Genomic DNA, 57,671 nt, shown 5'->3' on the forward strand with positions numbered 1-57,671 from the left:
ACGCGCAGGAAGCTGCTGTCGTGCACGTCCCGGGTGGCATGGATGATCGGTGGCTTTGGCATCGGGCGATTGTAGCGCGGGGGTCAGGGGGGCGGCGGCGCGTGATGGCGACCGGAGAAGGCGGCCCAGATCATCAGGCCGAGAGCGATGGCATGCAGCAGGCTGCTGACCAAGGCCCAGGACGTAGCAAGCACCTGGATGGCGGAAGAAGTGCCCTCATGCATCAAGTGAGGGATATACCAGCCACTCATCACCGAATGCGCGACGAGAAGCAACACCTGCAGCACGCAGGCCACCAGCATCAACAAAGCCGATTTGCGCGCCCTGGACCAGTACACGCCGGCCATCACGATGCCGACGACGCAGGCAACGAATACGGGCGCGGTGCCAATGAGGATGGAGTAGATCGGAATCAGGTCTTCCATGACGGTTTCTCAGTGAGAGGTGGAAAATCGGTCAAGTGCCAGCGCGTGGATGGCAGGCGTTCCCGCCAGCACGCTGGTGGTGTCTAGCGTAAGCGCCTTGCCGGCGAGGTCCGTGAATACGCCGCCCGCCTCCCGCACGATAACGGCCAACGCGGCCACGTCCAGGATGCTGACATCCGACTCGATCACCAGGTCTAGCCCGCCGCGCGCCAGCAAGTGGTAGTGGCAGAAATCACCGTAGCCACGGATGCGGTTGCTGTCGCGAATCATCGCGCCCAACGCGGCCCAGCGCGCGTCCTTGGTCAGGGTCTTGATGTTGCCGGTGGAAAGGGAGGCCTTGGCCATATCTCGGGTGTCGGCCACGTGGACGCGCTCACCGTTGAACCACGCGCCACCGTCTTTGCTCGCCCACATGGTCTCGCCGTAGACCGGTGCGCTCGACACGCCGAGCACCAGTTCGCCACGATGCAGCAGCGCGATCTGTGTAGAGAAAATGGCGTGCGGCGCACGAAGCTCTTGGTGCCGTCCAAGGGGTCGACCATCCACAGCAAGTCATTGCCCTGGTCGTCACGGCCGAACTCTTCGCCAAAGATCGATGCCTCGGGCAGCGCTTTTTGCAGGATCTCGCGAATGGCCAACTCTGCTTCGCGATCCGCCGCCGTCACCGGCGTGTCGTCGCTCTTGAGTTCCACCGCCACACCCTTGCGCCAGTAGTGCCGCAGCACCACGCCAGCGGCTTCCGCGGCTTCGCGCGCGGCGTCCAGCGCCTTGGACAAGTTCAGTTCGCTCATCGTTTCTCCCCGCGGAGGGCGGCTGCGAGACCACCACTGTAGTTGATGTGCGTGACGCCATCGGTATCGGTGGTGCCAAAAGCGGCTAGCCAGCGCTGAAGTTCCGGATGTTGCCCTCTGGGCGCGGTGACGGCAGTGAAACGCCGCGCGAGAGGACTGAGCTGCAGGCGACCGTCGACGCGCAACGGGCCGTTGCCATCGTCCTGCACGTGCCCTTCGATCACGCCATTCACCGCCTGCAGTTCCGCACGCAGATCGCCCAGCGGGAGCTCGCCCAGCGCGACCGTGCGGAGCGCTGCTGCCTGCCATTGCACGTGGGCATCGAGGCTCCCAGGCCAACCACCGCGCAACTGGAGATGAGCGGCCGTCGCGCGAAGCGTGCCGCGCGGCCATCCGCCCAGCACCATGGGGCCGGCGCCGAGAACGTCCAGGTCAACGCGCATTTGGACGTCCGTCCAGGTAGCCTCGGCGGCCTGCTTTCCCGTCATGTTGCCCGCGAAATCCACGCGGGAGCCATGCAGTTCCACATGCAACCGGTTGTCACCCAATAGGGCGGCACGTGAAAGCTGCCATTGCAGCTCGCCCAGGTTCTCGCCCTTGGCAGACAACAATTTTCCCGCCTTGCCATCCCATAGCAGGCCACTGACGTCCTGCAATTGCGCACCGTTCAGCCGACTCTCCAGCCACGGCATGGCCCAACGGGCCGGCAGGAACCAAAGCAGCACGAAAACCGCCAGCAACAAGGCCACCAGGCCCATAAGTGCAATACGCCAGACCTTCAACTCGGCTCCCAGACAGGACGCGGGACTTGAGCGTGCATGCTCGAAACCCCGATCATAGCCCGATGAATACCTTCCCTGCTGGCGACGCGCTGGTGCGTCGCGACCTGAGCCTGCTCTGGCACCCCTGCACGCAGATGTACGACCACCGCACGGTGCCGATGGTGCCTATCGCCCGCGGCGAAGGCGCCTGGTTGATCGACACGAACGGCCGCCGCTATCTCGACGGCATCAGTTCGTGGTGGACCAATCTGTTCGGCCACGCCAACCCGCGTCTGGCGGCGGCACTCGCCGAACAGGCCCACACGCTGGAGCACGTGATTTTCGCGGGCTTCACGCACGAGCCCGGCGTAGCGCTGGCGGAAGAACTGGTGCGCGTGACCCCGCCGGGACTCAATCGCGTGTTCTATGCGGACAATGGCTCGGCCGCTATCGAAGTGGCGCTGAAGATGAGCTTCCACTATTGGCTCAATCAGGGTCACGGCGAGAAAACGCGCTTCATCGCATTGACCGGCAGCTACCACGGCGAAACGCTGGGCGCACTCTCGGTCAGCGACGTCGCGCTCTACCGGAAGACATACGCGCCACTGTTACTCACGCCCATCCTCGCGCCCTCCGCGGACACTTATGAAGCGCTTCCCGGCGAGAGCGCGAGCGAAGTCGCACAGCGACGCCTGGACGAGCTCCGCCACTTGCTGGAGGCGCACGCGCACGAGGTGTGCGCCGTCATCGTGGAGCCCCTGGTGCAATGTGCCGGAGGCATGCGCATGTATCACCCGGACTATCTCGCGGGGTTGCGCCGTCTGTGCGACGAATACCACGTGCATTTCATCGCCGACGAAATCGCCGTGGGCTTCGGCCGCACCGGCACGCTGTTCGCGTGCGAACAGGCCAGCGTCTCGCCGGACTTCATGTGTCTCTCCAAGGGGCTCACCGGCGGTTTTCTACCGCTGTCAGCGGTGCTGACCACGGCGAACGTGTACGAAGCGTTCTATGCCGAATACAGCGCAGGCAAGGCATTCCTGCACTCGCACAGCTACACCGGCAACCCACTGGCCTGCCGCGTGGCGCTGGAAACCATGCGGATATTCCGCGACGAACCCGTGCTTGAGCGCAATCGCGTATTGGCGGCACACCTGGCCAAACGACTGGCACCGCTACGCGATCATCCGCATGTAGCTGACGTACGGCAGACCGGCATGATTGGCGCGGTGGAACTGGTGGCGGACAAAGCAACCCGCACGCCGTTCCCTTCATCGGAACGGCGTGGACTACGCGTCTACTTGCACGGCCTGGAACACGAGGCACTGCTTCGCCCACTGGGCGACATCATTTACTTCATGCCGCCCTACGTCGTCAGCACCGACGAGATCGACCACTTGGTCGATACCGCGATCGCAGGCATCGAGCGCGCCGTGGCTTAGTGGCCGCCACGCACCGTGATGCTCGGATCCAACTGCTCCAGCGCCCGGCCCGTATCCACCTGGCCCGTGTTGAGGATGTCCTGACGGCTGTAGCTGCGACCGGCCACCGGCAGGCAAGTACCCTGCTTGGCCGGAATCAGGCTACCGGTCGATTGCAGGCAGTTGCGATTGCCGGGTTTCAACGGGCTCTGCGACGCGTTCGGGTTGCCGGCGCCCTGCAGGGTTGACTGAGCCGCGGGCGCGGGGTTTTCCTGCGCCATGGCGATCGGGGCGACGCCCAGTGTCATGACAAGGATGAGAAGGGATTTGCTGACCATGATCCACCTCCGGGGAACAGGGGATGTGTGACATGCTGCGCCGGTAGCCGCTAACAGGCAAATGCCGCTGCGTGGGCATCTCCCGCGCATTCAGCTAACCGCTCGCAGACCGCATGGGACGGTATTTCTCCGGTCCGCTATGCTTTTCGTTTCCGTTCCTCTGATAACGCTCCATGCGCACGATTCGTATACATGTCGAACTACCGCTCGCCATCGGCCAGGCGTTGGACCTGCCAGCGCAGGCGGGCGAACACGTGGCGCGCGTGCTGCGATTGACGGCAGGCGCCCCGATTACCTTGTTCAATGGCGACGGCGTGGACTATCCCGCCGTGATCCAGTCCGTCGGCAAGCGCGATGTCCAGGTACGGGTGGAAGCCGCCCTGCCGGTGGCCAATGAATCGCCCTTGCCACTGACGCTGGCCCAGGGTGTGGCGCGCGGCGAGAAGATGGACTTGATCGTGCAGAAGGCCACCGAACTGGGTGTGGCGCGCATCATTCCGCTGCTGACCGAACGCTCCGAAGTGAAACTTGACGCCAGTCGCGCCGAAAAACGGCTGGCCCACTGGCAGGCCGTCGTTGCCAGCGCCTGTGAGCAGAGCGGCCGCGCCCGTCTGCCCGAGGTCTTACCAGCCATCCCGCTGGAACATTGGCTCCGCGACCTTCCCCACGACGGTGCACTGCGCCTGGCCCTGCTGCCCGAAGGCACCCATCGTCCAGGCGAACTGAAGTTCTCCGCGGCAGGTGGCGTGCTGGTGGTGGGTCCCGAGGGCGGCTTGGGTCAACGCGATACCGCAGCACTCACTGACGCCGGCTTTACCGGCCTACGCCTTGGGCCGCGCATCCTCCGCACGGAAACGGCGGGCCTGGCAGCACTGGCAGCGCTGCAGGCGTTGCATGGGGATGTGTGAATCGCACGCCGTTGGGTGTGCGCCGGGATGACGAGCTAGTTGGAAGGTCGAGGCTAGGTTGACCCCTCACCCCAACCCTCTCTCCCAAAAGGGGACTACCTTCGGGTCGCCCGTAGGGGAGAGGGAGTTAAAGGCTCACGTCCTGCCGGGCTCAGCTCGCAAGCTCAAGCAACTCGATCAATTCCGCCTCAATCCCTTCCAGATCCGGGATCACCGCGATGTCATCGCGCACCAGTACCTGCGCGCGTACACCTGGGGGGCAACGGCGCACCGTCATGCGTGGGAATGATCAGCTCGGCATTGAGCGTGGTCAGACGCGGAAAACCCTGGGTGACCACCGCGATGAACGGCAGATCCGCATGCCCGCCCAGCGCCTTCAGCACGGCCACGCGCACCGCCTGCTCGCTATCGCCCTCGCCGGCACCTGCCAGCGTATTGAACGACACCAGCGGCACACGCCAGCCACGCCACGCGATGCGACCCAGCAACCACGGCGGCGAACCTTCCATGGGTTCCGGCGCGGGCATGGTGATCACTTCGGCCACGGTGGCGTTGGGCAACAGCAGGCGCAGGTTGCCAACCGGCACCAATACGCAACGGATTTCACGTGGTAGTGGTAGATCACTCATCGCCGGCCCTCCATCAACGTCTCTTCCACCAGGCGCGCCGCCAACTCGGCTGGCGTACCCGAATAACTGTGCAGCCGCTCGGCCTCGATGCCGTGCACCATGTCCGCGAAGTGACCGTCGGAAGACTCAATCCAGACCTGGCCACCGCGATCATGGATCGCCTGGCAGCCACCGAGCGCATCGTTGGCTTGTCCCGCGAAGACGATAGCCTGTGCGCTGCGACCGAATACGTTGGCCGCCATGGTGAAGCTCGCGTCGATCGGCGAGCTGCGCATGTCATTGTTCTCCAGTGACTGCAACTCCACGCGCCCATCGCGATGGATGCGCGCCTGCTGTCCACCGGGGACAACCAGCACCTCACCCACGCGGGCCCGCACACCAGGGCCAGCGATACGCACGGGGAGGTCGCTATGGCGCGTCAACGTATCGGACAAGGCCTCAACCGACTTGCCGCCGAGATGCTGGACATGCAGCACCGCGATGCGCAGGTCCGTCGGCAACATCGACAGGAACGAGCACACCGCTTCCAGGCTATCTGCCGCGGCGCCCAGCACGAGCAGGCGACCGATCGCGCTATCCAGGTCGTCGAGCAACATCTCGGTGCCGGCGTCGTACTCCTTCGGCGCCAGGGCTTCTTCCATCGACACCAGTTCCAGCGCCGCTCCTGGCTCGATGATGGAGGCGTGTTCCTCGCCACCTTCCGGCGCCAGGAAATCTGCCGCGCTCAACTTCTCGACCCCGAACTCCTTCGGGTTCGCCGATGCGGGCGCAGGGGCCGCGACAGGCGCGTGCGCATCATCTTCGTCGACCAGGGACCAGCTCGACGCCAGATCCAGCACCGACGAGGACGATGGCTTCGCAGCATCTGCCGTCGCTGGCATGAACGAGTCGTCCAGTGGCGCCAGCGCGAGATGATCCAATTGGAACGAAGGCACCTGATGAGACACCGCTTCGTGGGTCAGCTCTTCAATGGGCGCAGGTCCCTGCGTAGCGAGCGTTTCCACGCCGAACCTACCGTCGTGCAACGGCGGTAGTTCGTCGGTGGCGTTGAATTTCAGGCCCGAGCCAAAGTCGTGATCGGGCGCGGTGGCCTCATGCGCGGTCGCGCCGAAGTTGCCATCGTGCAACGGCGGCAATTCGTCGTCAGCGCTGAACTTCAGGCCAGAGCCAAACTCGTCTTCCGTATCGAGCGGCAGATCGTCCAGCGCCGCAAAATCATCGGCATGCAAGGGCTCGCCGTGCTCCTGCTGCGGCGAATGCGATGCATGGGCTTCATCCGCTACCACGGGTTCGTCGGCGGCAAGCAAGGCTTCGAGCTCCGCTGCCAGCGATTCGGATTCCACCTCGGTCGCAGCGCTGACCTGCGGTGCCGCCGGCGCCACTTCCGTCGTATCTACAAGCGAGGTGAGATCCCACGCGGGCGCTTCGACGCCCATGGCGGCCACGCTTTCCACAGCCACAGGTGCGGCCACCTCGGGAACGGCCGGCGCGTCGAGCGGACGCGGCGGATCCAGATCCCCTTGGGCCATGACCTTCACGGCGAGATGGCGCGCCCAGCGCGCACGATCCCAACCGTCGAGGGAACGGCTAGCGGCGGCGTCGTTGAACACCACGCGCGGCCTGTCGCCATCGAGCACGTCGTAAAGGCGATCGAGGTCGTTCTCGGCGTCATCGTCCAGGTTCACCACCAGCACTTCCGCGCGGGTGGTGTCGAGCATCTGTTTGCTCAGGGTGGACAGGGCACCTTCGTGCACGATCCTCGCCCCACGCTCTCGCAGTGCCTCGCGCAGTTGGCCGCCGAGCTCCACGTCATCGAACAACAGGGCTACCGCAGTCGCCGTTTCAGCCATTGAGCGACTCCGTGGTGCGCTGCTCGAGCACCTCGCCGATCTGCATCAGCAGCTCGGCCTCCTGGTAAGGCTTGCCGAGGTAACGGTCCACGCCGATGTCGAACGCGCGCTGGCGATGCTTATCGCCGGTACGCGACGTGATCATGATGATCGGCACGTCGCGGAATCGCGAATCGGCCTTCATATGCGTGGCCAGCTCGTAACCGTCCATGCGCGGCATCTCGATGTCGAGCAGCATCAGGTCAGGCACGCGCTCGTGCAACTTCTCGAGTGCGTCCACGCCGTCCTTCGCCGTGGCGACTTCGTACTCGTGACGCTCCAGCACGCGGCCAGTCACCTTGCGCATGGTGATGGAGTCATCGACCACCATCACCAGCGGACGCACACGCGACTCTTCCACCACCGGCGTGGCCACCGCACTGAGGCCTTCGTCGAGTCGCGCCCGGCGACGGATCACACCGTGGCGTACCAGCGGGGCGAGATCGAGAATGATCAGCACGGAGCCGTCACCCATGATGGTCGCGCCGAGAATGCCGGGCACCGAGCTGATCTGTGGACCGACCGACTTCACCACGATTTCGCGCGAGCCGATGACGGCATCGATACGGATCGCACCGCGCAGGTCACCGGCGCGCGTCAGCAACAGGGGAATCTGTTCTTCATCACCGGCGTGGCTGGCCGTAATGCCCAGCAACCCCGACAGCTCGTGGATGTCGTAGCTCTCGCCGCCGTACAGGAAGGTCGGCTCCGGATCAGCCATGCGCTCGGCGAGTTCCGCCGGGCTAATACGCGCCACACCCTGCACCGAGGTCATCGGGATGGCGAAGGCAGACTCGCCGACGCGAACCAGGATGGCCTGCGTCACTGCCAGGGTGAACGGCAGACGCAGCACGAACGTGGTGCCCTGGCCTTCCTTCGATTCGATCGACAGCGCACCGCCGAGCTGCTTGATTTCGTTCGCCACCACGTCCATGCCCACGCCACGGCCAGCGAGCTGGGTCACGGTGCTGGCAGTGGAGAAGCCCGGCTGCGTGATGAGGGCGAGCACTTGGTCGTCGCTCAGGCGCGCATCGGCACGAACCAGACCGCGTTCCACGCCGCGTTTGCGGATGGCGTCGCGATCCAGACCGCGGCCATCGTCCGTCACGCGCACAACCACTTCGGTCGCTTCGCGCGCCACGCGGATGCGTACAGCGCCCTCTTCTGGCTTGCCTGCCTTGCGGCGATCAGCCGGCGATTCGATACCGTGCGCCACCGCGTTACGCAGCATGTGCTCAAACGGAGCCTTGATGCGGTCAAGCAGGTTGCGGTCCATTTCGCCGTGGGCGCCCTCCACGTAGAGCTGGGCACCCTTGCCTTCTTCCTGTGCGGCCTGACGCAGCGTGCGGCGCAGGTTCGGCACCATGGTGTCGAACGGCAGCATGCGCGTGCGCAACAGACCATCCTGCAGTTCGGAGCTCACGCGCGACTGCTGGATGAGCAAGGTTTCGGCCTGACGCGTCAGTTCGTCCAGCATGCCCTGGATGGACACAAGGTCGGATACCGACTCGGCCAGCGCACGCGAGTACTGCTGCAACTGCGAGAAGCGGTCGAGCTCGAGCGGATCGAACACCGCCATGCCCGCTTCGCGATGCTCGCGCTGGAAGCGCGCGATGATCTGCGCTTCCGTTTCGATTTCCAGCATACGCAGCTGGCCGCGCAGACGCTGCACGGTCTGGTCAAGCTCGACCAGGTTGAAGCGGTAGCCAGCCACCTGCTGTTCGAGGCGCGAACGGTAAATCGCAACCTCGCCTGCGTGATTCACCAGCGAGTCGAGCAGTTCGGCGCGAACGCGGATCTGTTCCTGCGGCGTGGACTGCGCTTCCTCGCGCTCCTCCGGCAGCAGTTCAGGCAGCGGCGCAGTACGTGGCACGAACGGCACCACGTTGGCGGCATCGGCCGGCGTGGGCGCGACATCGACACCGCCGCCAGCCATGGCCAGGAAGCGGTCGATGGTCGCCTGCGGATACGGCATCGCCCGGCCCTGCGAAACCAACTGCACGAGGCCGTGCAACTGATCGAAGCCCGTTTCCAGCGCGGCGATCAATTCGCCGGTGTGCGCCGAGTCTGCGTTTAGCGGCTTTTCCAGGGCGGTTTCGATGGCGTGCGTGAGGTCGCCCACGGCCATCAGGCCAGCGATGCGCGCACCACCCTTAAGGGTATGCAGGTCACGCTGGATCTCGGCCAGATGCTCAATGGCCGTCGGCTCGGCACGCCACTGGGCGAGCACGCCGTCAGAGTGATCGAGAATCTCGCGCGCTTCCTCGATAAAGATCTCCAGCAGATCCGGATCGATCTGGCCGTGCAGCAGAGAGGATTCGTCGAGCGAATCCACTTGCGCGGCGGCCTCCACGACTTCCGGCACATCGACCACCGGTTCAATGACTGGCGATGCCTCCACCGGAAGAGCCGGCTCGGCTGCTACCAGCGTTTCCAGCTCGATCTCTTCGTCCGACACATCGACGATCGGCGCTTCCAGCACGATCTCTTCATCCGGCACGTCGATGGCCGGCGCCTCCAGCTCGATCTCTTCGATCGGCAGCAGGTCGATGGGCGGCAGCGCGTCGATGGACACCGCGTGCTCGTCGTCCGTCGACGCAGCAACGTCGGGTACTTCGGTCTCTTCGATGAAGTGATGCGTCGTCGCTTCTGCTTCGACGACAGGTTGCGCTTCCTCGAGATTCACTTCATGCACAACGGCGTGTTCGGCCGGCGCGTCAGCTTCGTGCTCGACCGGGTCGATCTCCAGCGTCTCGGCTTCACCGATCAGCTCGGCATACAACTTGGCGAGTTCGTCGCTTTCGGCATCACCCTTCACCGGCGCGTGCGGCGGCGTATGCAACGACTGATTGGCGGCAGGCAGGTGCGCGTCGAGATCGTACTCACCCAAGGCGGCGAGCAGCTCGTCGGCATAGTCGTCCGTAGTGGCAACGACAGGCGGCACGGCGGGCTCGACAGGTTTGGACGCATCCGACAGTGCTTCGTCCAGCGACGCGCCAAACGATTCCTCGTGGGAAGCATCCGCCAGGTGCGCCGGAACCTCGTCCTGAAGATCGATCGGTGTTTCGAACAACACATGCGCGACTTTGGGTTCGGGCTGGCTGTCGCGCAGTTCGGTCAGGCGATGGATCAGGTCATCCAGGTCCGGCAACTGCGGCGACGGCACGTCGAACTGGTTCATCACATGGTCGACGGCGTCGGCGCTCTGGCTGAGCAGCAGCACGCCTTCCGGTGACAACGGCTGACCCGCGGCACGCAGGCGCTTGAGCAGGCTTTCCAGCGGTGACAAAAGCTGCGTCAACACCGGAATGTCGACCATGGCGATGGCGCCATGCAGCGTGTGCACTGCACGCAACAGGCTGTCTTCCACGCGCAGCTCACCATCGACCCGGTTGATCGCGGTGCGGATTGTGGCCAGATACTGCGCTACTTCACTACGCAGGATTTCCAGCAGCACCGGATCGATCGGCGGCATCACCGGCGCTTCGAAGAAGACGTGCTCAGGCGTAGGTGCGAGCACCTCGGCATGGGTTGTTTCGATGTCGGCCAGCGTCGCAGCGGGAATCGCTTCGGCGGCCACGTTCGCGCGCGGCACGCGACGACGGACGATGCGGCGCACGGTTTCGGTAGCACCCGTGGTGGGCACATCGGCCAGACGCGCATCAGCCTGATTGGCCGCCAGGCGCTCGGCGATCTCCATGATCGCGGCAACCGGCGCCGTGACCGCACCCTCGCCCATCAACGCGGCGCGGAACTGCGGCAGGACGTCGATGGCGGCGGAAACGACCTCTTGCACGCCCTCGTTCGGCGGGACCGACTGGTCCAGCACCCGGTTGAGCATGTTCTCCACCTTCCAGGCGAACTCGCCCAGCAGGGTGGCGCCGACCAAGCGACCAGAACCCTTGAGCGTATGGAAGGAGCGACGAATCGACGTCAGCGCGTCGAGCTGCTGCGCGTCGGCCAGCCAGTTTTTGCGCGCGGCGTGCAGGCTGTCTATCTCTTCCTGCATTTCCTCCAGGAAAATGTCGCGGATGTCGTCGTCGATGCCGGCGGTGCTGGCTTGGAAGCCTGCCTCAACCGCGGAGGCGCCGGCGGCCGGCACTTCTTCGACGACTTCTTCCTCGATCTCGATCCAATCGTCTTCGCCGCTGCCCTCCACGGGCTCTTGCGGCGTGATATGCACGGTGTCAGCAAGGCGCAGGCCGGTGATCTCCTGCGGTTCGGGCTGCGGGGTTTCGCTATACCCCACGACCAGCCCGGTCAGGTCATCACCGTGTGCCACGCTGACGCTCTCGGACAGTTCCGGCTGGTTCGCGAGCGCAGCAGCGAGTGCAGCGTCGGCGGCGCGCGCCGCATGCTCCGGCGGCGTCTCATCCAGTTCGTCTTCGGACGGCGCGCGGACGGCCGGCGGCGGCCAGTAACCCAAGCTGCTGAGGCTGTGCTCGGCAACGTCCAGAATGTGTTCGAGCCCACCGCGATGTTCGCGCGCAGCCTCGAGGTAGTACTCCAACGCGGCCAGTGCATCGGCCAGGTGATCCATCTGCACCGAGCTGGGCACACGACGGTCGACCAGCAATTCGTTGCCGACGAAACGGCCGATGCCTTCGGCCAGTTCGGCCGGGCGCGGTGCGGACAACATGCGCAGGGCACCGGCGACTTCATCCATCAATTGGCCTACGTCGGCCAATTGATGCGACTGCCAACCGGATTCAACGTAGGCGACGATGGCGTCCTTCACCTTGCCGGTGTTGGCAGTCGCCTCGTGCATCAGCGTTGCGAGGATATGGCGTGCCTCGCTGCGGGGCAGCATGCCGGTCGGCGCTTCGCTGAGCGGCTCGCCGTCGGCGCCGAGGCTTTCGATGTGATCGTCCAGCGATGCTTCCACGTACAGCAGCGCACCGGCGACGTCGAGCAACAGCTCTTCATCGGGCGCGCGCACGCGGCTGACGATTTCGTCCAGCACCCGCCGCTGCTCGTTCACCACGCGACGCGGCACACCCAGCGCGAGCATGCCCAGCGTGTCACCGACGCGCTCGAGGATCTCAGTCTGGCTGGCCAGCTGTGCGGGATCAGGATGTGTCTGGCGCAAGAACAGATCGAGCGATTCCTTGACGCGTAGCAGGTCGTCCTTCAGCGCCTTTGCCACGGAGTCGAGCAAGGCTCGATTGTGGCCGGCCATGGAACCCCGTGCGTGCTCGACCTCGCTCTGCTCGGGCAGCAGCGCGTCGAGTGCGTAGGTCTGGCGCAACAGCTCCATGCGCGGGCTGCCCTGACGGACCTGACCCACGACGTAGAGCAGCTTGCGCGCAAGTTCGTCGGCATCGCCACCGCGAAGGTTGGCTTCACCGTGCTCAACCAACTGGCGCATGCTGCGATCGACTTTGCCGATCAACTGGCGCACTTCGCCGGTCTGGCCCTTCAACGCGCCCTGCTGCACACCTTCCAGCACACCGGCTGCGATCCACCACAGGCGACGGCCCGGGACGGTGTGGCAGCGCGCCGTGATGGCGTCCAGCGTCTGGACCATGCCCGCCAATTGCTGGTCACTGCTCTGGCCGCGGAACCACGACAGCAACTGCTGCTGGAAACGCAGGCGCAGCGTGGTGACTTCGCTACGCTGGCGTTCGCCGCTGACTTCCTGCAGCGTCGCCGGCGCCTGGGCCGGCAATGCGACCTCGAGGTTTGGCGTGAACAGCGCCGATTCGTGCAGCGCCTGCTGGCCGCGGCTCGAACGCAAGTCGTTGAGCAAGGGCAACAGCACCACCGGCACGTCGCGATGACCGCCGGAAAGGCGTTCCAGGTAGTCCGGCAGCTGCATCAGGCCGCGCATCAGCGCGGCATAAGCCTCCTCACGGTTGGCCACATGGTCTTCGAGTAGCGAGATGGCAAGTGTTTCCATCTCCTCCGTGACCATGGCAGCGCCGTAAAGCTCGACCATGCGCAGCGTGCCGTGCACCTGATGCAGGCTGTCCGCGCACGAGCGCATCGCATCCCGATCACCTGGGTTGTCGACATAGGACTCCAACGCCTGCCGGGCGAGGGCGAGCGTTTCATCCAGCTCGGGCTTGACCCACTGCAGGGTGGTGAAATCGATATGGTCTTGAAGTCTCATGCGCCCCTCTCAGCGGCCACGTAACGCTTTGTCACGCAACCATCGAGGTTGCTTCTGCAAAAAACGTTGTTAGCCAGCTTGTTCAACCCGGCAGCTTAAAGTGAGCCACCGAACGCCGCAGGTCACTCGCCAGCTGGGCCAGGTAACCGATCGAGTCGGCGGTCTGGCTCGCGCCTTGCGAGGTCTGCGAAGTAATTTCCTGGATCGCATTCATCGACACCGAAATATCGGTTGCCGCGGTCGACTGCTGACGCGCCTGGGTGGAGATGTTTTGAATCAGCGCCGACAAGTCATGCGACACGCGCTCGATGTCACCCAGCGCGCTGCCTGCGTCTTCCGCGAGGCGTGCACCGGCCACCACTTCCGCGGTGGTCTGTTCCATCGAGTTCACCGCTTCGTTGGTGTCGGACTGAATGGTCTGCACCAGCGTTTCGATTCGCTTTGTCGCGCTCGCGGAGCGTTCCGCGAGGCGCTGCACTTCGTCCGCCACGACCGCGAAGCCGCGACCCGCTTCACCCGCCGACGCCGCCTGGATGGCTGCGTTCAAGGCGAGGATGTTGGTCTGCTCGGCGATGTCGTTGATCAGTTCCACGATGGAGCCGATTTCCTGCGACGACTCGCCCAGGCGCTTGATGCGCTTGGACGTTTCCTGGATCTGGTCGCGGATGGAGTCCATGCCCGAGATCGTCTCGCGCACCACTTCCGCACCGCGCGATGCGATCTGCACCGAGCGTTCCGCCACGTCGGCCGATTCGGCGGAGTCCTTGGACACCGTGTCCATCAGGCTGGCGATCTGGTTGATCGCGGTGGTCGCCGTGCTGATGCGCTGCGCCTGATTCTGTGCCGACTCGGCCAGATGGCGTGCGGTGGTCTGCGTTTCCTGCGCCGAGGACGACACCTGCTCCGAGGTCTCGTTGATCGTCGTCACCAGGGTGCGCAACTCGTCGATGGCGTAGTTCACCGAGTCGGCGATGGCACCCGTAATGTCTTCGGTCACCGTCGTCTTGACGGTCAAGTCACCTTCGGCGAGCGAGCCCATTTCGTCCAGCAGGCGCATGATGGCCTCCTGGTTACGCTGGTTGAGTTCGGTCGATTCCTGGAAGCGGCGGCGTTGGTCGGCGATCAGCTGCACGATAAGGACGGCCAGGAAGGCGGCCGCGCCGATCGCACCGAGCACACCCCACCACAGGTTCGGGAACAAGCGGCGGGTCGGCAGCTTGCTGATCTGGTCAGCAAGCTCGTTCGCACGCAGCAGCACGTTCTGCGAATCCAGCGACGCCTGGTTGCCGGCGCGCTTCACGTCACTGAGGTTGCCGGCGGCGCCGACCAGCTTGCCGACAGGATCCTGCAGGCCATCCCACTGCGTCTGCATGTCGGCGAGGATCTTGCGCGCATTGGTATCACCCATGGCGCGCACGCCGACTTCGGTGTTGCCTTCGAGCAAGCCCTTGAGCACCGAACCGTAGAGCTGGCCGTCGCGGGCCAGGCCGTCGGCAGCCGGCTGCGAGGCGTCGCCACCTTGCAGCACTTCCTGCACTCGGCGAATCATTCGGTCAGCCAGCACCATCTGACGAGCGGAGGTGTAGGTCTGCTCAGCGCTGCCGCCGCGCTGCTGCAGGATGTTCACCACCTGCTCCATGCTGGAGTTCAGCAGGGGCAGTTCGCGACCCAGAGTGGAGGCGCGCTGCGCCGAATCCACCACCAGCGCCTTGTTCGAGAGGATCTTGCCGATATCCCCGTCGAGCTGACCCCAGGCATTGCTGAGCGCGCTGACGGCGCGGCCGGCGGGCGTGGCGTTGCTGTCGGCATAGGGCTTCATGCCGCCCTTCTCGTCGCCCTTGTTGAGGCGCTGAATAGCCGCGTCGATGGTGTTGCGGTTGGTTTCGAGCTCCTTGAAGGAGTCGACGTTACCGTCCGCCGCTTCCAGCGCGAGCTTTGCCGTCTGCTGTGACAACACCTGGATCTGAGTGGTCAGGCCCGTCGCCTGCGCGTCCTCGCGACCACGCAAGGTGAGCATGGCGAAGTCGACACCCGTGAAACCGAACGCAATGACCAGCGCAATGATGAGGCCTGTATAGCCCCGCTCTTTGCCCACGCCCCCTGTAGTGCTCATTTCGTTCACCTCGCCCTTCTACGCCTCGCCGCCCATGCCGGCGAAGGCGTCGGATCATCGCCCTGATTCCGGCCTTGAGCAGCGCCGGTCCTACTCGTGGTTCAACTGTTGCGCGTCAAGCCGCAGCCTGACGGAAATCCGGCGCACGAACCAGCTTGCCCATACTGAAGACAGCCAATCGCGAATCGCCTACGCGATCATCCACAAAACGTGCCAGGCGTGGATCGTCTTCCTGCTCGGCGTGACGACGCTGTTCCGCGTCGACCGTACGCTGGCCGAAAACTTCATCCACCATCAGTGCCACGCTGCCGGCACCCTGGCGCACGACGAGGAGTCGCGTGCGTTCGGTGGACTGCGTGCGTTCGCCAAACAGGAAACGTGCCAGGTCGATGACCGGCACCAAGTTGCCGCGCACGTTCGCCACGCCCAGCAGCCACGGTTGTGTACCCGGTACCTGCGTCAGCGAAGGGACCGCCAGCAGTTCGCTGATCTCGTCGATGCCGCTGACGAACAGGCGACTGCCCGCGCGATAGCCGATACCGCGCCACAGGCCGGGAGCTTCCAGCTTTTCCGGCGTGTCGGAGGCGTGCACAAGCGAAAGACGCTCGTAACGGGCCAGGATTTCAAACGGCGAGAGCGACGCGGTCTGGCTCATCGTCACCTCACGCTGCGTTGGGCAGCAAGTCGTTGATGCAGGCCAGCAAGTCTTTCTCGTTGACAGGCTTAGTGATGAAGGCACGCGCACCTTGGCGCAGCCCCCACACACGGTCCGTCTCCATCGACTTGGTGGTGATCATGACAATCGGGATACCCGACGTCATCGGGTCACGCGTAAGCGTGCGGGTGGCCTGGAAGCCGTTCATGCCCGGCATGATGACATCCATGATGACCAAATCAGGCTTGAGCTCGCGCACGCGCTCAATGCCGTCTTCGGCGTTGCCGATGGAATCGACCTGATAGCCCGCGCGTTCGAGCAGCGTGGTGAACACGCGCACGTCCGTCGGCGAATCGTCGATGATGAGAATATTGGCCACAGGCCCCCCTCAGATCCTGTAGTCGTCGGGCTTAAACCGTAACGACATGTCGATGGATTGCACCAAGCAGTTCGTCCCGGGTGAACGGCTTGGTCAAATATTGTTCCGCGCCCACGATGCGGCCGCGCGCCTTGTCGAACAGCCCGTCTTTCGAACTGAGCATGATGACGGGCGTGCCCCGGAACTGCGGGTTGTTCTTGATCAGCGCGCACGTCTGATAGCCGTCGAGACGCGGCATCATGATGTCGACAAAGATGATCGCGGGCTTCTGGTCGGAGATTTTCGCGAGCGCCTCGAAACCGTCCACAGCCGTAAGCACGTCGCAACCTTCTTTCTTGAGCAAGGTTTCGGCGGTACGGCGGATGGTTTTCGAGTCGTCGATAACCATGACCTTGAGGCCGGCCAGGCCATTTCCATTCATATTCAAGTTCACAACACCCCCCCTGCGACCCGCCCCTGGCTCAGGTAAACCATGCGACCGCCAACCATTGGGCTAGCGGTCCCATATTAGATACAAAACCGCACGTCGAGGACGACGTACGGCGATCGTTCAGCTGGCAGGCACTCGTGCGTTGCTGTTTACCGCCTGCCCGACGTGCCGTCAAGCTGAAATCTCACGTATAGCGTTCTACGTCATTGAATCGAACGCTTTGCCTCCTTCGGCGGCCGACATCGGGGCTTATCGGCGACGTTTCCCTATGGAGACAATCCCGTCCTTCCGGCACCTTCAAGAGGGAGCTTGATCACCGGAACGATCAACGCCATTTCCCACCATCGGACGACATACACTGCCACACCGCCGCCCAAGCAACACCGGGCGCGGATAGTGAAGACGCTCTACTACCGGAGAATGACGATGACCCTCAAGGTCGCCGTACTAATGGACCCGATCGGCTCAATCAAGATCGCCAAGGACACCACGTTCGCCATGCTGCTGGAGGCCCAGCGGCGCGGCCATCACCTGTTCTACATGGAACAGGGCGATCTGGCCGCTCGCAGCGGCGAACCCTGGGCGCGCCTGGCGCCGCTGTCCGTGCGGGACGATCCCTCCGGTTGGTTCGTTCTCGGGGAGCCCGAATGGCGAGACTTACGCCAGATGGACGTGGTGTTGCTGCGCAAGGATCCGCCGGTCGACTCGCAATTTATCTACGACACCATGGTGGCCGAGCTGGCTGAACGCGCCGGCGTGACCGTGGTGAACCGCCCCGAGGCCCTGCGCGACTGCAACGAGAAGCTGTTCGCCATGCACTTCCCGCAGTGCATGGCCCCTACCCTGGTGACCCGCGATGCCGCCGAGCTGCGCGCCTTCGTCGCCACCCACGGTGAGGTAGTGCTCAAGCCGCTGGACGGCATGGGCGGGCGCGGCATCTTCCGCGTAAAGGCAGGGGACAACAACCTGAACTCCATGCTGGAAACGCTGATTGCCGCTGGCCCCAAGGGTGAGCACAAGCAGTTCACCATGGTGCAGAAGTTCATCCCGGAGATCACAGCCGGCGACAAGCGCATCCTGGTGGTGGACGGTGAGCCCGTGCCGTACGCGCTCGCCCGCATCCCGCAAGGCAGCGATTTCCGCGGCAACCTGGCGGCGGGCGGACGGGGCGTGGGCGTGCCGCTCAGCGAGCGCGACCGCTGGATCGTCTCCCAGGTAGCGCCGGAACTGCGCCGCCGCGGCCTGCTGTTCGTCGGCCTGGACGTGATCGGTGACTACCTCACCGAGATCAACGTCACATCACCGACATGCGTGCGCGAACTGGATGCCCAATTCGGGCTTAATATTGCGGGTCAGCTCTTCGACGTCGTTGAGCAGAAACGAACCGAGACCCGCGCTGCGTGAGCCAACCTGCTGTCCGCACCAGCGCCGACATGTTCGGCGCCACGATGCTTTTCTCGCTATTGCTGCACGGCGTGGTGATCCTTGGCATCACCTTCACCTACGTGAAGGCCAAGCCGAGCCTGCCCACGCTCGACGTGACGTTGGTCGACGTGGCCAATCGCGAGTCGCCAGACAAGGCGGACTTCCTCGCCCAGGCCAACAACAGTGGCGGCGGTGAAAGCGATAAGGCCGCCCGCCCGTCCCAGCCGGTGTCCGGCGTGCTGCCCCGTCCGTCCAACGGTGTGGCGCCGCAGCCCGTTCAAGCCAGCGCACCGCGCCCGCAAGAAGCCACCGACGACAAGCTACTCACCACGACCGGCAACAGCCATTACAGCGTCAGCACCGACAGCGCGAAGCTAGAGCGGACACCGCAGGATCTTCCCGACTCTTCCGAGGAGGTGAAGCGGCAGCAGGAGATGGCCCAGCTGGCCGCCGAAGTGCGCGACCGGAGCGAGCAATACGCCAAGCGCCCTAAGAAGAAGTTCATCTCATCCAACACCAAGGAGTACGTCTACGCGGCGTACATGCGCGGCTGGGTGGACCGGGTGGAGCGCGTCGGCAACCTCAACTATCCCAACGAAGCACGCCGCCGCGGCCTTCACGGCGACGTGCTGATGACGGTGACGCTCAACCGCGACGGTTCCGTGAAGAGCATCGAGGTGGTGCAAAGCTCAGGCCAACCGCTGCTGGACGCCGCCGCGCAACGCATCGTGCGCCTTGCCGCACCGTTCCCGGCGCTGCCGTCGGATAAGGAGCGGTTCGATGAGTTGAACATCACGCGGACCTGGCAGTTCATGCCCAACGACACACTGCACAGCCGTTGAGCCATCGGTGAACCAAGCGCACACGGAAAGACTGCAGCAAAGTCACGGCCCCTCGACGATCCCCAGCGGGTCTTAACCCGGCCTGCATCCGCGCGGGCAAGCAATGCCGGCTGGGCTTACAATGCACCCATGCCCGCTTTCTGCTCCCAACCGTCATCCCTCGCCGGTCAATTTCTGATCGCCATGCCCAGCTTGGCCGAGCCACCGTTCTCCCGCGGCGTGGCCTTCATCTGCCAGCACGACGAGGACGGCGCCGTCGGCTTGTTGGTGAACCAGCTTTCCGAATACCGCCTAGGCGACGTGCTCGACCAGATGAAACTGGAATGCAGCGACCTCGAATTGGCGGATGCGCCGGTGCTGATCGGTGGCCCGGTACAACAGGAACGCGGCTTCGTGCTGCACCGTGAACCCGGCCACTGGGAATCGAGCTATCGGATCAACGGCGAATGGTCGGTGACCACCTCGCGCGACATCCTCATTGCCATGGCCCACGGCGAAGGCCCGCGCCTTGCCGTGATGGCGCTGGGCTACGCCGGCTGGAGCGCCGGCCAGCTTGAGCAGGAACTGAAGGACAATACCTGGCTCACTGTCGAAGCCAACGAACGCGTGGTGTTCCATACACCGCTGGAGGAGCGCTGGAGCGCCGCCGCGGGCCTCGTGGGCGTCGACCCGCTGCAATTACCCGGCTACGCAGGGCACGCATGAGCTGTGTGTTTGGCTTCGATGTCGGTAGCCGCCTGATCGGTGTGGCCGTCGGCAATCGCATCACGGGCAGCGCGCGTGGGCTGGCGGCCATCGCCGTCCGCGATGGCGATCCCGACTGGTCGAAGCTCGACGCGCTGCGCAAGGAATGGTTGCCCGAAACCCTGGTGGTCGGCTTGCCCCTGACACTCGACGGCGAAGAGCAGCCAGCCAGCAAGGGCGCCCGTCGCTTTGCCAACAAGGTCAGCCAACGCTACAACCTGCCGGTGATGCTCACCGACGAGCGCTACAGCTCGCAGGAGGCCGCACAACGCTTCGCCGGCGCGCGTGCTGCAGGCCTGAAGAAAAAGCGCGATGCTGCCACGATCGATGCCGAAGCCGCTGCCGTGATCCTGGAACGGTGGCTGGCCTCTCCCGATACCACCGGACCCTAAGAACGGACTTCCGCCCGCCATGAGCTCTCGCTTGCGCCACCTCACCACCCTGGAACACCTGCCTCGCGAGAGCATCGAGCGCCTGCTCGACCGTGCGGAGACCATGCGCGACGGATGCGCCCACGGCACGCGCAAGCTGGAGCTGCTCAACGGCCGCACCATCCTCAACCTGTTCTTCGAGCCGTCCACGCGTACGCGCACCTCGTTCGAGCTGGCCGCGCGACGCCTTGGCGCCGACGTCATCAACTTCGACATCGGCTTCTCCTCCACCAGCAAGGGCGAGGCGCTGTTCGACACGCTGCACACGCTGGAGGCGATGCACATGGACGCCATCGTCGTACGCCACAAGGTGTCAGGTACGCCGGAAGAACTGGTACGCCATGCCATGAGCGGCGTTTCCGTGATCAATGCCGGCGACGGCAACCGCGCCCACCCCACCCAGGGCCTGCTCGATGTGCTGACCATTCGCCAGCATCGCCCGGACTTCAGCCAGCTCACCGTAGTCATCTGTGGCGATGTAAAGCACTCGCGTGTAGCCCGTTCGGACGTGCATGCACTCAAGGCGATGGGCACGAAGGAGATCCGCCTGTGTTCGCCGCAGGCCTTGATGCCTGACGCCGCTGAATTCCCCGGCTGCGTGCTCACCGACGATTTCGATGCCGCCGTGGAAGGTGCCGACGTGGTCATCACGCTGCGCCTTCAGAAGGAGCGCATGGCCGCCACCGACCTGCCGGACGAGACGGCCTACTTCAATCGCTACGGCCTGGATAACCGCCGCCTGGCACGCGCCGCCAAGGGCGCCCTGGTGATGCATCCGGGCCCGCTCAACCGCGGCATCGAGATTGCCCCGGAAGTGGCCGACGGCCCGCAGTCGCGCATCCTTGAACAGGTCGGCAACGGCGTCTTCGTGCGCATGGCGGTGCTCGCCGAGGTACTGGGTCGCTAAGCTCGACCTGCCAGGCCCTGCCCCCAGCCACGGCCGACCGGCCGTGGCTCACCGCGATATGTCACAAATAAAGGCATAATGCGCGGCGCAACATCACCTCACTCAAGGGATTAGACATGCGATCGACGAAGCGCATTGCCGCGCTAGGCCTTGCTGGCGTCCTGCTGGCTGCATGCCATCACAAGGACAAGGACGCCCCCCTCGCTTTCGTACCGGCAGACACGCCGTACGTGGTGGCCAACCTCGACGTGCTCGACGACGACACGCGCAAGGCGCTGCTCACCCAGGCCGATGCCCAACTGCCGTCGGAACTGACCCAGCTGCGCTCCGCCGCCGACGACATGGCGGAAAAAGACCCCGACCTGTCCCGTCTGCTCAAGGCCATCATCGCCGAGCTGGACGGCAAGACCATTGAGCAGTTCGCGCAGAATGCCGGCCTGAACATCAAGGGACGCTCGGCCTTCTACGGCCTTGGCCTCTCCCCGGTGGCTCGCTTCGAACTGACCGACTCGAAGGCTTTCGATGCCTTCGTCGGCCGCCTTGAGGCTGCCTACGGTAAGCCGTTCGACACCGCGACCGTCGGCGGACAGAGCTACCGCAAGCACCTCTCCGCCGATGCCGGTGTGCAGATCGTGCTGGCCGAAGTCGGCAAGCAGGCCGTAGCGGCCGTGCTGCCGGCCGACGCGCCGGAAGCTACCCTGCGCCTGGCCTTCGGCATCGACCGTCCGGAAAAGAACATCCAGGACGACGGTCGCCTCGACAAGCTTGCCAAGGCTAAGGACTACCAGCCATGGGCCATCGGCCAAGTGGATCTGGCGCGTCTGCTGCCGCTGGCCGCCAGCGGCAAGGACCCGTTGTTCAACGCACTGATCAAAGCACGCGCCGAAACGGAAGCGGCCAAGACTGGCGAGCCCGTGGCCAACCAGCTGAAGGTCTCGCCGGCGTGCGAAGCCGATGCCACCCGTATCGCCTCGCGCGTGCCCTCGATCAGCTTCGGCTACACCAAGCTCGACGAGAAGCACCAGGACATCCGCTGGGACGTCGCGCTGGCTGACGACATCACCAAGGCCTTCAGCGGCATGAAGGTGGAACTGCCCGGCCTCGGCGCCGCCGGCACCGCGCCGTTCGACATCAGCGTCGCCGTGCCGATCGCTCAGCTGCGCCCCTTCTGGAGCGCACAGGCCGACGCCGTCGCCGCCAAGCCGTTCACCTGCCCGACGCTCACCGAGCTCAACGAAGGCTTCGCCAAGATCGGCCTGATGTCGCAGCAGGCCGCCGTGCCGCCGATCGGCGACCTGCTCGGTCTGCGCGTAGCGCTGGATAGCTTCGACGCCGGCAGCAACGACACCATGCCGAAGTTCAGCGGCCGCATCCTGATCGGCACCTCCAACCCCGCCGGCCTCATCGCGATGGCGCAGATGGCATCGTCGGGCCTGCAGCAACTCAAGCTCACGCCGGATGGCAAGCCGGTGGCGCTGCCGCCCGAACTGACCGCCCCGCTGGGTGCGCCGGTATGGGCCGCGATGGGTCCGAAATCGCTGGCGCTGGCCGTAGGCCAAGGCGAAGAAGTGAAGATGGGTGAACTGCTCAACGCCGCCGGCGGCGACGCAGGCCGCCTGGGCCGACTGAGCCTGAGCGGTGAGATGTACCAGGCCTGGGTCAAGGCCATGGCACAGAAGGCCGAGCACATCGCCGAACTCACGGCTGAAGCACAGGCGGATGATCCGCAGGCACAGGCCACCGCCAAGGCGACGGCCGAGCGCTCGAAGGCACAGTTCGAGTCGATGGAAACGCAGGCCGCGCGCATCAAGTCGCTCAACGGCGACCTGCGCATGACCAACGATGGCGTGGTGATCACCAGCCAGACTGAACTGAAGTAAGTCGTCCACCTACGGTGGAAACGAAAACGGGGCGCCTTGGGTGCCCCGTTTTTTTTGCTGGCTGATTGTCAGCTCAAATGGAGAGCGCAGCGCGCCGCTGTTGCCGCACGATGCTTAGTCCCAACGCAACCGCCAGCAGCAGTACGACCACCACGAAAATCGCCAGGCCCAGGTGCTCGCCCTGCATGCCCTGTTCGAAACCGGCCGGCAACGTATCGCCCTGACTCACTTCCATGGCCGACATACCGGTGTAGTGCATACCGCAGACCGCAACGCCCATCACCAGCGCACTGCCCAGCATCTGCAGCTTGCCGCGCAGATTGAAGGCCAGCCATAGCGCGGCCATCGACGCCACGATGGCGATGCCTACCGACAAGGCCACGATGCCGCCGTCGTAGGACACCTGCGCCGAGGACAGCATGGCCGTCATGCCCAGATAGTGCATACCCGCCACCCCCAGGCCCATGAGCACGCCGGCGAACAGCAGGTTGATGAAACGGAATGCGCCACTACCGACGATCGCCAGCCCCAACGAGCACGCGACGATCGCCAGCACCGCCGAGATCGTCGTCAACAGCACGTCGTACGTCACCTGCGTGCCCATATTGCAGGCGAGCATGGCGATGAAGTGCATGGCCCAGATAGCGCCGCCACCCATCGCCGCCCCGGCGGCAAGGATGGCCCCCCAACGCTGCTTTTCGTTCTGTGCCGATGGAATACCCAAGGCAAACTGAAGTGCCGTGAACGACCCCAGCACTGATACGGCATACGACAAACCGACCAGCACCCCGTTGTAATGCTGATGCATGTCTTGCATGAAGTTTTCCCCCTTCGTTGGCTACGGACACCCAGCGACCCACGCCGTACTCCGCCGGCGACGATCAGTGGGATATGTCGAACACGCACATGGATGCACCATGGCTGTGGCAACTGGTCTCGCGTGCGAACACCGAGCGCGCGTCGACGGATTCGGCGAGCAGGCCTTCAATGAATCCGCAGAAGAAACGCCCACCGGAGGTACCACCCGGCTGACAAAGTGGGCACCCGCGGACATGCAGCTGATTCTCTTGATGCTCGACCGTGACCAAGACGCGCATGGCAGGCAAGGCAATGCGACGTATGGCATCGACCAGCCCCAGCTTTGCGCCAAGCGCGAAGTCGCGCTTGTAGACCCAGGCGCCGGTACGTCGCCCCGCGAGGTAAAGCGAGGCATCGCGCGCTTCGGCCGCAACGGCGTAGTCGAGGTTGATCAGCCAGGGAAAAATGCGCGGATAGTCCTTGGCGAGGCTGGGCAGCATGCGCTCGACACGCCCCACATCAGCGCCAGCGGCGATAGGCGCGCTATCCGGTGGAGCCGCAGGACGTGGAATGCTGGCGGGTGCCACATGGGGTGCTGGCGCGGCGCGGACCACAGGCGGGGCCACCACGGCATGCGGCGGCGGCGCCTCCATAAGCTGTGGCCGCAGCGATTCGAAACTGAGTACGCGTGGATGCGTGCCCAGTGCCTCCTCCAATGCCAATTGCCGCTCGTCCGGCCCGCGCAGCACTAACGTGAGGCAGGCGCCGTGCGCCTCCTGCACCAGTCGCTGACGGATAAGTACGTGTCCGTACTCGGTGACCAGGCGCCCGAGCTCTACCAGGAGCCCTTCTCTACGCTCGGATACGACCCTTACTTCCAACTCGGCCATGATTCCCCCCGAAATCAAGCCAGCACAGGCTGTGCTTCGCTGCCTAAATTTGCCGTATAGCCGTCTATTTCACAAGACGCTTCGTCGCCCCTCGGACGTGGCACGCAGACTAGCCAGCCGTTTGTATCGAAAGCGTCTACGCACGAGTGGACGAGAAAGCAGGAAGCTCACGCTTCCTCACAAGCACTCTTGTGATGCACATCACAATTCGCACGATCTTAACCACCGGAACGTTCTTTCAACATCGCCATGACGCGACGTTGCCAAGCGTAATTACGTGCTGAACAAATTTTCTTCACAGCCATCTTCAATTCATGCAGAGGCTGTTGGGATGGCCTCACGGATGCCACAACGAGCGGCAACCGTCTGTCTCATGGACAGCGCTTCCCCACTACAGGAGATTCCCATGCGCACCAACAACCTGTTTCGCAAGACGCTGATGGCCGTTGGCCTGGCGACCGCTTTCTCGGCCATGCCATTCGCGCAGGTTGCCGCCCAGCAGGCACAGGAGAACGGGGCCGCGCAACAGCAGGCCCAGGACGCGGCCATGCAGCAAAAGACCAGCAACGAAACCGTCCCTGGCAGGACCAACGATGCCTGGATCACCACCAAGGTGAAGTCCCAGCTAGCTACCACCAACGGCATCAAGAGCAATGACATCTCCGTAGCGACGGCCGATCGGGTCCGTGACGCTGACCGGTACGGCAAGCAGCGCCGCCGAAAAGACCAAGGCCACGCAAATCGCCAAGAAGGTAAAGGGTGTAAAGACTGTCGATGCCAGTGGCCTGACGGTCAGCGATACGGCCAAGTAAACTTTCGCGCGCCCTATCAGGCGACTGAAATGAAGAAGGAGCCCCTTGGGCTCCTTCTTCTTGGCTGCCGCTTCGTAAATCGATGACGTCAGCGACGCAGGAGCCCACCACCGAAGTTCTGCGAATCTTTGGTTTCCTCGATCTCCACACCGTCCAGGCCCTGCGACAGCGTGTGTGCGTCACCGCCTTGTGCAAGCTTGATACGCAAGCGCACTTCGTTGGAGCTATCGGCGTGGCGTAGCGCATCCTCGTAGGAGATCTCGCCGGCGTGATAGAGCTCGACCAGGCTCTGGTCGAAAGTCTTCATGCCCAGGTTGGTGGATTCCTTCATCACTTCCTTGAGCTTATGGATCTCGCCCTGGCGGATGTAGTCCTGCACCAGCGGTGTGCCCAGCAACACCTCCACCGCCACGCGACGTGCCTTGCCGTCCGGCGTGGGGATCAGCTGCTGTGCCACCACACCCTTGAGGTTCAACGAGAGGTCCATGAACAACTGCGAGCGACGGTCCTCCGGGAAGAAGTGGAGGATGCGATCCATCGCCTGGTTGGCGTTGTTCGCATGCAGCGTACACAGGCACAGGTGACCCGTTTCCGAGAAGTTGATCGCATGCTCCATCGTTTCGCGCGTACGCACTTCGCCGATCATGATCACGTCGGGAGCTTGGCGCAGCGTGTTCTTCAGCGCGTTTTCCCAGCTATCCGTGTCGATGCCCAGCTCGCGCTGCGTGATGATGCAGCCCTCGTGCTTGTGCACGTATTCGATCGGATCCTCGATGGTGATGATGTGGCCGGTCGAGTTGGCGTTGCGGTAGCCGATCATCGACGCCAGCGAGGTGGATTTACCGGTACCGGTGCCGCCGACGAAGATGATGATGCCGCGCTTGGTCATCGCCAACTGCTTGATGACGGGCGGCAGGCTGAGTTCCTCGATGGTCGGGATCTTCGACTCGATGCGGCGCAACACCATGCCCACGCAGTTGCGCTGGTAGAAGCACGACACGCGGAAGCGGCCCACGCCCTGCGCCGAGATGGCGAACTGGCACTCGTGGGTCTTTTCGAACTCCTCGCGCTGCGAGGGTGTCATCACGTTGAGCACCATGTCTCGCGCCTGCTGGGCGGACAACGGACTCTGCGTGATCGGCACGATGCGCCCCTGCACCTTCATCGAGGGTGCGACACCGGCCGTAATGAACAGGTCCGATGCCTTCTTGTGCACCATCAGTTTGAGGAAGGAGGTGAAATCGAAGTCGCTCATAGGTCCCTCCCAGAGGGGAACGGAGTGTCAGGCCAGGACAAGCGGAGCGGCGACCGCCGCCCCGAACAGCTTAGCCCTTAAAGATGTCCTTGTTGCGCGCGTAACTCGATGCCTGCTGACGCGTCACCAGGCCACGCTTCACCAGGTCCTGCAAGTTCTGGTCGAGCGTCTGCATGCCGTACTGCTGGCCAGTCTGGATGGACGAATACATCTGCGCCACCTTGTCCTCGCGAATCAGGTTGCGGATGGCCGGGATGCCCACCATGATCTCGTGCGCCGCGATACGACCACCGCCCACTTTCTTCAGCAGCGACTGCGAGATCACAGCGCGCAACGATTCGGACAGCATCGAGCGCACCATCGGCTTTTCGCCGGCAGGGAACACGTCGATGATACGGTCGACGGTCTTGGCCGCCGAACTGGTGTGCAGCGTACCGAACACCAAGTGTCCGGTTTCCGCGGCGGTCAACGCCAGGCGGATGGTTTCCAAGTCGCGCAACTCACCCACCAGCACATAGTCCGGATCTTCGCGGAGCGCCGAGCGCAAGGCTTCGTTGAAGCCGTGCGTGTCGCGGTGCACTTCGCGCTGGTTGATCAGGCACTTCTGCGAGGTATGCACGAATTCGATCGGATCCTCGATGGTGAGGATGTGGCCGTATTCGTTCTTGTTGATGTGATCCACCATCGCCGCCAGCGTGGTCGACTTACCCGAACCCGTCGGACCGGTCACCAGGATCAGGCCCTGCGGCTGCTCGATCAGTTCGCGGAATATGGACGGTGCCGCAAGGTCTTCCAGCGTGAGCACTTCCGAGGGAATGGTACGGAACACGCCGCCCGAGCCACGGTTCTGGTTGAACGCATTGACACGAAAACGCGCCAGCCCGGGAATTTCGAACGAAAAGTCGACCTCGAGAAATTCTTCGTAGTCGCGTCGCTGCTTGTCCGACATGATGTCGTAGATCAGCGAATGGACCTGCTTGTGGTCCAGCGCGGGGATGTTGATGCGGCGAACGTCGCCGTCCACGCGGATCATCGGTGGCAGACCGGCGGACAAGTGTAAGTCCGAGGCCTTGTTCTTCACCGAGAAGGCAAGCAGTTCGGCGATATCCATCTGGTTTCCCCTTGAACCCAATCGTCTGGCTGGCTCATGCCCGGAAGCGGGGGTTTCCTCTGGACGCGGCGATGCGGCGCACCAGGCGCCATGCCGTCCGACCGGTCACATCCCCGTTCCCCAAGCAGCGGGCCGATACTACTCGCCGCGCGGGCCGGGCAGCCAGTCTTTCCTTTGGCCGCAAGCTGCAAACTGCGGACCACGTTGAAAGATTTCGTCCCGGGGTGCCATCCCGGCCGACACTTTCGCCACGGGACGAGCGCTTCCGGCTCCGGTAAGGTACGCCCTCAAAAGGAAAGACAGGCTCTTACATGACTCGTATCGCTTTCATCGGTGGCGGCAACATGGCGCGCAGCCTGATCGGCGGCCTGCTCAAGACCGGCGTGGCCGCCTCGTCCATCACCGTGGCTGAGCCGAGGGCGGATGCACGGCAGGAACTGGGCCGCGAATACGGCATCGCCTGCTATGCCGAGAACCGCCTGGCCGCCGCCGAGGCCGACGTGCTGGTGCTGGCGGTGAAGCCACAGATCATGCCGGCCATCCACGCCGAGCTGCGCGATACGCTGGCCCGCCAACGGCCGATGCTGATCTCCATCGCAGCGGGCGTACGCATCGACCAGCTCGAACGCTGGTTCGGTCATGCCCTGGCCATCGTGCGCTGCATGCCTAACACGCCCGCCCTGATCGGGGCCGGTGCCACCGGCCTGTTCGCCAACCGCCGGGTCAGCCCCGAGCAGCGCGCCCAGGCCCAACACATCATGGATGCCGTGGGTATCACCCGCTGGGTGGATGACGAAGCACTGATCGATACGGTCACCGGTATCTCTGGTTCCGGGCCGGCCTATTTCTTCGCCATGGTAGAGGCGCTGGAAGACGCCGCCTTCGCCCAGGGCATGTCGCGCGAAACAGCGCGCGCGCTCGCCGCGCAGACCTGTCTTGGCGCCGGCCGGATGCTCGCGGAAACCGGCGAGGACCCAGGCGTGCTGCGCCAACGCGTCACCTCGCCCAACGGCACCACACAGGCCGCGCTGGAAAGTTTCGCTGCCGATCATTTCCACCAGATCATCGCCCGTGCCGTGGCTGCCGCTACGCACCGTGGTGCCCAGCTGGCCGCTGCATTGGACGACCCCTCGTGAGCTATCTCGTCAACGCCCTTTCGTTCCTGGTCGACCTGGCCTTCGGCGCCGCTGCCGCTCTGTTTGTGCTGCGCCTACTTGCCGAGGCCAGCCGCGCGGACTTCCACAACCCGCTGAGCCAGTTCATCTACCGCACCACCAACATCGTGCTGGCGCCTCTGCGTCGCCTGCTACCGAACTGGCGGCGGATCAACATCGCGGCCCTGCTACTGGTGTGGCTGTTGATGCTCATCAAGCGCATCGTGCTGTTCGCACTGCTCGGCTTGTTCCCGCATATCGTCGGGCTGCTGATACTGTCGATCGCCGACACGCTCGATTTCATCGCCATGTTCTACGTGGTGCTGATCTTCATCTGGTCGCTGATGAGCCTGTTCCAGGTCGAGACCCATCACCCCGTTTACCGACTCGCCGCCACCCTCGTGGACCCGCTGCTGCGCCCGCTGCGCGGCAAGCTCACGGCCGGTGGCCTGGATTTCGCGCCGTGGGTGGTGATGATCGTGCTCATCCTCGTGCGCCTGCTGCTGGTGTCGCCACTGGCCGACCTGGGCGCTCGACTGGCGCTAGGTATCTGAGTTCTTGCCGCGCCCGCCTGACCTTATTTTCAACACCATTGGGGCGCACTACCTCCCCAACGTCACGCCCACACTCCTCCAGGAGAACTGACCGCATGAAAGCGAACTCGCCTGCCCTGCCCCGCCGATTGCTCGCGCTGGCCCTCGCCGCAGCGTCCGTTGGCGCGGCTTATGCCGCCACGCCGGTCTCTGCACCCACCACGGCAAAGCCTGATGTGGTCGCCGACCATATCGACACCTCGGTCAAACCCGGCGACGACTTTTTCGAATTTGCCAATGGCGCATGGCTGAAGAGCCATCCGATTCCGGCCGAGGAATCGCAATGGGGCATCGGCCAGGTCGTGCAGGACGAGCTTTACACCAAGCTGCGCAAGATCAGCGAAGATGCGGCCGCCGACAAGAACGCCAAGGCCGGCAGCGATCAGCAGAAGGTCGGCGATTTCTGGACCACCGCCATGGACCAGGCGCAGGCCGACAAGCTCGGCATCACCCCGCTCAATGACGAACTGGCACGCATCGATGCCGTGCATGACGTGAACTCCGCGCTAGACGAGGCCTTCGCGCTACAGCTGCTAAACGTCGGCCCGTTCTTCGACTTCCAGGTGTCGCAGGACGAAAGCAAAGCGACGTCATGGCCGTGCACCTCTACCAGGGTGGCCTGGGCCTGCCGGAGCGCGACTACTACTTCAACAAAGAGAAGGGCGTCGCCAAGGTACGCGATGCATACGTATAGCACCTGCACCGTACCTTCCACATGCTGGGCAAGAGCGACGCCGACGCTGCAAGCAGCGCCAAGCAGGTGATGGCTTTCGAGACCGCGCTCGCCAAGTTCTCTCGACCACTCGAGGACCTGCGCGATCCTCAGAAGAACTACAACAAGATGTCGCCCGCGGACCTCACGGCGAAGTACACGCCGTCCATCGCATGGGGCTCCCGCCTCGCCGGATGGAAACTGCCCGCGAGCACCGTGATCGTCGGCCAGCCCGAATTCTTCAGCGGCCTGCAGGCGCTGCTCGCCAAGACGCCCACGCCCGTAGTGCGTGACTACATGCGCGCGCATCTGGTGGACGCCTATGCCAGCTACCTGAGCCAGGATTTCGACAACGAGCATTTCGATTTCTACGGCCGCACGCTCAACGGCCAGGCGCAGCAGAAACCCCGCTGGAAGCGCGCGCTGCGCGCGGAGAACGAAGCGCTCGGCATGATCCTCGGGCGCATCTACGTCAAGGACTATTTCTCCGAAGCCGCCAAGCAGCGCTACAACACCATGGTGGAAGCCGTGCGCACGGCCTATGGCGAACGTATCGACAAGCTCGACTGGATGAGCCCGGCCACCAAGGCTAAGGCCCACGAAAAGCTGGCCGCGATCACCAAAAAGGTGGGTTACCCGGACAAGTGGAAGGACTACTCCACGCTGACCATCGGCCGCACGTCGTACGCACAGAACATGATGAGCGCCACGCGCTGGCTAGCCGAGGACATGATCTCCAAGTTCGGCAAGCCGGTGGACCGTACCGAATGGGAGATGACGCCGCAGACCTACAACGCGTACTACAACCCGTCGAACAACGAGATCGTGCTACCCGCCGCGCAGTTCATGATCCCTGGCTTCGCCGACGACCAGATCGATGACGCGGTGGTGTACGGCTACGTTGCCGCCTCCACCATCGGCCACGAGATGACGCACGGCTTCGACGACGAAGGCCGCCAGTACGACGCCAAGGGCAACCTCGCCGACTGGTGGACCAAGGAAGACGCCACCCGCTTCAAGCAGCGTGCCGACGTCATGGTGAAGCAGTTCAACGCCTATGAACCCCTGCCCGGCATCCACATCAACGGCCAGGCCAGCCTGGGCGAGAACATCGCCGACTTCGGCGGCATCATGATCGGCCTTGATGCGTTCAAGAAGACCGAGCAATACAAGAAAGGCGAGAAAATTGCCGGCTACACGCCACTGCAACGCTTCTTCCTTGGCTATGCGCTCGGCTGGCTGTCGCAGGAACGCGAGGAGATGCTGCGCACTGGTTTGCTCTCCGATGTCCATGCGCCGGCCAAGTGGCGTGTAAACGGGCCGTTGTCGAACGTGCCGGATTTCTATGAGGCATTTGGTGTGAAGCAGGGGCAGCCGATGTGGCGGCCGGAGAATCAGCGGGTGAAGATCTGGTAGTACGACTTCAGAATGGCGGGCAGGCTTTGTCCTGCCTCCTCCGCTGAAAAGGAGGGCACATCACGCGCCCCTCCATAAGGAAAAGGCCAAGCAACGCGCTTGGCCTTTTCTTTTACACATCCGGCGTCGGTCGCAACTACTGGTATTGCATGGTGAACGTCATGGCCGTATTGGCGACACCGGGCGAAACCGCGGCAGCCGTCTGGTAGTAGCGCGCTTGAAGTGGAATGGTGTAGTCCCCACCCATGGCTGCGTTGTAGCCAGTGAAGGTGACCCAGGTCTGCAACGGAACCGGCTGCGTACCCGTGCTGTCGAGCAGTTGCACACCCACGCCTGTTGCCGATGACGACGCATCGAGAGCGACCACGGACTGGTCCGCATTCACCACCGTGGTGACGGGGTCGACTCGGTAGGTGATGCTGCTCAACCCAGCCGGACAACTGTTGAGGCTGATATTTACTGGTTTGGTTCCACTGGTGCTGCCGATACCGGTGAAGATGGTTTGCGGCCATTGCCCCAAAGACACTCGCACGTCGGGCGTCTGACACGCGACCACGGCGAAGGTCGGCCCGCCGGTGAAACCGATCGGGGCGCTATTCATGGGCCCGTGCGTGGGCGCGACAGGAAAGGTGCCTGTGGAGACATAGTCGACCATGCCCGCCGAGCCAACCTGTCCCGGAAAAGACACTGTGCCCGCTTGAACCGTTCCGGTCGTCACGAACGCCACACGAACGCGAAAACCAAAGGAAAGCGGGCCCCAATTTCCCGTGTTTCCCCAGCCGCCTCCCGGAGAGGGCGTGGTGACGACGAGATAACCATAGGGCTTCCCGGTAAGGTCGCTTTGCCAACCACTCGGACCGTAGGAGCTTTGACCAACCACCATACCGATGCCGGCGACATTGGTGGTAAACACGGTATAGCTGATGCCACCGTCCGTATAGGTTTGCCCGGTCGGCACAAGACTCTGCATCCAGACGGCGGCGCCGTTGTATTCCCCGTTGGGGGCGCCTAGCCCCGTGCAGTTCCAGACCGATGTGCCACCCACAAACCAGTCGCTCCAGGGAACAACCAGCGTATTGGACCCTGTGTTCCGAGGAATACTGAAGGTGCCCGAGGGCAGGGCGAAGGTGAAACCGCCTGGCATAGGATTACTACAGCTTGCCAGGGTGGCCATGGCGGGCGACGCGCCAAGAAAGAGCCACGCCAGGCAGGCAAACACGATCACGGCCACGCTGCGCTGCATGCGTCGATAAAAACGATGATTTGCTGAGATTGAGGACGTCACGATCCGCTCCCACGGAAGGCATTGGAATGTGCAAAGCACAGCGGCACCGTGCCTTGCAGGCTTCATCAACATGTCGCCTCAACCGTTTCGAGCAGGGCTCCGCCCTGCTCGCTGGCGTGCAGCGCTCATGCGTAACTCATCTGATATGACCGGGCAGCATCGCTATCCCAACGCGCGGTCAACGTGCCCCCCCCGGGCCGAGACCAAACACCTGGACTTCATGCGCCACGACACCCACGTTTTGTCCATTCCCATCGAGGACGTTGGCACCGAACAGCGCCGTCTCAGCCTTGGTCTGCGTGGCGTGGATAAGCACGGAGCAGCAAGACTCCAGCGGAATGACAGCGCCCCTGCGCAGCAGGCTCTGCAAGCTCATGATCCATGGCTTCCTGAGGTCCAAAGTCGTCTTTCCATAGGTCGACTGGAACATTGAAGTAGGCCTCGGAATGCGATGACCCTTCTGGCGGTAATCGCGTACCGTTGGCGGGAAAGAAAATTCCAATGGCTGCCGCGGGCCTTTGTCTCATACGTCCGCACCACCAAGAAATAAGCAAACTCTCAAATTTGTCCGGCAGCGATCTCTCGCTTCGCTACAGGTCAATTACTCAGACAGGTCCAGTAGACGGCCGTCGATCGATGGAGTTGTGTGCCGTCATGTCGACAGGCGTCGGATTTCTATGAGGCGTTTGGTGTGAAGCAGGGGCAGCCGATGTGGCGGCCGGAGAATCAGCGGGTGAAGACCTGGTCATTGGCGGCATGCGCCGTTTGCTCCCTCTCCCCTTGGGGGGAGAGGGTTGGGGTGAGGGGGCAATCTAGCCTCACCGTTTCGTCTTTGCCGTCATCCCTGCGAAGGCAGGGATCCAGTGACTTTGCTTTCGGTTGTCGCGTGATCGCGATCTGGCTCGCCTGCGGCGGGCTTCCGTCCTCCTGCCGGAGGCCGGGTCACTTTCTCTTGCATGCCCAAGAGAAAGTAACCGAAGAGAAGGGCACCCCCACTTGGCGCTGGCCGGTAAAGCCGGCCAGTTCGTGAGGGGCGGCCGGGCTTTTCGACAGGGCATCCTGCCCTGGCGAAAAGGGATCGGCATCCGTGCCGATCCCCCTACGGGCCTTCTCGTCCACCCCTCACCGCCGCACAGGGGGCCCGGTAGATCAAAAGCGAAAGCAAAAGCACACGGCTCGTGCAGCATCGCTGCACATCGCACCGATGCGGAAAAGACTTGAAGCGCGGTTCGCCACGCTTTTCGATGGCGGAGCAAGGTATAGCTGACGCTGCGCTTCCCGCCCGCTGTGGATAACTCGCCACCTAAGGGCATGGCTTTTCTCTTCTGCCTGAAGTTTGCGCACTAGAGTAGGCACAACGCGACCTACCGCGATGCGATGTGCAGCTGCACGAGCCGTCGGCTTGGTGCTTTTGATCTTCCGGGCCCCGTATGAGGCGGCGGGCGGGTGGAGAGAAGGCCCCGCAGGGGTGGCTGGCACGGAGGCCAGCCACTTTTCGCCGGGGCAGGAGCCCCGTCGAAAAGCCCGGAACCCGACCGCGTACCTATCGGGCTTCAGCCCGATAGGCGACTCATCCGGGGGGCCCTTTCTTTGGGTTACTTTTCTTTGGGCAAGCAAAGAAAAGTGACTCGGCCTCCGGCAGGAGGTCGAAAGCCCGCCGCAGGCGAGCCAGATCGCTACAACGCGACAACCAAGTGCAAAGTCACTGGACCCCTGCCTGCGCAGGGGTGACGGTTCTTTTGAAGTAGTGAGGCAAGAATGTCCCCTCACCCCAACCCTCTCCCCAAAGGGGAGAGGGAGCAAAAGCTAAAGCGGCGGCACCACGCTCCCCACGCCCACCCCACACGGGCAAGACCCCAACAACATCACCTCTCAAAAAACCGCCGAAACGCCGCCACCGTCCGCGCCACACCCTCATCATCCACATCCAAATGCGTCACCAACCGCAACGTCGGCAAATACCCGATGCTGATGCGGATACCCGCCTCTCGTAAATGGACGTCCAATTCCCGCAGGCGATCCGCCGGCACATCGACGAACACCATATTGGTGTGCTGACCCAACAGCTTCACGCCAGGAACATCGCTCAGACTTGCCGCCAGCGTCGCCGCACGCGCGTGATCCTCCGCCAGTCGATCGACATGGTGATCGAGCGCGAACTGCGCCGCGGCGGCGAGCATGCCTGCCTGTCGCCAGCCACCGCCCGCCACCTTCTTCCAACGGCGGGCTTTCTCAATGAGGGCCGACGAACCGACCAGCACCGAGCCCACGGGTGCCCCTAGTCCCTTGGACAGGCACACCGACACGCTGTCGAAGTGTTTGGCGATCTCGCGCACGGGCACGCCACAGGCCACGGCAGCGTTGAATACGCGCGCACCGTCCAGATGAATCGCCAGTCCGCGCTCGCGAGCGAAATCGTGGGCAGCCTTTAGGTAATCCATGGGCAGCACCCGGCCGTGCCAAGTGTTTTCCAGCGCCAGCAGGCGCGTGCGGGCGAAGTGCGGATCAACCGGTTTGATCGCCGCGGCGACCTTGTCCAACGGCAGGCTGCCGTCCGTGTCGTGTGGGATCGGTTGTGGCTGGATGGACCCGAGCACAGCGGCACCGCCACCCTCGAACTTGTAGGTGTGCGCATCCGCGCCGACCAAGTATTCGTCGCCGCGTTCGCAATGCGACATCAGTGCTACCAGGTTCGACTGCGTGCCCGTTGGCACGAACAACCCCGCCTCGAAACCGAGGTCGGCAGCCAGGCGCTCCTGCAGCGCGTTTACCGTGGGGTCTTCGCCATAGACGTCATCGCCTACGGCGGCATCGAGCATGGCCGCGCGCATGGCCGGCGTGGGACGTGTCACGGTATCGCTACGCAGGTCGATCAGTTCCACGGCGGTCTTCTCATGTCAGAAACAGATGGAAAGCTTGCTCGGTCGCGCCCCGCCGGGCAAGGGCCGCTGACGCCAGACGCGCCATTGGGCTAGCCTTGCCACAAAGTCCCTGCATGGAGCGGGGACGCGAGTCATTGGGGCCACAGCATGTCGTTCCTGCGTCTCTACCTCCGCGTCATTGGGTTGCTGGCTCCAGAGAAGAAACTGGCCATCACCCTGGCGCTCGCCAACCTGGCACTGGCCGGCGTGTTTTTCCTCGAACCCGTGCTGTTCGGCCGCGTGGTGGATGCGCTGGGTGCCCAGCCTGGTGACGCACCGCGCCTGATCGGGCTATGGGCCGGCGTGGGTTTTGCCGGTGTGCTGGCTAACGTGTGGGTATCACTGCACGCAGACCGACTTGCGCACCGGCGCCGCCTTGCCGCCATCGCGCTGTTCTTCGAACACGCGGCATCGATGCCCATGTCGTTCCACGGCGAGTATCACACCGGCCGGCTCTCGCGCATCATGAACGTAGGCGTGAGCAACCTGTTCAACCTTTGGCTGAGCTTCTTCCGTGAGCATCTGTCCACACTGCTGTCGATCTTCGTCATGGTCCCCGTGGCGCTGTGGATCAACTGGAAGCTAGCGCTGCTGATGATTGCGTTGCTGCTGTGCTTTTCCATCTTCAACGCTATCGCCGTGCAGCGCACGCACAAAGCGCAGGGCGAGGTAGAGGAACTACACCACGAGATCGCCACGCGAGCCGGTGACGTATTTGGCAACGTGACCGTGGTACAGAGCTTCACCCGCCTCGCCGCCGAATCACGCGCGTTGCACGAACTGATGACGCGCACGCTCAACGCGCAATATCCCGTACTACGCGGCTGGGCGATTCTCTCGGTGCTCAATCGCGCCGCGAGCACGCTGACCATCGTGGCGATCTTCGCGGTAGGTGCCGCGTTGCATGCGCGCGGTGAGATCAGCGTGGGCGGCATCGTGAGTTTCGTCGGCTTTTCGATGTTGCTGATCGGACGGCTGGAGCAGTTCGCCACCTTCCTCTCGAACCTGTTCTTTCAGTCGCAATCCTTGCGTGACTTCTTCACCGTGCTGGATCGGAAATCCGAGATCGAGGATCGCCCCGGCGCCATCGCCCTACCCCGCGTGCGCGGCGAGGTGGTGTTCGACCGCGTGAGCTTCGGCTACGACCCGGTGCAGCCGGCACTGCACGATCTGAACTTTCGCGCGCCACCGGGCAGCACCATCGCGCTAGTGGGCCCCACCGGCGCTGGCAAGAGCACGGCGCTGAGCTTGCTATATCGCGCCTACGATCCGAGTGCGGGACGCGTCACCGTGGACGGCCACGATGTTCGCGACGTTACGCTGGAATCGCTGCGCGGAAACATCGGCGTGGTGTTCCAGGACGCGGGCATGTTCTATCGTTCCATCCTGGAAAATCTGCGCGTAGGTAATCCCGATGCGGACACGAACCAGATCGAGGACGCAGTTGCTGCCGCCGAAGCCGCGACGTTCATTGCGCGCAAACCCGAGGGACTGGAAACGCTGGTGGCCGAACGCGGCAGATCGCTGTCAGGCGGCGAACGCCAGCGCCTGGCGATCGCGCGAGCCATGCTCAAGGATGCGCCCATCCTGATTCTCGACGAAGCCACCAGCGCGCTCGATAACGCCACCGAGGTGCGCATCCAGCGCGCGCTCGATCGGCTTACCGTGGGCCGTACCACCTTTGTGATCGCGCATCGCCTGTCGACCGTCAGGCACGCCGACCTGATCCTGGTATTGGACCAGGGACGATTGGTGGAACAGGGACGCTTCGACGAACTGATTCGCCAGGGTGGCCTGTTCGCGCAATTGGCGGAGGACGGGCAGTTCGTGGCGGATGCGGAACCGGCGAACACCGTCGAAGAAGACTGACGACGCTTGCGTCGAGCTCATACAGGAGCGCACTCGTGCGCTCCTGTATGAGATGCAACCCGGCGCTAGCCGTGTTTGCGGAAGTACACCCAGGCTATGACGGCCAGGATCACCGCGGGCAACAAGTTGGCCATCAGCGGAGGCACGCCGTATACGGTGCCAAAGTTCACCATCGCCTTCTGCAGGAAGTACCAACCGATGGCGAGCAACATGCCGATGAACATGCGCTTGCCCAGACCACCCGAACGCAGCGTACCGAACGAGAACGGCATGGCGAGCAACACCAGCACCAACACGTTCACCGGGTACAACGCGCGCGTCCAGAAGGCGGAGGAATAGACGCCTGGATTCTGGCCGTTCTGCTCGAGATAGGCGATGTTGCGCCGCAGGTCGCGCATGGGCAGGTACTGCGGCTGGATCACCGACTGCTCCAGCACCTGCGGATTGAGCTTGGAATCCCAGGTCTGGCTGTCCGCCGTATGGGAATGCGTGCCAGCCTCGTCGAGGGTGGTGCTGCGCACCTTGCTCATCACCCACTGCCGACCATCGTGCTCGGCGGTCTGCGCCCAATCAAAACGCGTTACTTGGCCATCCGGCGTCAGCGTGAACACGCGCACGTCGAGCAATTGCACGGTGCTGTGCGTGGCCGTGCGTTTAGCCACCCAACTCTTGGCGTTGATAATGCGGTCACCATCGCGCGCCCACAGGCCCGAGGTGCCACCAATCCCTACGTTGTTCGATTTCAGGCGCAACTGCATGGCTTGCGCTTGCTGGTCGCCCCATGGTGCCGCGGTTTCGCCGAGGATCACCACGCCGACCACCAGGATCGCCACCACGCCCACCGCGGATGCCGCGATGCGCAGCTTGGATAGGCCACACGCACGCAACGCCGTCAGCTCGTTGGTGGCAGCCAAGCCACCCAGGCCGAGCAGGCCACCGATCAGCGCGGCATTGCCGAACATTTCGTACAGACGGCGCGGGAAGGTGACCAATACGTACACCACGGCGTTGGTCACCGTGTAGCCGTTCTTGCCCACGTTGCCCAACTGGCGCAGGAACTGGAACACCGCGTCCAGACCGGTGATGACCAACCACACGGTGAGCAATGAGCCCAGCACCGTGGTGCCGACCAGCCAGTCGACGCGGCGAATACGCAGGGAGGCCATCAGGCACCCGCCTTGCGCGGCTTACGCGGAGAGTACTGGTTGTGGAACATGCGGGCGGCTGCAATGAACACGATCAGGGTGATCAGCCACATCGGGAACGAATGGTGCCAATGGCCTTTGATGATCTGGCCACGGCAGATGGCCAGCAGCAGGTAATAGAAATAGAACGTGAGGATGGCCAGGAACAGACGGCCAAAGCGCGGTTCGCGCGGGGTTTGGCGCGACAGCGGCAACGCAAGCGTCAGTAGTACCAGCGTCATGAACGGCGCAATGGTGCGCCAGGCGAATTCTGCGCGTGTATCCGGATTGTCGGCGCGCAGCAGCTGGCTAAGCGTCATCGAGTGCGCGGGGTCTTCCTCGTCATCGTCGGACTGGATGCTGTCCAGCGACGCATCGTTGCGCTCGTACTCCATCTTGCGCCAGTTGTCCGCGCCCAGCGGGATGTCGTACTGGAAGCCAGTCCACAAGGCCAGGAAGCGGCCGCTGCCGTCGGTTTCCTGATAAAGCTGGCCGTGCTTACCGGTGACGATCTTCAGGTGCGGCACGTTGTCGTGACCGGCGCGCTCAGTGGCGATGAAGGTGTTGCCCAATATGCTGCCGTCACGACTCAGCTCATCCACGAAGATGATGCCGCCCTTGCCCGGCAGCGCGGTGAAACGGCCTGCATCGAGGCCCGCGGCGATCACCGAACGGTTGGCCGCAGCCACCAGTTGGTCCGAGGTGCGCGCGGCCCAGGGACCAAACCACAACGCCACCGCACCCACCAGGATCGCGATAACTACGGCCAGGATACTGATCGGGCGCAGCAGGCCCGATGCGCCCATGCCGGACGAGGCCAGCACGTGCATTTCGCTCTCGCGGTACATACGGCCCAGGCCGTTGAGCACGCCCAGGAAGGCGGCCAGCGGCAGCAGTGTGGACAGGCCGTCCAGCATGTTCAGGCCCAGCACCTGGAACATCACACTGGCCGGGAAGCTACCGTTCGCCACCTGCTGCAACACGTGCGCAAACGAGGTGCCGGCCATGACGGCCAGCAGCACGATGGCGGTGGCGGCGATGGTTTGCGCCAGCTCACGCAGGAAATAACGATCGAGGATGCTCAGAACCGGTCCTCACGCGCGGGGATACCCGCGCGGGCGCGCGGGCGGGGAAACAGCAGTGAAGTGTACGGGCTGGACGCCTGTTCTTGGGGACTGTTTCTCGACATGCGATAAGATGAAGGGCTTGGCGCCGCCCCATCCGGGTGCAGCAAACCTCAAGTCTAGCCTGTCCGAACCTTTCCGGACCTTTCTGCAGGACATCTTCATGACTCTCCAGTTCAGCCTTGGCTCCGCCGCTCCCGAATCCGTCGAAACCCCTTGCGTGGTCGTCGGCGTCTACGAGAATGGCGTACTCACCAGTGCCGCCGCCCGCGTGGACACCGCCGCGCACGGCGCCATCAAGCGCCAGGTCGAAAGCGGGGACATCAACGGCAAGGCCGGCACCACGGCTGTGCTGTACGCACCGGAGGGCGTGGCAGCCAGGCGCGTGCTGGTGGTGGGTCTTGGAACGCAGAAGACGTTCGATGGTGCACGCTATCAGAAGGTGAATATCGAGGCCGCCCGTGCCCTGGGCCGCCTGCCGGTCGACGGAGCTGTGTCCTACCTTACGGAAGTGGACGTGCCGGGCCACGACGCTGCCTGGCGCGTACGCACGGCTGCCCTCGCCGCCGACTTCGCAGCCTATCGCTACACCGCCACCTTCAAGCCGCGCGAGAAGGCCCCTCAGCCGGAGTTGGGCGCCATCGTCTTCGCCGCTGGCGACGACGCCAAGGCGGGCCTGGACCAGGCCGCCGCCATTGCGCAGGGCGTTCGTTTCGCCCGCGAACTGGCCAACCTGCCGCCCAACATCTGCAACCCCGCCTACATCGCCTCGCAGGCCGAGCAATTTGCCGCTCAGCACGACAAGGTCGACTGCTCCGTGCTCGACCACGAGAAGATGGGCGAACTGGGCTTTGGCTCGCTGCTGGCCGTGGGTCGCGGCTCAGCCAACAAGCCCAAGCTCGTCATCCTGAACTACAAGGGTGGCGCGGAAGGTGACAAGCCGTACGCCTTCGTCGGTAAGGGCATCACTTTCGACACCGGCGGCATCAGCCTCAAGCCGGGCCCGGGCATGGAAGAAATGAAGTTCGACATGGGTGGCGCTGCTGGCGTACTCGGCAGCTTCGTGGCTACGGTGAAGTTGGGCTTGCCGGTGAATCTGGTGTGCGTGGTGCCGGCGGTGGAAAACATGCCCGATGGCGACAGCTACCGCCCCAGCGATGTGCTCACCAGCCTGTCGGGCCTGACCATCGAAGTGCTCAACACCGATGCCGAAGGCCGCCTGATCCTGTGCGACGCACTGACCTACACGGCGAAAACCTTTGAGCCCAAGGTGCTGATCGATGCCGCCACGCTGACCGGCGCCTGTGTCATCGCGCTGGGCAAGCACGCCAGCGGCCTGATGAGCAAGCATGATGACCTCGCCGCTGAGCTGATCGCCGCTGGCGAAACCACCCTCGATCGCGCATGGCGTCTGCCGCTGTGGGACGACTACCAGGTGCAGTTGGAGTCGGGTTTCGCCGATGTCGCCAACATCGGCGGCAAGAACGCTGGCGCCATCACGGCGGGCTGCTTCCTGGCGCGCTTCACCGAAGGCCAGCGCTGGGCGCATCTGGATATCGCAGGCACCGCATGGGACGAGGGTCGCAAGGGACTCGCCACTGGCCGCCCGGTGTCGCTGCTGGTGCAGTGGCTGATCGACCGCGCCGCATAACTAAGCGACGCGTTGCGTCACGCTCATACCGTCATTCCGGCACAAAGCCGGAATGACGACAATGACGAAACTGAAAGGCTTCGCCCATGCCTCGCGCCGACTTCTACCTGATCGACAAGCCGCGCTTTCGCGAGCAGCCTCTGCTGCTGGTGTGCGAACTGGCCAAACGTGCTTATGCGGCACAGCAGCCCACGCTGGTGCTGGCTCGCGATTTCGCGCAAGCCGAAGCCATCGACGAAATGCTGTGGGATTTCGACGAGGATGGTTTCATCACGCACCAGCTCGCTGGTGACGACGACGACCACACCACCGCTGTGCTGATCGTGCCACCCGGCATCGACACACCCGACCGGCCGATGCTGATCAATCTTCGCGAAGAGTGTGCGCCGGGCCATTACGACCGCGTGCTGGAAGTGGTGGCTGCCGATCCCGCCGAACGCGACGGCTCCCGCACGCGATGGACCGAGTACAAGCGCCGTGGCTTCGACGTGAACAAGCACGACATGTAACTCGGCCAAAGGCCTACCCGCAGGAGCAGAGGGACGCTCCGGCTCAGCCGTCGACCGATTCTCTCGATGCCACCATCTGTGCCTGGATGGCGTCGCTCAATTGCTCGCCGGTGAGCGGCTTGCGCAGAAAACCATCCATCCCCGCATCTCGCGCACGCACTTCTTCATCGCCACCGGAGCGCGCTGTGAGCGCCACGATCGGTATGCGGCAGCCGGGCTCCTCGCGCTGGCGAATCAATCGCGCGATCTGAAAGCCGTCGATACCCGGCAGGTCAAGGTCGAGAAGGATCACATCACACGTCGCCTGCGCCAGCTCGGCAAGCGCGGCCAATCCGTTGCCGACGTAGCGCACTTCATGCCCCGCACGCTCCAGCAGGCCACGCACGACAGCCGCCACGATCGCATCGTCTTCCACCAGCAGGATGCGCAACGGCTGGGCATCGACGCTGTCCACCCGCTGGGCCGATGCAGCGACGGGCTCCGTCGCCAACGGCAACGGCAACCTTACATGGAAGGTGCTGCCGAAAGCGACCTTCGATTCCAACTCGATGCTGCCGCCCATCATCGCCACCAACTCGCGACAGATGGCCAAACCCAACCCGCTGCCGGTGCTGCGCTGCGGCCCCGTGACTTGTTCGAAACGTTGGAACAACCGCGTCCGGCTTGCTTCAGGAATGCCAGGGCCCGTGTCGATCACGCTGAAACGCAGGCCATGATCGGTAGAACGCACGCGCAACGTCACGCTGCCACGCTCAGTGAACTTCAGCGCGTTGTTGGCAAGGTTGAGCAACACCTGCTTGATCCGCAGCGCGTCGCCGATCATGCGCACCGGCAAGTCGCGCGGTAGATCCAATTCAAAGCGCAGGCCCTTGGCGCGTGCCTGGCCATGCGCTAGTTGCGCCACGTCGTCGATCAGGGCGCGCGGATCGAACGGTGCATAGTCGAGATCCAACTTGCCCGCTTCGATGCGCGCCAGATCGAGTGCATCGTTGACTAGCTTGAGCAGCATGCCGCCGGAACGTTGCATGGCTTCGGCATAGTCGCGTTGCGTGCGGCTGAGCGGCGTGCTGAGCAACAGCTCGGCCATGCCCATGACGCCGGTCATCGGTGTGCGGATTTCGTGACTCAGCGTGGCGAGGAAGTGTGTCTTGGCCGCGCTGGCCTGTTCGGCCAAGCGACTGCGTTGCTCCGCCAGCAGAATCTGCTGGCGCTCAGCCAAACGACGGCGCCATGCCTGCAGCGCCAACCAGGTGAGCAGAACGACCAGCACCACGTACACGCACCAAGCCCACCAGCGCGTCCACGGTGGCGCCTCCACATGGATATGCAAAGGCTTCGGCAATTGCGCCCACACGCCATCCGCACCTGCCGCCATGACATCCAGCGTGTAATCGCCGTACGGCAACCCGGTAAGGTCGCGCTGGCCGCGGCTGCCCGTATCGACCCAGGCGTTGTCCAGGCCGGCAAGACGGAAGCGATAACGGTTTGCCGTGGGATCGGCGTAGGAAAACACACGCGAATCCACCATCAGCCCGGAGTCGTTCCAGCCAATGGATAGCTGACCATCGACCGGCACCGGCAGCTCGTGCAAGGCACCGCCGCGACGTACCCGTATCCGTGTGATCGCCACGCGCGGCGGCTCCACTCGAGGCGTCGCGCGATTGGGGTTAAAGCCCAACACCCCGCCAAAGGTGGGCGAATACACCATGCCATCGGGCATGCGTGCAAAGCCGCGCATGAATTCGCCGTTGCTTACGCCGTCCTGCAGACCCATTTCGCGGAACTGTCCGGTGGCCGTATCAAAGAGCCACAGGCCATCGCGACCGAAGATCCACACGCGCTGATGCTGGTCGACGGCCAGGTCGACAACGTTGATGGACGGCCAGCCACGCATGGCGTCGATCTTGCGGTCGAGCGCCAGTCCGTCGCCGACGTAGTGATAGTGCTCCAGCCCATCGGGCCGGGCCGCCCACAGGCCGTCGGCGTTGAAATCGAACGCATCGACCGGCTGACTGTTGTCCATACCTGGCACGGGTTCGAAATGATCAAAGGTGCGATCGAGGCGCAGCATGCCGCCGTCGCTCGCGTACCAGAAGGTGCCATTCCTGAGCGTGAGCTGGCTGCCCCAGCGCGCCTTCTCTTGCGCGGGCTGCACGGCCACCGGGGTCACTGCCAGTGTGTCCTGATCGATCCGGAACAGGCCTTCGCCGAAACTACGCGCATAGAGTTTGCCATCCGGCCCGGCCTCGACCTCGAGCGGATGCTTCATGCCATGCGCGTATCCGTCGACCGCATCCAGCTTGCCGTTGGCATAGCGGAACAACGCACCACGCACCGTCACCCACAGTCGCGACGGCACATCCTCGGTGAGCGCGAGCACGTCGCCATGCAGGCCCGAAATCACGTGATCCACCTTGCCCGTACCCGGCCACAACCGATCCACGCGGCCGTCACGTTCACCAACCCAGATGGAGCCGTTGCTGCCGCGCGCTACGGCGTACGCGACCGAGTCGCGCAGGCTGTTGTCATCATCAGGGATGTGGGTGAATCGACTGACGCTGTCCCAGCCCGGCGCCAGATAACCCACGCCGCCATCGAACAGGGCGATCCAAAGGCCGCCCTCGCTGTCGGGTTGAACCTGCCAGACCCACGTGCCCGGCAGGTTGCCGTTGAGCACCGGCTGGTTGGTGATGGGCTGGATATTCGCGTCGCGACCATCCTTCAGAAACAGGCCTCGCTGCGTGCCGATCCACATCCGCCCCGCCGGGTCGCGCACACTGCTGAAGATGTTGGTGTCGGGCAACTGGCCGACGCCCATCTGCTGCGCACGGTCGTCGCTGCCGACAACAAACAGGCCACGAGGGGACGCCACGCGAATCTCATCGCCCTCGCCTTCGATGCGCCAGGCATCGAAGGGCTTACCCGTCGATCGATTGAGGATGGGATGAAACGCTCCGCTCGCATCGCGACGGAATACACCATTGTCGGCGCCCACCCAGAGCTGGCCGTGTGCGTCCACGAACAACGCACCCACCGTGCCCACCTCTCCGGGGGTGTGGCCTGTCACCACCACATGATCGAAACCGCGTCCGTCCGGGTGCATACGGTCCAGGCCCTCGGCCGTACCGACCCAGATCGAGCCGTCGCCGGTCTGGGCGATCGACCACGTCTTGTCACTGGACAGACTCGTCGGATCCGCGGGGTCGTGGCTCCAGTGACGGAACGCACCGGTGGCCGGGTCATAGCGGTTGAGGCTCGCTTCCAGTCCCGCCGCCCACAGATGGCCATCGTGGTCGAACATCAGCGCCGAGATGCCATTGTTGAACAGCGACTTCGGGTCACCCGCCACATGGCGGAACACCTGGAAGCCCACGCCGTCGTACCGTGCGATGCCGCTCTTGGTACCGAACCACATGGTGCCGTCGGGCGCCTGCACGACGGTATAGACACTGCTACTTGGCAGGCCATCACCGGTGCCGAATCGGCGGAACTGCGGCGTAGCCAGGGCCACGTTGTCCGATGGCTCGGCGGACGCCGACGTCGTGGCCTGCGCCGGCCCAGCCGCCGGCACGACCGCGTCCACAGACGTGGACACGCCCATGGTCAGGACGACGCTGAGCAGCAAGGACGGCAACATGCACTTCCCCCAGAAGCTTCTGATGATGCCAGACGTACCGCGCAGGAACGAGCACGCCGTTCGGCCGAGGGCTACGAAAGGCGCACGAAGGCGTTGCCTGCGGGGAAACAATCCGTTCCGGGGCCAGTGGCTGGCATCGGTCCGGAGGATCGTCCAGACTGCCCGCCATGCCACGGTCACGCCTTTCCAGCCGCCTTTTGCTCGCCCTGTCGTGCGTTTCGGCGCCGCTGGCCACCGTGCGTGCCGCACCTGTCATATACAACTACGACACTACACACAGCCAAGTCCTTTTCAGCATCGACCACAACGGATTTTCACGGCCGTTTGGGCGCCTGCACATCGCCAAAGGCTGGTTGCGGTTCGACGCGGATGACTGGAGCCAATCGGCCACCGAGCTGGACATCGACCTGGCCAGCCTGGACATGGGCGACGCGGCGTGGAACGCCGCGGTGCTCAAGCCGACCTATCTCGATGCGGAGAAGAACCGCTACGCACACTTCACCAGCACCTCGGTGGAACGGAAGGACGATACGCACGGTCTGTTGCACGGCAACCTCACCCTGCGCGGAGTGACTCACGCGATCGACATCCCCTTCACCTTCAACCGACTCGGCACAACCATCTATGGCATGCATACCGTCGCAGGTTTTTCCGGCACGGCCATGCTGCAGCGTGATGACTACGGCATCACCGCGACGCCCAACTCCGTCGGCCACAACGTAAGCGTGTGGCTGGAGCTGGAGGCCATCCAGGAAGACCCCAACCGCAGCAACAAGGAATCGCCATGAGTTTTCGCAACACCGACCGCCAATGGGGCTCGGTCGCCAAGTTTTTCCACTGGGCCATCGCACTGCTGATCATCGGCAATGGCATCTTTGGCCTGTGCATGGATCTGGCCGGCAATCCCATGCAGAAGATCAACTGGCTTGCGCTGCACAAGTCGATCGGCCTCACCGTGCTGGCGCTGTTCCTGCTGCGCGTACTGTGGCGCTTCTTCAATCGCCAGCCGAAGGACGAGCCCGCGCCGCGTTGGCAGCAACTCGCCGCGCACGCTATGCACATGACGCTTTACGCGCTAGTCGCCGCGTTGCCGCTGAGCGGCTGGTGGTTCAACTCGATCGTCGGCAAGCCGCTGCAGTTCTTCAAGCTGTTCAACCTGCCGGCACTCACCGCCGCCAATCCCGACACGCGCCACCTGTGGCACGAGGTGCACGAATACCTGTTCTGGTTCCTCGTACTACTCCTCGTGCTGCATATCGCCGGCGCGCTCAAGCATCACCTGGTCGACCGCGACAACACTCTGCGGCGCATGCTCCCCTTTGCACGCCTGCGCCAGACCTCTCAAGGAGAACGCTAATGAATCGCTCTGCACTTCGCTTTGCACCCTTGCTGCTTGCCCTTGCCTTGCCGGGTATCGCGAGCGCCGCCGACTATGCCGTACAACCGGCCGGCAGCAAGCTAGGCTTCTCCGGCAGCTTCCAGGGCCAATCGTTCGAAGGCACGTTCGCTCAGTGGACCGCCGCCATCAGCTACGACCCGGCCAAGGTCGCCACCTCGAAGTTCGACGTGGACGTGGATCTGTCCAGTGTGAAAACGGGCGACAAGGATCGTGACGGCGCGCTGCCGGGCTCGGATTTCTTCAACGTGGCCAAGTTTCCCAAGGCGCACTTCGTGACCACGGGCTTCCGCCAGAACGGCGCGCAGGTGATTGCGGACGGCAACCTCACGTTGCGCGGCGTGACCAAACCGGCGAGCCTCAACGTGGTGTTCAAATCGCAGGGTGCCGGCGCCACCATGGACATCAGCGGCGCCGTGAAGCGCCTGGACTTTGGTGTGGGCGGCGGTGACTACGCCGACACCTCGGTGATCGCCAATGATGTGAAGATCAACGCGCACCTGGTGCTTACCGCCAAGTAATCCGTGACCTCGACGTAGGAGCGCGCCCGTGCGCTCCTACGTCGAGGCTTGCACGAACATCTGCACGGCCTTCGCATCGAACGGCCAGTCCAACTCCCGCCCATCCAGGCTGTCGCGCAACACCGGCACGCGTGTGCCGTAGCGCGCTTCCAGCGCCTCGTCGTCGTCCACCCACTGACTGTCGAAATCCGGTGCCCGCGCCTCGGCCATCACGGCCAGCGCCTGATCGCACAGGTGGCAGTAGTCCCGCTGGAAAAGCACGTATCGGATCGGCATAGGCGCCGGAAGATACCTCGACGGCGCCGGTTTCAGCGACATCCGCCCGTCGTTGATCCCGCCGTATCAGTCCCCTGCGTCATCTGTGTCCAGGCGGCGACTGGTAAATTCAAATGATAATAACTATCATTTACAAATTAAGGGCCCAGCGGGCCCGCCCGACGCCACACCGCCCGGGCTCTCCCCCTATCTACAAGACATCAAGGCCCTCCCGATGCCGCCCATCGCTTCGCCGCGACGCCCGTTGCCGCTCCGCAGTCTCGCTTTAGCGCTATCACTGGCGCTGACCGCTCCCGTGCTCCACGCCGACAATGCCACCAGCGCACCGGACGCTACCAAGGTGAAGAACCTGGAAGGCGTGCAGACCACGGCAACGGTGACGGGCGATGGCGACTCGTACACCACCAAGGCAGCCTCGGGCGCCACACGTCTGCCGCTGTCGCTGCGCGAAACACCGCAATCGGTGAGCGTGGTCACCGACCAGCAGATGAAAGATTTCAATCTCACCAACATCAACGCCGTGCTCGACACCACCACCGGCGTCAACGTGGAGCGCGTGGAAACCGATCGCACGTATTACACCGCGCGCGGCTTCGACATCACCAACTTCCTGGTCGACGGCGTGGGCGTGCCCTTCGCCAATGGCGAACAGGAAGGCGATATCGACACGGCGCTGTATCAGCGCATTGAAGTACTGCGCGGTGCGAACGGCCTGCTGTCGTTCACCGGCAATCCCTCCGCCACGATCAACTTCGTGCGTAAGCGCCCTACCGCCGACTTCGAAGGCAGCGTCGGCCTGACCGTGGGTAGCTGGGATAATCGCCGTCTGGACGTCGATCTGTCCGGGCCACTCAACGATTCGCACAGCGTGCGCGGCCGCTTCATCGCCGCCGACCAGGATACCGACAGCTATCTGGACCGCTATAACCTGCGCAAGCAAGTGCTCGGCGGTATCGTCGAAGCGGATCTCGGCAGCAGCACCCTGCTTACCGCAGGCGTCACCTATCAGAAGAACAAGACCCACGGCGGCATGTGGGGCGCACTGCCGCTCTACAACACCGACGGCACGCCCACCGACTACAGCCGAGACACCAGCACCTCCGCCGACTGGTCGCGTTGGAACATCGCCGACACGCGCACCTTCGTGGAACTCACCCAGCAGCTGGGCAACGACTGGAGCCTCAAGGGTTCGCTGAACTATCGCCGCATCGCGGAGAACAGCAATCTGTTCTACGTGTACGGCACGCCGGATGCACAAACGGGCCTGGGCCTGTATGCCTATCCGTCGGCGTACACCAGCAACGAAAAGCAGTACGTCGCCGACCTCTACGCCACCGGGCCGTTTGAACTCGCCGGCCGCAAACACGAGCTGGTGCTCGGTGCGAACTGGGCAAAGGACGACGTGCATCAGCTGTCCAGCTATGGCGAAGGCATCGGCACGCCGCTGGTGCCACTCACCCAGTGGACGGGCGACTATCCGGAGCCGCCGTTCGACGCCTCGTACGGCCAGGGCGACTTCCACATCAAGCGCAAGTCGCTTTACGCCACCGCACGCTGGAGCCTGGCCGATCCGGTCACGCTGATCACCGGCGCCAGCCTCGTGCACATCGAGCAGTACGGCCAGAACTACGGCGTGCCGAGCAACTATGAGAAGACGGAAAGCACGCCGTTCGTCGGCCTGGTGTACGACTTTGCCAAGAACTACTCCGCCTACGTGAGCTACGCGAAGCTGTTCAACCCGCAGACGCAGACCGACATCAACAACAAGGTGCTCGACCCCGTCACCGGCGCGAACCTCGAAATCGGCGTAAAGGGCGAGTGGTACGACGGCCGCCTCAACGCCACCTTCGCGCTGTTCCGCTCGCGCCAGGATGGTCTGGCGGACTACGCCGGCCACAACATGGCGACCAACCAAGATTACTACACGGGCATCAACGCCATCTCGAAGGGTTACGAGTTCGACGTGAGCGGCCAGATCACCGACAACTGGCAGCTCAGCGGCGGCTATACCCAGCTCGGCCTGGTCGATCCGGAAGGTCACAACGTACGTACCTACGTGCCGCGCCGCCTGTTCCGCCTCAACACCACGTATCGTTTCGACGCCCTGCCCGGCCTGCGCGTGGGCGGCACCTTGCGCTGGCAGGATCGCATCTACCGCGACCAACAGGCTGTGGCGCTGGACGGCAGCGAGATCTTTACCAACCAGGGCTCGTATGCGGTGCTCGGGCTGATGGCGGGTTACGACCTCGATCAGCACTGGAGCACCACGTTCAACATCGACAACGTCACCAACCGCAAGTACATCACCAGCCTGTACTGGGCGCAGGGCCTTTACTCGGCACCGCGCAACTACATGCTGAACGTGAGGTACGCGTTCTGATCCACGCCGCGTATGCCATATCGATATGACGCGCGTTTAGACCTGCTTAGGGACGGATGAAGGGATGCTTCGGACAGGAGTGCACGCCGGGCTTGGGGCTCATACGTAAGGCCTTCCGCACCCTTCATCCGCCCCCTCCATACGCCGGCGCACCGAGGGTATCGCTGCGCCGCGACAACCAACGTGCGGCAGCGCGCGTAGAATAGGCGGTTCTCCCCGCCCACTCTGCGTGTCTCCATGGCTGTCAGCGTTTTCGACCTGTTCAAGATCGGCATTGGTCCGTCCTCCTCGCATACCGTTGGCCCCATGCGCGCCGCAGCCCGGTTCGCCGAGCGCTGGCTGGAGGAGAAAGGCGTGCTCGATCGCGTCGTGCGCGTGCGCGCCGAGCTGTACGGCTCACTGGCCATGACCGGCCGCGGCCACGGCACCGACAAGGCCGTGCTGCTGGGCTTCGAAGGCGCGCATCCGGATACGGTCGACCCCGACCACATCCCTGAAACCTTGAACCGCATTCGCACCACGCACCGCTTGCGCGTGCTGGGCAAGCACGAGATCGAGTTCGAGGAAAAGCGCGACCTGGTCTTCAACAAGCGCCAGAAACTGCCGTTCCACACCAACGGCATGCGCTTCTCCGCCTATGACGCAGAGGGCCATGAGCTGGCCACGCGCGATTACTACTCCGTGGGTGGCGGCTTCGTCGTCAACCACGACGAGGCGGCCGAAGACCGCATCGTCGCCGACACCACCGAACAGCCCTACCCGTTCTCCACCGGCGACCAAATGCTGGAGCTGTGCGAGAAGAACAAGCTGACCATCGCCCAGTTGATGATGGAGAACGAGAAGGTGTGGCGCCCCGAGGCGGAAACACGCGCCGGCCTGCTCACCATCTGGAAAGCCATGCAGGATTGTGTGAATCGCGGCCTGCGCTCACCGGGTGTACTGCCCGGCGGCCTCAAGGTCGCGCGGCGCGCACCGCAGATGGCAGAAGACTTGCGCTCGCAGCCGGAAGCGGCGCTGAAAGATCCGCTGACCATTCTTGACTGGGTGAACCTCTACGCGCTCGCCGTGAACGAGGAGAACGCCGCCGGCGGTCGCGTCGTCACGGCGCCCACCAACGGTGCCGCGGGCATCGTGCCGGCGGTGCTGCACTACTACCACCGTTTCTGCCCCAAGTCGGATGAGAACGGCATCGTGGACTTCATGCTCACGGCCGGCGCCATCGGCATCCTCTACAAGGAAAACGCCTCGATTTCCGGTGCGGAAGTGGGCTGCCAGGGTGAAGTGGGCGTGGCCTGCTCGATGGCGGCCGGCGGGCTCACCGCTGCCTTGGGCGGCAACGTGCTGCAGGTGGAGAACGCCGCCGAGATCGGCATGGAACACAACCTCGGCCTGACCTGCGATCCGATCGGTGGCCTGGTGCAGATTCCCTGCATCGAGCGCAACGCCATGGCGTCAGTGAAGGCCATCAACGCCAGCCGCATGGCGCTCAAGAGCGACGGCAAGCATCGCGTGTCGCTCGACAAGGTGATCGCGACCATGCGCGACACCGGCCGCGACATGAAGGACAAGTACAAGGAAACCTCGCGCGGTGGCTTGGCGGTGAACGTCATCGAGTGCTGAGGTTCAGAGCCACGATTACCCCGCTATAACACGCACTACAGATGCCACGGACAGATACGCTCATCCTAGCGAGAGCTGGGATGAGCGTATTCACGATCTCCGTATAGCTCACTCCCCTCACCGTCATTCCGGCGCAGGCCGGAATCCAGTAACGACTCCTTTGAATGGTCGCGATAGGCGACGCTATTCCAGGCAGTGCTTCGCGAAAATCAGATACAAGGGCCACTGGATTCCGGCCTGCGCCGGAATGACGGTGAGGAAAAAACGTCTCGAATCACTCAGGAACCGGAAGGCTGCGCCACTTTGGCCGCATCGGCATCCACCCGCACCTTCAGCTCGGTGAGCTGAGCGGTCGTCAGCTTCGCCTCCGCCTTCGCCAGATAGTCGGCGGCACTCTTGAGCTGCTGCTGGCTGTCCATACGTTGCGCCAGCGAGATCTGGTACCAACCCTCCGCCGGGTTTTCCGCAATGCCGCTGCCCGTCACGTAGGCCACGCCCATCGCGTAATGCCCCAGCATTTCGTTGGCTGCCATCGCCTTGCGGGCCAGTGCCACACCACGCGCCGCATCCACAGGCGCGCCTTCCTTACCGGTAATGAGGAAGTAAGCGAGCGTGCCTTCCGCCTTGGCGTTACCACTGTCGGCGGCCGTCTGCAGCCAATGCATGCCGGCGGTCGTATCGTGTCGGCCGAACAAGCCGGTGAGGTAGATCTGGCCGAGTGACAACTGCGCATCGGCGTCGCCTTTCTGCGCCGCCGCAACCATCAGTTTTTCGGCGAGCGCCGTGTCCTTGGGTACGCCCATTTCGCCGGTAAGGCGGGCCATCGCCAACACTTCCATGCCCTTGGACGAGCCTTTGTCGGCCGCTTTCTGCGCCCACTGCAAGGCCTCCTGTGTGCCACCGGTGGAGAGCAGCGATACCGCGAGCACCGCCATGCGATCGCCGTTCGGGTCGATGTTTACACTCTTGCGCATCCACTCGATGGCCGTGGGAACGTCGCGTGTTACACCGACGCCGGCCATGATGGTCGAGCCAAGCATCCACGCACCCTCTGCGCTGCCCGCCGTCGCGGCCTTGCGATACCAGTCGGCACCCGCCGCTTTGTCGGCTGGCACACCGTCGTCCTGCAAGGCCTTGCCCAGCGCCACCTGCGCCTGGACATCGCCCGCCTCGGCACGCTGCTTCAGCGCATCGCGTGACGCATCACCTGAGGGCGTCGCTGCCGACACCGGGAATGCGGCCACTGCCGCGGCCATCACCACCAGCATTGCCGCACGGATCATCATGGTGCGCCTACCTTTGTGGGAGGCCCCGATGGTAGCCGCCCACCAACGCGGCGCCAATTAGCCGACAACGGGAACCCACCGGTATCAGCACGTGTGCCGATTCGGCCGCCGATTCAATGACCTGCGTGCTGCGCTGCGCCACGGTCCGTGACTCCCGACGGGCTGACAGCTGTAGGACGGGTCTGTCATCATCGTCCCCTTTGTCGCCCGGGATGGCGGCTGCCACATGTGTCGCCCCAGGGGCGGCCCGTCGATCCACTGACCTGGGGACCTGCATGTCTCAATCTCCGATCCGCCGCGACGTCGGCCCGTTCGCTCTCATGCTCACCGGCCTGGGCTCCATCATCGGCTCCGGCTGGTTGTTTGGCGCCTGGAAGGCCGCCGGCCTCGCAGGCCCGGGAGCTGTCTGGGCATGGGTGCTCGGCGCGGCCATCATCATGACCATTGCGCTGACCTACGCGGAACTGGGCGCCATGTTCCCCGAGTCCGGCGGCATGGTGCGTTACAGCCATTACTCGCACGGTTCGTTGGTGGGCTTTATCGGCGCATGGGCCAACTGGATCGCCATTGTTTCGGTGATCCCGGTCGAAGCGGAGGCCTCCGTGCAGTACATGGCATCGTGGAAGTGGCAGTGGGCGCAGGATCTCTACATGCACATGCCTGATGGCCACGGCGAGCTCTCGCATGCGGGCCTCGGCATTGCCGCTGTGCTGGTGATCATCTATTTCCTGCTCAACTTCTGGAGCGTCAAGCTGTTCGCACGCTCCAATACGCTCATCACCGTGTTCAAGCTGGTGGTGCCGGCCGCCACCGGCGTGGCCCTGATCGCCAGCGGCTTCCATCGCGAGAACTTTTCGGTGGGTATCCACGGGGACGCGCACGCGATCGACTTTGCGGCAGTGCTGACCGCCGTGGCGACGGCAGGCATCGTCTTCAGCTTCAACGGCTTCCAGAGCCCGGTGAATCTTGCCGGCGAAGCGCGCAACCCGGGCAAGAGCATTCCGTTCGCGGTGGTCGGCTCGATCCTGCTGGCTACGGTGGTCTATGTGATTCTGCAGGTGGCCTATCTCGGCGCCGTACCCCCGGAACTGCTGGCCAAAGCGGGCTGGCACGGTATCGATTTCCGTTCACCGTTCGCCGAACTCGCCATCATCGTCAACCTGCACTGGCTGGCCATGCTGCTGTACATCGATGCCTTCATCAGCCCCAGCGGCACCGGCATGACCTATACCGCCACCACCGCACGCATGCTCTACGGCATGGAGCGCAACGGCACGCTGCCCAAGATCCTGGGCCGCATCCATCCGAAGTGGGGCGTGCCGCGCCCGGCGATGTGGCTGAACCTGGCGGTGTCGTTCCTGTTCCTGTTCTTCTTCCGCGGCTGGGGCACGCTGGCGGCGGTGATTTCGGTGGCGACGATCATTTCCTACCTGACCGGCCCGGTGAGCGCGATGACGCTGCGTCGCACGGCGCCGAGCCTGCATCGTCCGCTGCGCATCAAAGGCTTGCCGATCCTGGCGGGCGTGGCCTTCGTCATGGCGACCGAGCTGCTGTATTGGGCACGCTGGCCGCTGACCGGCGAGATCATCCTGCTGATGGTGGTGGCGCTACCGGTGTACCTGTTCTATCAGTTCAAGGCGAACTGGCACGACTTCGGCCGCCAGCTGAAGGGCGCGTGGTGGCTGATTTTCTACCTGCCGACACTGGCGCTGGTGTCGTGGATGGGCAGCTCGGATTTCGGCGGCAACGGCTACCTGAGCTATGGCATGGACCTAGCCGTGGTGGCAGTGATCGGCCTGGTGTTCTATGTGTGGGGCGTCAAGTCGGGCTGGCGTACGCCGTCTGTGGAAGAGGCCGAGGCGAATCCGCACCTGCACGATTGAGTCTGCCAAGCATCAGATGAAACGAAAAACGCGCGGTGATGAACCGCGCGTTTTTTTGTTTCTGGTCACTGCGACTCTCTTATGATGCGCACACCCGGAGAGGATTCCGGCATCAAGAAGGAAATCGGATGTCATCGTTTCAGTGGTTCTGCCTGTCCTTGCGCATCATCGGTGTGTGGACGCTGGTTTCAGGCCTGGAAATGCTGGGCTCGGCCTATAACGTGGCGCATGGGCACAGTGGCTCCGGATACGACGCCTGGGCTTTCGTCAATCAAACGGTTTTCCATGTCGTAATCGCTGCACTACTGATCGGACTGGCACCCGCGCTTGCGCGCATGGTGTATCGCCAGCCCGAGCGCAAACCTGCAGCCGAGACAGAAGAAAACGGACTGTAATCCGCGCCACCTACACCAACGCCAGCACATCCCCCAGCAACGCCTGCGCGGTCACTTCCGGTCCCGCACCGGGCCCCTGTATCACCAAGGGCTGCGTGTTGTAGCGCGTGGTGCTGAGCGCGAACTGGTTGTCGGTGCCGTAGAGCCGCGTGGCCGGGTGATTGGCTGGCACCTCGACCAAGCCGACACGGGCGCGGCCGCGCTGGTTGAGACGCGCGAGAAAACGTAGCGCGCCGCCACGAGCCTTCGCTTCAGCGAAGCGCCTAGCGAGAGGTGCATCCAGTTCCTCAAGACGTGACAGGAAGGTTTCCACGTCGAGGCCGCGAAGGTTCTCCGGCACCAGGCTCTCCACTTCTACTTCGTCCGGGCGCAGTGCGAAGCCCGCACATCGCGCAAGGATGAGCAGCTTGCGCGCCACATCTTCACCCGAGAGGTCGCTGCGCGGATCGGGCTCGGTGTAGCCCAGTTCACGTGCCCGGCGCAGCAGCGCAGAGAACGGCTGGCTACCGTCATATTGGTTGAACAGGTACGAAAGCGACCCAGAGAACACGCCTTCGAGCGTCAGCAGCGCATCGCCGCATTGACGCAGACGGCGCAACGTGGAGATCACAGGCAGCCCTGCCCCCACCGTGGCGGAGTCGCCGTAACGGCCGCCATTTGCCAGCGCCGCCTGCAGCGTCCGCCAGCCCGGCAGGTCACCACCGGCCAGCGACTTGTTGGCCGTGACGACGTGATAACCGTTTGCCAGCCATTCCGCGTGGCACAAGGCCAGCGCACTACTGGCGGTCGCATCGATGATCACCTTTACCGAGGCATCATGGGCGTCGAGTGCGCCTAGCAAGACGCCGTCATTGCGCACATCGCCATGCGTCTTGAGCTTTTCGCGCAACGTGCGATCGGCCAACTGTTCTGTCTGCGTCTGCTGGCGGCGCGAATTGGCCGCACCCACCAGCCGGATGGATGCGGCGGCCGGCGTATTGAGCAATTTGAGGAACGCACCACCGACGACGCCCGTACCCAGCAAAACCGCTGCGATGACGGGCGACGCCTCTGCTTTCGATGCGCTCGCAGCCTCCGCCGCCAGCACCGCGCTCATGCGCTCACCCGACGTTTGAGGTGGGCAGCTGCCTCTACGCGAAGCAGTGCGGCGTCGATATCGCGCAACAGATCGTCACCGTCTTCGATGCCCACCGACAGGCGCAGCAGCGTGTCGGCGATACCGGCCGCGCGGCGCGCCTCGGGCGCCATGGAGGCATGCGTCATCGACGCAGGATGCGCGACCAGACTTTCTACTCCGCCTAGCGACTCAGCGAGCGAGAAATACTGGACCCCGTCCACGAAGGCCGCCACCTGCTCCTCGCCGCCTTCAATTTCGAAGCTCAGCATGGCGCCGAAACCCAGCTGCTGACGCGCCGCGAGCGCGTGGCCTGCGTGGCTTTCGAGGCCTGGGTAATACACCTTGCGAACGGCCGCATGGCCGTCCAAACGTTCCGCGATGCGTACGGCGTTCTCTTGGTGCTGACGCAGACGAACGTTCAGCGTGCGCAGGCCACGCAAGGTGAGGAAGCTGTCGAACGGTGCACCGGTGAGGCCGTTGCAGTTGCCCCACCACTTGAGCTGCTCCGCCACGGCCGGGTCACGTGCAATGACGGCGCCGCCGACCACGTCGCTGTGGCCGTTGATGTACTTGGTGGTGGAGTGCACCACCACGTCGGCGCCCAACGTCAGCGGCTGCTGCAGGGCGGGCGACAGGAACGTGTTGTCGACAACCACCAGCGCGCCCACAGCGTGCGCGGCCTGCGCCACGTGGCGGATGTCGGTGATGCGCAGCAGCGGGTTCGACGGCGTTTCCACCCACACCAGCGACGGCTTGAGCGCCAGGCCTTCTGCCAGCGTGTGGCTGTTGGTGAGAT

At 63.8% G+C, this 57,671-nt stretch carries 48 protein-coding genes and 1 pseudogene (2 of these 49 running past the window's edge); 23 read left to right on the top strand and 26 right to left on the bottom strand.

Annotated elements, in window-relative coordinates; translation table 11 throughout:
* From nudE to DYST_RS09895, 4 genes and pseudogenes are all read right to left on the bottom strand, one after another.
* Window positions 1-62 carry the 5' portion of an ADP compounds hydrolase NudE gene (nudE, locus tag DYST_RS09880; RefSeq protein ID WP_102302125.1) on the bottom strand. It extends 496 nt beyond the left edge of the window, so 62 of the gene's 558 nt are visible here — the first part of the coding sequence; its start codon is at window positions 60-62; its stop codon lies beyond the left edge, outside the window.
* 21 nt (window positions 63-83) lie between these two features.
* Entirely contained in the window at window positions 84-425 is a 342-nt protein-coding gene (locus tag DYST_RS09885; RefSeq protein ID WP_239951618.1) for a hypothetical protein, read from the bottom strand.
* A 9-nt stretch (window positions 426-434) separates the two neighbouring features.
* Window positions 435-1,216 (bottom strand): annotated as a pseudogene (locus DYST_RS09890) (inositol monophosphatase family protein).
* Entirely contained in the window at window positions 1,213-1,998 is a 786-nt protein-coding gene (locus tag DYST_RS09895; RefSeq protein ID WP_239951619.1) for a type II secretion system protein N, read from the bottom strand. Before DYST_RS09895 ends, DYST_RS09890 begins: the two are co-directional and overlap by 4 nt.
* A gap of 62 nt (window positions 1,999-2,060) precedes the next feature.
* Here DYST_RS09895 and bioA point away from each other — a divergent pair, with 62 nt between their 5' ends.
* Entirely contained in the window at window positions 2,061-3,419 is a 1,359-nt protein-coding gene (gene bioA, locus DYST_RS09900; RefSeq protein ID WP_239951620.1) for an adenosylmethionine--8-amino-7-oxononanoate transaminase, read from the top strand.
* On the opposite strand, the gene DYST_RS09905 is transcribed toward bioA, so the two are convergent.
* Window positions 3,416-3,736: a hypothetical protein gene (locus DYST_RS09905; protein WP_102302120.1), complete on the bottom strand. Its 321-nt coding sequence runs from the start codon at window positions 3,734-3,736 to the stop codon at window positions 3,416-3,418. The two genes, bioA and DYST_RS09905, sit on opposite strands and share 4 nt — an antisense overlap.
* A gap of 173 nt (window positions 3,737-3,909) precedes the next feature.
* On the opposite strand from DYST_RS09905, the gene DYST_RS09910 reads away from it, so the two are divergent.
* On the top strand, window positions 3,910-4,644 hold the full coding sequence (locus DYST_RS09910; RefSeq protein ID WP_239951622.1) for a 16S rRNA (uracil(1498)-N(3))-methyltransferase: 735 nt from the start codon (window positions 3,910-3,912) through the stop codon (window positions 4,642-4,644).
* A 221-nt stretch (window positions 4,645-4,865) separates the two neighbouring features.
* Here DYST_RS09910 and DYST_RS09915 read toward each other — a convergent pair whose 3' ends face one another.
* From DYST_RS09915 to pilG, 7 genes are all read right to left on the bottom strand, one after another.
* Window positions 4,866-5,273, bottom strand: a complete 408-nt coding sequence (locus tag DYST_RS09915; RefSeq protein ID WP_239951623.1) for a chemotaxis protein CheW — start codon at window positions 5,271-5,273, stop codon at window positions 4,866-4,868.
* The gene (locus tag DYST_RS09920; RefSeq protein ID WP_239951625.1) at window positions 5,270-7,123 is read right to left on the bottom strand and encodes a chemotaxis protein CheB; all 1,854 of its coding nucleotides are present in this window, start codon (window positions 7,121-7,123) and stop codon (window positions 5,270-5,272) included. The genes DYST_RS09915 and DYST_RS09920 overlap by 4 nt, the downstream gene beginning before the upstream one ends.
* Window positions 7,116-13,274, bottom strand: a complete 6,159-nt coding sequence (locus DYST_RS09925) for an Hpt domain-containing protein (RefSeq protein ID WP_239951627.1) — start codon at window positions 13,272-13,274, stop codon at window positions 7,116-7,118. The genes DYST_RS09920 and DYST_RS09925 overlap by 8 nt, the downstream gene beginning before the upstream one ends.
* An 82-nt stretch (window positions 13,275-13,356) precedes the next feature.
* Window positions 13,357-15,387 carry a methyl-accepting chemotaxis protein gene (locus DYST_RS09930; protein WP_239951629.1) on the bottom strand — a complete coding sequence of 677 codons (2,031 nt, stop codon included), beginning with the start codon at window positions 15,385-15,387 and terminating at the stop codon, window positions 13,357-13,359.
* Window positions 15,388-15,502: 115 nt separating this feature from the next.
* Window positions 15,503-16,042, bottom strand: a complete 540-nt coding sequence (locus DYST_RS09935; RefSeq protein WP_102302114.1) for a chemotaxis protein CheW — start codon at window positions 16,040-16,042, stop codon at window positions 15,503-15,505.
* Between the two features lie 7 nt (window positions 16,043-16,049).
* Window positions 16,050-16,421, bottom strand: coding sequence for a response regulator (locus DYST_RS09940; RefSeq protein WP_102302113.1), 372 nt, complete (start codon window positions 16,419-16,421; stop codon window positions 16,050-16,052).
* Window positions 16,422-16,452: 31 nt separating this feature from the next.
* Complete coding sequence (pilG, locus tag DYST_RS09945; RefSeq protein WP_102302112.1) at window positions 16,453-16,842, bottom strand: twitching motility response regulator PilG; 390 nt, start codon at window positions 16,840-16,842, stop codon at window positions 16,453-16,455.
* Between the two features lie 435 nt (window positions 16,843-17,277).
* Between pilG and gshB the strand changes: the two genes are divergently transcribed.
* From gshB to DYST_RS09975, 6 genes are all read left to right on the top strand, one after another.
* On the top strand, window positions 17,278-18,255 hold the full coding sequence (gene gshB, locus DYST_RS09950; protein WP_102302111.1) for a glutathione synthase: 978 nt from the start codon (window positions 17,278-17,280) through the stop codon (window positions 18,253-18,255).
* Complete coding sequence (locus DYST_RS09955; protein WP_233202322.1) at window positions 18,252-19,118, top strand: energy transducer TonB; 867 nt, start codon at window positions 18,252-18,254, stop codon at window positions 19,116-19,118. The genes gshB and DYST_RS09955 overlap by 4 nt, the downstream gene beginning before the upstream one ends.
* Before the next feature lie 129 nt (window positions 19,119-19,247).
* The gene (locus DYST_RS09960; protein ID WP_102302110.1) at window positions 19,248-19,823 is read left to right on the top strand and encodes a YqgE/AlgH family protein; all 576 of its coding nucleotides are present in this window, start codon (window positions 19,248-19,250) and stop codon (window positions 19,821-19,823) included.
* Window positions 19,820-20,254, top strand: a complete 435-nt coding sequence (ruvX, locus tag DYST_RS09965) for a Holliday junction resolvase RuvX (RefSeq protein WP_102302109.1) — start codon at window positions 19,820-19,822, stop codon at window positions 20,252-20,254. Before DYST_RS09960 ends, ruvX begins: the two co-directional genes overlap by 4 nt.
* Before the next feature lie 19 nt (window positions 20,255-20,273).
* Complete coding sequence (locus DYST_RS09970; protein ID WP_102302108.1) at window positions 20,274-21,200, top strand: aspartate carbamoyltransferase catalytic subunit; 927 nt, start codon at window positions 20,274-20,276, stop codon at window positions 21,198-21,200.
* A gap of 116 nt (window positions 21,201-21,316) precedes the next feature.
* Window positions 21,317-23,080: a hypothetical protein gene (locus tag DYST_RS09975; RefSeq protein ID WP_102302107.1), complete on the top strand. Its 1,764-nt coding sequence runs from the start codon at window positions 21,317-21,319 to the stop codon at window positions 23,078-23,080.
* Between the two features lie 73 nt (window positions 23,081-23,153).
* Here the strand turns inward: DYST_RS09975 and DYST_RS09980 are convergent, their stop codons facing one another.
* Window positions 23,154-23,897, bottom strand: coding sequence for an MHYT domain-containing protein (locus DYST_RS09980; protein WP_239951631.1), 744 nt, complete (start codon window positions 23,895-23,897; stop codon window positions 23,154-23,156).
* A 64-nt stretch (window positions 23,898-23,961) separates the two neighbouring features.
* The gene (locus DYST_RS09985) at window positions 23,962-24,768 is read right to left on the bottom strand and encodes a hypothetical protein (protein WP_239951633.1); all 807 of its coding nucleotides are present in this window, start codon (window positions 24,766-24,768) and stop codon (window positions 23,962-23,964) included.
* A gap of 406 nt (window positions 24,769-25,174) precedes the next feature.
* Here DYST_RS09985 and DYST_RS24320 point away from each other — a divergent pair, with 406 nt between their 5' ends.
* Window positions 25,175-25,666: a hypothetical protein gene (locus DYST_RS24320; RefSeq protein ID WP_428993970.1), complete on the top strand. Its 492-nt coding sequence runs from the start codon at window positions 25,175-25,177 to the stop codon at window positions 25,664-25,666.
* Between the two features lie 2 nt (window positions 25,667-25,668).
* Here the strand turns inward: DYST_RS24320 and DYST_RS09995 are convergent, their stop codons facing one another.
* Together DYST_RS09995 and DYST_RS10000 are read right to left on the bottom strand one after the other, a co-directional pair.
* Complete coding sequence (locus tag DYST_RS09995; RefSeq protein WP_102302102.1) at window positions 25,669-26,835, bottom strand: PilT/PilU family type 4a pilus ATPase; 1,167 nt, start codon at window positions 26,833-26,835, stop codon at window positions 25,669-25,671.
* 70 nt (window positions 26,836-26,905) lie between these two features.
* Window positions 26,906-27,946: a type IV pilus twitching motility protein PilT gene (locus DYST_RS10000; protein ID WP_102302101.1), complete on the bottom strand. Its 1,041-nt coding sequence runs from the start codon at window positions 27,944-27,946 to the stop codon at window positions 26,906-26,908.
* A 311-nt stretch (window positions 27,947-28,257) separates the two neighbouring features.
* Between DYST_RS10000 and proC the strand changes: the two genes are divergently transcribed.
* The 4 genes from proC (at window position 28,258) to DYST_RS24005 (ending at window position 31,821) form a co-directional block, all read left to right on the top strand.
* Window positions 28,258-29,082, top strand: coding sequence for a pyrroline-5-carboxylate reductase (gene proC / locus DYST_RS10005; RefSeq protein ID WP_239951635.1), 825 nt, complete (start codon window positions 28,258-28,260; stop codon window positions 29,080-29,082).
* A complete protein-coding gene (locus tag DYST_RS10010) occupies window positions 29,079-29,654 on the top strand; it encodes a YggT family protein (protein ID WP_239951636.1) in 576 nt (191 codons plus the stop codon). Before proC ends, DYST_RS10010 begins: the two co-directional genes overlap by 4 nt.
* A gap of 95 nt (window positions 29,655-29,749) precedes the next feature.
* Window positions 29,750-30,457, top strand: coding sequence for a hypothetical protein (locus DYST_RS24000; RefSeq protein WP_275666956.1), 708 nt, complete (start codon window positions 29,750-29,752; stop codon window positions 30,455-30,457).
* Window positions 30,409-31,821, top strand: coding sequence for a M13 family metallopeptidase (locus DYST_RS24005; RefSeq protein WP_275666957.1), 1,413 nt, complete (start codon window positions 30,409-30,411; stop codon window positions 31,819-31,821). The genes DYST_RS24000 and DYST_RS24005 overlap by 49 nt, the downstream gene beginning before the upstream one ends.
* Window positions 31,822-31,957: 136 nt before the next feature.
* Here DYST_RS24005 and DYST_RS10025 read toward each other — a convergent pair whose 3' ends face one another.
* The 3 genes from DYST_RS10025 to ltaE all read right to left on the bottom strand — a co-directional run bounded on the left by DYST_RS10025 (window position 31,958) and on the right by ltaE (window position 35,988).
* On the bottom strand, window positions 31,958-33,106 hold the full coding sequence (locus DYST_RS10025) for a fimbrial protein (protein WP_239951637.1): 1,149 nt from the start codon (window positions 33,104-33,106) through the stop codon (window positions 31,958-31,960).
* A 178-nt stretch (window positions 33,107-33,284) separates the two neighbouring features.
* A complete protein-coding gene (locus DYST_RS10030) occupies window positions 33,285-33,482 on the bottom strand; it encodes a hypothetical protein (RefSeq protein ID WP_239951638.1) in 198 nt (65 codons plus the stop codon).
* Between the two features lie 1,489 nt (window positions 33,483-34,971).
* A complete protein-coding gene (ltaE, locus tag DYST_RS10035; protein ID WP_239951639.1) occupies window positions 34,972-35,988 on the bottom strand; it encodes a low-specificity L-threonine aldolase in 1,017 nt (338 codons plus the stop codon).
* Between the two features lie 147 nt (window positions 35,989-36,135).
* Between ltaE and DYST_RS10040 the strand changes: the two genes are divergently transcribed.
* Window positions 36,136-37,896, top strand: coding sequence for a glucan ABC transporter ATP-binding protein/ permease (locus DYST_RS10040; protein WP_239951641.1), 1,761 nt, complete (start codon window positions 36,136-36,138; stop codon window positions 37,894-37,896).
* A gap of 65 nt (window positions 37,897-37,961) precedes the next feature.
* Here DYST_RS10040 and lptG read toward each other — a convergent pair whose 3' ends face one another.
* Together lptG and lptF are read right to left on the bottom strand one after the other, a co-directional pair.
* Window positions 37,962-39,062 (bottom strand): LPS export ABC transporter permease LptG, encoded by a 1,101-nt coding sequence (lptG, locus tag DYST_RS10045; protein WP_239951643.1) that lies wholly within the window; start codon window positions 39,060-39,062, stop codon window positions 37,962-37,964.
* Window positions 39,062-40,102, bottom strand: coding sequence for an LPS export ABC transporter permease LptF (gene lptF, locus DYST_RS10050; protein WP_233202320.1), 1,041 nt, complete (start codon window positions 40,100-40,102; stop codon window positions 39,062-39,064). Before lptF ends, lptG begins: the two co-directional genes overlap by 1 nt.
* Before the next feature lie 265 nt (window positions 40,103-40,367).
* Between lptF and DYST_RS10055 the strand changes: the two genes are divergently transcribed.
* Both DYST_RS10055 and DYST_RS10060 read left to right on the top strand, forming a co-directional pair.
* Entirely contained in the window at window positions 40,368-41,855 is a 1,488-nt protein-coding gene (locus DYST_RS10055; RefSeq protein WP_239951645.1) for a leucyl aminopeptidase, read from the top strand.
* A gap of 86 nt (window positions 41,856-41,941) precedes the next feature.
* Window positions 41,942-42,364, top strand: coding sequence for a DNA polymerase III subunit chi (locus DYST_RS10060; protein ID WP_239951647.1), 423 nt, complete (start codon window positions 41,942-41,944; stop codon window positions 42,362-42,364).
* A 43-nt stretch (window positions 42,365-42,407) separates the two neighbouring features.
* Here the strand turns inward: DYST_RS10060 and DYST_RS10065 are convergent, their stop codons facing one another.
* On the bottom strand, window positions 42,408-46,001 hold the full coding sequence (locus DYST_RS10065) for a hybrid sensor histidine kinase/response regulator (RefSeq protein ID WP_239951649.1): 3,594 nt from the start codon (window positions 45,999-46,001) through the stop codon (window positions 42,408-42,410).
* Between the two features lie 167 nt (window positions 46,002-46,168).
* On the opposite strand from DYST_RS10065, the gene DYST_RS10070 reads away from it, so the two are divergent.
* Genes DYST_RS10070 through DYST_RS10080 form a run of 3 tightly spaced genes read left to right on the top strand, consistent with a single transcriptional unit; the run spans window position 46,169 to window position 47,918 of the window.
* A complete protein-coding gene (locus DYST_RS10070; protein ID WP_239951651.1) occupies window positions 46,169-46,789 on the top strand; it encodes a YceI family protein in 621 nt (206 codons plus the stop codon).
* Window positions 46,786-47,358 (top strand): cytochrome b, encoded by a 573-nt coding sequence (locus tag DYST_RS10075; RefSeq protein ID WP_239951653.1) that lies wholly within the window; start codon window positions 46,786-46,788, stop codon window positions 47,356-47,358. The genes DYST_RS10070 and DYST_RS10075 overlap by 4 nt, the downstream gene beginning before the upstream one ends.
* Window positions 47,358-47,918: a YceI family protein gene (locus tag DYST_RS10080; RefSeq protein WP_239951654.1), complete on the top strand. Its 561-nt coding sequence runs from the start codon at window positions 47,358-47,360 to the stop codon at window positions 47,916-47,918. The genes DYST_RS10075 and DYST_RS10080 overlap by 1 nt, the downstream gene beginning before the upstream one ends.
* 36 nt (window positions 47,919-47,954) lie before the next feature.
* Here DYST_RS10080 and DYST_RS10085 read toward each other — a convergent pair whose 3' ends face one another.
* Window positions 47,955-48,194: a glutaredoxin family protein gene (locus tag DYST_RS10085; protein ID WP_102302087.1), complete on the bottom strand. Its 240-nt coding sequence runs from the start codon at window positions 48,192-48,194 to the stop codon at window positions 47,955-47,957.
* A 214-nt stretch (window positions 48,195-48,408) separates the two neighbouring features.
* Between DYST_RS10085 and DYST_RS10090 the strand changes: the two genes are divergently transcribed.
* Both DYST_RS10090 and DYST_RS10095 read left to right on the top strand, forming a co-directional pair.
* Window positions 48,409-50,574 carry a TonB-dependent siderophore receptor gene (locus DYST_RS10090; RefSeq protein ID WP_239951655.1) on the top strand — a complete coding sequence of 722 codons (2,166 nt, stop codon included), beginning with the start codon at window positions 48,409-48,411 and terminating at the stop codon, window positions 50,572-50,574.
* 237 nt (window positions 50,575-50,811) lie between these two features.
* Window positions 50,812-52,194: an L-serine ammonia-lyase gene (locus DYST_RS10095; protein WP_239951656.1), complete on the top strand. Its 1,383-nt coding sequence runs from the start codon at window positions 50,812-50,814 to the stop codon at window positions 52,192-52,194.
* 278 nt (window positions 52,195-52,472) lie between these two features.
* On the opposite strand, the gene DYST_RS10100 is transcribed toward DYST_RS10095, so the two are convergent.
* A complete protein-coding gene (locus tag DYST_RS10100; protein ID WP_239951657.1) occupies window positions 52,473-53,480 on the bottom strand; it encodes a tetratricopeptide repeat protein in 1,008 nt (335 codons plus the stop codon).
* A gap of 275 nt (window positions 53,481-53,755) precedes the next feature.
* On the opposite strand from DYST_RS10100, the gene DYST_RS10105 reads away from it, so the two are divergent.
* Both DYST_RS10105 and DYST_RS10110 read left to right on the top strand, forming a co-directional pair.
* Window positions 53,756-55,363 (top strand): APC family permease, encoded by a 1,608-nt coding sequence (locus tag DYST_RS10105; RefSeq protein ID WP_102302083.1) that lies wholly within the window; start codon window positions 53,756-53,758, stop codon window positions 55,361-55,363.
* 128 nt (window positions 55,364-55,491) lie between these two features.
* On the top strand, window positions 55,492-55,758 hold the full coding sequence (locus DYST_RS10110) for a hypothetical protein (RefSeq protein WP_239951658.1): 267 nt from the start codon (window positions 55,492-55,494) through the stop codon (window positions 55,756-55,758).
* A gap of 10 nt (window positions 55,759-55,768) precedes the next feature.
* On the opposite strand, the gene DYST_RS10115 is transcribed toward DYST_RS10110, so the two are convergent.
* A complete protein-coding gene (locus tag DYST_RS10115; protein WP_239951659.1) occupies window positions 55,769-56,854 on the bottom strand; it encodes a homoserine dehydrogenase in 1,086 nt (361 codons plus the stop codon).
* A protein-coding gene (gene metB / locus DYST_RS10120) for a cystathionine gamma-synthase (RefSeq protein WP_239951660.1) crosses the window boundary here: on the bottom strand, window positions 56,851-57,671 show its 3' portion. Its footprint extends 388 nt past the window's final position; only the last 821 of its 1,209 coding nucleotides appear in the window; its start codon lies off the right edge, out of view; the stop codon is at window positions 56,851-56,853. The genes DYST_RS10115 and metB overlap by 4 nt, the downstream gene beginning before the upstream one ends.

Origin of the sequence: Dyella terrae (assembly GCF_022394535.1) — a bacterium.
Taxonomy (GTDB): domain Bacteria; phylum Pseudomonadota; class Gammaproteobacteria; order Xanthomonadales; family Rhodanobacteraceae; genus Dyella.

What these genes read in the sequence shown, in the direction of transcription:
- DYST_RS09885 (WP_239951618.1), bottom strand. Translation starts at nt 425, where the DNA reads ATGGAAGACCTGATTCCGATCTACTCCATCCTCATTGGCACCGCGCCC.
- bioA (WP_239951620.1), top strand. Translation starts at nt 2,061, where the DNA reads ATGAATACCTTCCCTGCTGGCGACGCGCTGGTGCGTCGCGACCTGAGC.
- DYST_RS09905 (WP_102302120.1), bottom strand. Translation starts at nt 3,736, where the DNA reads ATGGTCAGCAAATCCCTTCTCATCCTTGTCATGACACTGGGCGTCGCC.
- DYST_RS09910 (WP_239951622.1), top strand. Translation starts at nt 3,910, where the DNA reads ATGCGCACGATTCGTATACATGTCGAACTACCGCTCGCCATCGGCCAG.
- DYST_RS09915 (WP_239951623.1), bottom strand. Translation starts at nt 5,273, where the DNA reads ATGAGTGATCTACCACTACCACGTGAAATCCGTTGCGTATTGGTGCCG.
- DYST_RS09920 (WP_239951625.1), bottom strand. Translation starts at nt 7,123, where the DNA reads ATGGCTGAAACGGCGACTGCGGTAGCCCTGTTGTTCGATGACGTGGAG.
- DYST_RS09925 (WP_239951627.1), bottom strand. Translation starts at nt 13,274, where the DNA reads ATGAGACTTCAAGACCATATCGATTTCACCACCCTGCAGTGGGTCAAG.
- DYST_RS09930 (WP_239951629.1), bottom strand. Translation starts at nt 15,387, where the DNA reads ATGAGCACTACAGGGGGCGTGGGCAAAGAGCGGGGCTATACAGGCCTC.
- DYST_RS09935 (WP_102302114.1), bottom strand. Translation starts at nt 16,042, where the DNA reads ATGAGCCAGACCGCGTCGCTCTCGCCGTTTGAAATCCTGGCCCGTTAC.
- pilG (WP_102302112.1), bottom strand. Translation starts at nt 16,842, where the DNA reads ATGAATGGAAATGGCCTGGCCGGCCTCAAGGTCATGGTTATCGACGAC.
- gshB (WP_102302111.1), top strand. Translation starts at nt 17,278, where the DNA reads ATGACCCTCAAGGTCGCCGTACTAATGGACCCGATCGGCTCAATCAAG.
- DYST_RS09960 (WP_102302110.1), top strand. Translation starts at nt 19,248, where the DNA reads ATGCCCGCTTTCTGCTCCCAACCGTCATCCCTCGCCGGTCAATTTCTG.
- ruvX (WP_102302109.1), top strand. Translation starts at nt 19,820, where the DNA reads ATGAGCTGTGTGTTTGGCTTCGATGTCGGTAGCCGCCTGATCGGTGTG.
- DYST_RS09970 (WP_102302108.1), top strand. Translation starts at nt 20,274, where the DNA reads ATGAGCTCTCGCTTGCGCCACCTCACCACCCTGGAACACCTGCCTCGC.
- DYST_RS09975 (WP_102302107.1), top strand. Translation starts at nt 21,317, where the DNA reads ATGCGATCGACGAAGCGCATTGCCGCGCTAGGCCTTGCTGGCGTCCTG.
- DYST_RS09980 (WP_239951631.1), bottom strand. Translation starts at nt 23,897, where the DNA reads ATGCAAGACATGCATCAGCATTACAACGGGGTGCTGGTCGGTTTGTCG.
- DYST_RS09985 (WP_239951633.1), bottom strand. Translation starts at nt 24,768, where the DNA reads ATGGCCGAGTTGGAAGTAAGGGTCGTATCCGAGCGTAGAGAAGGGCTC.
- DYST_RS24320 (WP_428993970.1), top strand. Translation starts at nt 25,175, where the DNA reads ATGCGCACCAACAACCTGTTTCGCAAGACGCTGATGGCCGTTGGCCTG.
- DYST_RS09995 (WP_102302102.1), bottom strand. Translation starts at nt 26,835, where the DNA reads ATGAGCGACTTCGATTTCACCTCCTTCCTCAAACTGATGGTGCACAAG.
- DYST_RS10000 (WP_102302101.1), bottom strand. Translation starts at nt 27,946, where the DNA reads ATGGATATCGCCGAACTGCTTGCCTTCTCGGTGAAGAACAAGGCCTCG.
- proC (WP_239951635.1), top strand. Translation starts at nt 28,258, where the DNA reads ATGACTCGTATCGCTTTCATCGGTGGCGGCAACATGGCGCGCAGCCTG.
- DYST_RS24000 (WP_275666956.1), top strand. Translation starts at nt 29,750, where the DNA reads ATGAAAGCGAACTCGCCTGCCCTGCCCCGCCGATTGCTCGCGCTGGCC.
- DYST_RS24005 (WP_275666957.1), top strand. Translation starts at nt 30,409, where the DNA reads ATGCTGGGCAAGAGCGACGCCGACGCTGCAAGCAGCGCCAAGCAGGTG.
- DYST_RS10030 (WP_239951638.1), bottom strand. Translation starts at nt 33,482, where the DNA reads ATGAGCTTGCAGAGCCTGCTGCGCAGGGGCGCTGTCATTCCGCTGGAG.
- DYST_RS10040 (WP_239951641.1), top strand. Translation starts at nt 36,136, where the DNA reads ATGTCGTTCCTGCGTCTCTACCTCCGCGTCATTGGGTTGCTGGCTCCA.
- lptG (WP_239951643.1), bottom strand. Translation starts at nt 39,062, where the DNA reads ATGGCCTCCCTGCGTATTCGCCGCGTCGACTGGCTGGTCGGCACCACG.
- DYST_RS10055 (WP_239951645.1), top strand. Translation starts at nt 40,368, where the DNA reads ATGACTCTCCAGTTCAGCCTTGGCTCCGCCGCTCCCGAATCCGTCGAA.
- DYST_RS10060 (WP_239951647.1), top strand. Translation starts at nt 41,942, where the DNA reads ATGCCTCGCGCCGACTTCTACCTGATCGACAAGCCGCGCTTTCGCGAG.
- DYST_RS10065 (WP_239951649.1), bottom strand. Translation starts at nt 46,001, where the DNA reads ATGTTGCCGTCCTTGCTGCTCAGCGTCGTCCTGACCATGGGCGTGTCC.
- DYST_RS10070 (WP_239951651.1), top strand. Translation starts at nt 46,169, where the DNA reads ATGCCACGGTCACGCCTTTCCAGCCGCCTTTTGCTCGCCCTGTCGTGC.
- DYST_RS10075 (WP_239951653.1), top strand. Translation starts at nt 46,786, where the DNA reads ATGAGTTTTCGCAACACCGACCGCCAATGGGGCTCGGTCGCCAAGTTT.
- DYST_RS10080 (WP_239951654.1), top strand. Translation starts at nt 47,358, where the DNA reads ATGAATCGCTCTGCACTTCGCTTTGCACCCTTGCTGCTTGCCCTTGCC.
- DYST_RS10085 (WP_102302087.1), bottom strand. Translation starts at nt 48,194, where the DNA reads ATGCCGATCCGATACGTGCTTTTCCAGCGGGACTACTGCCACCTGTGC.
- DYST_RS10090 (WP_239951655.1), top strand. Translation starts at nt 48,409, where the DNA reads ATGCCGCCCATCGCTTCGCCGCGACGCCCGTTGCCGCTCCGCAGTCTC.
- DYST_RS10095 (WP_239951656.1), top strand. Translation starts at nt 50,812, where the DNA reads ATGGCTGTCAGCGTTTTCGACCTGTTCAAGATCGGCATTGGTCCGTCC.
- DYST_RS10100 (WP_239951657.1), bottom strand. Translation starts at nt 53,480, where the DNA reads ATGATGATCCGTGCGGCAATGCTGGTGGTGATGGCCGCGGCAGTGGCC.
- DYST_RS10105 (WP_102302083.1), top strand. Translation starts at nt 53,756, where the DNA reads ATGTCTCAATCTCCGATCCGCCGCGACGTCGGCCCGTTCGCTCTCATG.
- DYST_RS10110 (WP_239951658.1), top strand. Translation starts at nt 55,492, where the DNA reads ATGTCATCGTTTCAGTGGTTCTGCCTGTCCTTGCGCATCATCGGTGTG.
- DYST_RS10115 (WP_239951659.1), bottom strand. Translation starts at nt 56,854, where the DNA reads ATGAGCGCGGTGCTGGCGGCGGAGGCTGCGAGCGCATCGAAAGCAGAG.